Source organism: Pseudomonas brassicacearum, from assembly GCF_000585995.1.
Taxonomy (GTDB): domain Bacteria; phylum Pseudomonadota; class Gammaproteobacteria; order Pseudomonadales; family Pseudomonadaceae; genus Aquipseudomonas; species Aquipseudomonas brassicacearum_A.
The window spans coordinates 1,427,792-1,483,494 of sequence record NZ_CP007410.1; the positions used below are offsets into that span (position 1 = coordinate 1,427,792).

Below are 55,703 nucleotides of genomic sequence, written 5' to 3' on the forward strand. Positions count from 1 at the left end.
GATGACCTGGACTTCAGTCCGATGCGGACCACTTACTTCCTTAGCCGCGAAACGGTCATCGCTTCGAAACTCGAAGGCATGGCCCGCTGGCGCGAGGCCTTGTTCGCCTTCATGCTGAAGAACGCCAACGGCAATCTGCGCTTCTTCAATCTGCCGCTGAACCGGGTGATTGAGCTGGGGACGCAGGTCGAGATGTAGGCCTGGACCAAAAAGCCCCCGTTGCCTTGTGGCAGCGGGGGCTTTTTTGTGGGGCGCACAAATGCTGAAGGTGGGGTGTGCCTTGTGGGAGCGAGCTTGCTCGCGATGGCGGTGGCATATCCAGCATTGGGGCAAGCTGACCCGACGCTATCGCGAGCAAGCTCGCTCCCACATGAGGGGCCTGTGTAAACCCTGCAGCGACAAAAAAGCCCCGGCAACCGCAAGGCTGCCGGGGCTTTTTTCAGGCTTGCATCAGATCACTGTTCAGCAGCCTTGTTCTGCCGCTCGTTGATCTCGTCCACCAGGCGCTTGGCCAGGGCCGGGTAGTTTTCGTCGAAGTGATGGCCGCCAGGCAGCTTGATCGCTTCCCCGACGGCAGTCTTCTCGGTGCAGCCGCTTTCGTCCGCTTCTTCGCCGCCGTAGATGCACACCACTTTGTCCGCCGGCAGCTTGGCCATTTCCGGGCCGGTGGCGGCTTCGGTACCGGCGTTGCCGAGCCAGCCTTCGACTTCGATCTCGAAACTGCCGGTGCGGGCGAAGGCCAGCAGGATAATCGCATCGACCCGTTGTTGTTCGGTGGCCGGCAGACGATTGTAGATCGCTGGCAGCACGTCGGCGCCGAAGGAATAGCCGGTCAGGATGAAGCGCTTGGTGCCCCAGATCTGGCGGTAGTGCTGCATCAGTTCCGTCAGGTCCGCCGCGCTTTGCTCCGGGCTCTTGTGCTGCCAGTAGTAGCGCAGGGTGTCGATGCCGACCACGGGGTAGCCGATCTTGGCCATTTCATCCGCCACGTCGCGGTCCAGGTCACGCCAGCCGCCGTCTCCGGAGAGGAACAGGGTCACGGTGTCCCGCGCCTGGCTGGCGGGAACTTCCACCACAGGGATGCTCAGGCCGCCCTTGGCCTTATCGGTGCCCACCAGGATTTTGCGCAGTTCGTTGTTCAGCACCTGCGGCAGGTTGATGTCGTAGTCGCTGATGCTGGTTTCGGCATTCGACTGATCCCGTACGAAACCGGCGCTGGTGTCGTCAGGGTTATCGTTCCAGGCCACCAGCCAGTGGCCGTGGGCTGCGCTCTTGGGCAGCAAGTGCGTGCAGCCGGGCTTTTCCAGGGCCAGGTCCACTGAAACGGCCTTGGCCTTGTCGTCCTTCTGCTCCGCCAGCCAGCGCCAGGCCAGCACGGCGCCCGGGCCGATACCGCTGACCAGCGTGGCCGGCCCCTGGAGCTGCCGCAGGCCTGCCTGTAGGGCACGACCTTGCAGCATGCAGTCCTTGGGCAGGATTACCTGGACGATCTGCGCCGAGCCGCTGCGGCTGAGGGTCGTCAACTGCGTGTCGCTGAGCTTCTGGTCTTCATTGACGGCCACCAGCACTTGGGCGCGAGCCTTGGTGCCGGGGATGACCCGGGTCATCGGCACGCCGTCGGCGGGTTCCAGTTGTTCAAGGGTGGGTTGTGGGGCCGGGCGGTTCCAGTACCAATAACCGCCGCCGAGAATCACTGCCAGCACCAGCAGGGCGGCCACTATGTATCGCCAGGAGCGTTGCATCATCAGCGTTTCACCAATCCAGTCAGGCCGCCTGCAATCAGGGCGGCGGTATCGGCCAGGGCCACCAGCGGATCGAGTCCGGCGGGCACAGCCATGTAACGAGGTTCCCAGTCAGGCTGGAATTTGTCTTTGAAGCGGCGCAGCCCTTGGAAGTTGTAGAGCTGCTCGCCACGGCGGAACACCATCGAACCCAGGCGTTGGGTCAGTGGCGCGCCGCGACGTGGTTGCAGGCCCGACAACGGGACCATGCCGAGGCTGAAGCGGGTGTAGTCATGGTTTTTATAATGCTGGATCAGGCCGACCATCATGAATTCCATGGTCAGCTTCGGGGCTTCGGGGTGGGCGCGCATCAGGTCGAGGCTGGCCAGCTCGTGGCTGTGGGTTTCCAGCAGGTTGGCGAATGCCACCGGACGGCCTTCGAAACGGATCACCGCGATGCGGAAATGCTTGAGGTAGTCATCGCTGAAACGGCCCAGGGAGAAGCCTTTCTCGCGCACGTTCTTGCCCGTCAACCAGGCATCGGAAATGACCTTGAGCTCATCCATCGGCGCCTGGCCCGGCTCGTGGATCTCCAGCGACAGGCCGTCGCGGGTGCCACGGTTCCAGGTGTAGCGCAAATCCTTCATCTCTTTGCCCTTGGCCTCGAGATCGAAACGCTTGAGGTCGACCCGCGCTTCTTCCCCCAATTTGATCGCCGTCAGGCCGATGTCCATGTAGTACGGCAGGTTCTCGGCGCGCACCTGATAGAACACTGGGCGAGCGTGGTGGATGTCGCACAGGTCGCGGAATTGCCAGATCATTTCGGCCCGTTGCTGGGTGGGCCCGATCGGGTCGTACAGCGCCACCAGGCTACGGCCACGGCGGGCGTACATCAGGAACGCTTCGTCGTTGGGGTGAAACAGCAACGCCTTGTCACCGGTCAGGGACAGGCCGCCGTCGGGTTGCGACGACGCCATGAGGATCGTCTTGGCCCGCTCCAGCTCTTCAGCCGTCGGCAAGTGGATCACCGGCCGCGCGGTACGTAGTAGCCAGGTCAGAGACACCACCACCAGCAGGACCGCGGCGCCCAGCAGCGAGCGCAGGCCGCGAGGGGCGTCGGCATCGAGGGTGAACTGCCACCAGAGTTGATGGCTGTAGGGCACGTCCTGGTAGGCAAACAGCAGCAGCCAGATCGACGCGCCGAGCACACAGAGGCTGGCGATCAGGAACAGTGGGGAAAATGGCAGCTCGGTCAGGCGACTCGCTCGATAAAAGGAGCGCCGGAATACCGCCAGCAGCGCGGCGGTCAAGGTCAGCAGCGTGGCTTCTTCCCAGTCGAAACCCTTGAGCAGCGAGAGCAGGGCGCCCACCAGCAGCAGCACGGTGGTCAGCATCCAGGCGGCCGACAGGCGACGGCGCAAGCCCTGGGCGAGCAACAGGCACAGCACGCCCACCAGGCTGGCGCCGAAGTGCGATGCGTCGACCAAACGATGAGGGATCAGAAAACCAATGTGTTCCAGGCGCGTGTCGATCTCCGGTGTCACGCCGGAAAACAGCAGCACCACGCCAGACAGGAACACCAGCACCGCCAGGATCGGTGCCGCGAAACCTGACGCTACCCGCAGGGTCTGGCGCGTCTGGAATAGCCGCTGTGCCTCGTTGATCAGCAGCAGTACGCAGGCGACCAGCATCGGCAGCAGCACATAGATCAAGCGATACAGCAGCAGGGCGGCGGCCAGTGGCGCGGCCCCCAGTTTGTCGGCAAACGCGGCCAGCAGGATCGCTTCGAATACCCCGACCCCGCCCGGCACGTGACTGAGCACACCGGCGGCCAGCGCCAGCAGGTATACCAGCAGGAACGGGCCGAAGGGCGGTGCTTCAGGCAGCAGCAGATAAAGCACCGTAGCGGCCGCCGCGACATCCAGGGCAGTGATGACCAATTGCAGAAAAGTCAGGCGTCGGCCTGGCATACGCAGCGTCCGGCGCCCGGCCTTGACCAGCAGGGCGTCGCGATAGGGCTGCTCCGGCAGGCGTCGGCGATAAATGCCGATGGCCAGCACGCAGGTGAGCAGCAGCACCGCCACGGCAATCGCCCCCAGCAAGGTGGCTGGCAGGTGCAGCGCGGCAGACGCGGCGGGCAAGTTGCTGAGTGTTGCCAGGGCCGCCAGTGGCGGTAACGCGCAGCCCAGTGACAGGCTGGCGAACAGGGTCATGTGGGCGACATCCGACGCCCCCAAGCCATGACGCGCATACAAGCGGTACCGAACCGAACCGCCCGACAGCAACGACAGACCGATGGCGTTGCCGATGGCAAACGCAGTGAACCCGCCCAGGACCATGGTTTGCGGTGGCAGCGTCACGCCGGCATAGCGACTGGCGGACCATTCATAACCCAACAGAATGATGAAACCAGCCACCGTGGCGGCGATCGCGCCAAGCAGGGCAGGCCGGGGCACTTCCAGAATCGAGTCGTGCAGGGCGTACAGGTCGAGTTCGCTCAGCAGGTGGCGGCAGGCAATTAATGCAATCGCAAACAACAGCAGCGTGACGGCGAGGCCGATTGGCTGGCGGTATTGACTGATCCGATCCAGCCAGCGCAATCGCTCGGCCTTGATCGGTTGTGTCGCAGTAACGGAGTCTTGCGGGTCAGACGAGTGAGCGCGCATCAATCACCTCTTGAGCTATGCGCGACAGGATGGGGCTATCCAGCCAAGTTACCAATCCCTGCGGAAGAAAATAATTACAAAATCTTTGTAATGTAGTCTTTTTCGACACACACAAAAAAGGCCACTCTTTCGAGTAGCCTTTCTTGGTATTTGGTTGCGGGAGCCGGATTTGAACCGACGACCTTCGGGTTATGAGCCCGACGAGCTACCAGACTGCTCCATCCCGCGTCTGTGTGGCGGCATTCTACAGGCGAACGCTCGAGTGTCAACCGTTAAAAGGTCGTGGGGTCAAATAAGTGTCCCATCGGCCTTGGGGCGGTATAAATGCGCGAAATCAAAAGGAAATTGTCCTACAGCTTTCACGCGAGGTAGGCCGCGATGGAGCCACTGTGACAAAACAGGCACGCACAAAAAAGGCCACTCTTTCGAGTAGCCTTTCTTGATGTTTGGTTGCGGGAGCCGGATTTGAACCGACGACCTTCGGGTTATGAGCCCGACGAGCTACCAGACTGCTCCATCCCGCGTCTGTGTGGCGGCATTCTACAGAGGATCGAGCTGCTGTCAACCCTAGCGTGATAAAAATCTGTTCCGCTTCAAGCGCTTAGCCTTCGCTCAAGGCATTGTGACAGCGCTGTGACGCAGGCCTGGCAAGGGCTGGCGCTCTATTGAGCGGTTCGTTGCGATTGAAGAAGTAAATTTATGTAGGTTCTTTCCGGGCTCAGCGAAGGATCTTTCAAACTACTGGTGCTATATACAGGTGTCGATGCGATACTGGTGGCCCGATTCGTCGCACGCTCCGCTCTTCTATGACGCAACGTAAAATCATCCACGTCGACTGTGACTGTTTCTATGCCGCTATCGAGATGCGCGATGACCCGCGGCTGGCTGGCAAACCCCTGGCGGTCGGGGGATCGGCGGATCGGCGGGGGGTGATTGCCACTTGTAACTACGAAGCGCGGGCCTACGGTGTGCGCTCGGCCATGTCCTCCGGTCACGCCTTGAAACTTTGCCCGGACCTGACCATCGTCAAACCTCGAATGGATGCCTATCGGGAAGCGTCGAAGGAAATTCATACGATTTTCAGCGATTACACCGACCTGATCGAGCCGCTGTCCTTGGACGAAGCCTACCTGGATGTCTCCGCCAGCGACCATTTTGGCGGCAGTGCCACGCGCATCGCCCAGGACATTCGTCGGCGGGTTTCCAATCAGTTGCACATCACCGTTTCCGCCGGTGTCGCGCCGAATAAGTTTCTGGCCAAGATCGCCAGCGATTGGAAAAAGCCCAACGGGCTGTTCGTCATCACTCCTGATCAGGTCGAGGACTTCGTCTCGGCCCTGCCGGTGAGCAAGCTCCATGGTGTGGGCAAGGTCACCGCCGACAAGCTGAACAGGCTTGGTATTGTCGATTGCCAGCATTTGCGTCAATGGGACAAGTTGGCGCTGGTGCGTGAATTCGGCAGTTTCGGTGAGCGGCTGTGGAGCCTGGCCCGTGGGATCGATGAGCGCCTGGTGCATAACGACAGCCGGCGGCAGTCCATCAGTGTGGAAAACACCTACGACGTCGACCTGCCCGACCTGGTGAGTTGCCTCGACAAACTGCCGGAACTGATGGAAACCCTCAGCGGACGCATGGCGCGCATCGATAGCAGTTATCGACCGGGCAAGCCGTTCGTCAAAGTGAAATTCCATGACTTTACCCAGACCACGTTGGAGCAGGCCGGGGCAGGGCGGGACTTGGGCAGCTATCAGCTGTTACTGACCCAGGCGTTCAACCGTGGCGGTAAGCCGGTGCGGTTGTTGGGGATCGGGGTGCGGTTGGAAGATTTGCGGGGCGGGTTTGAGCAGTTGGAGTTGTTTGAGCGGTGAGGGGTTGGCTTTTGTGGCGAGGGAGCAAGCTCCCTCGCCACAGGGGGGGCTCGCTCTAGTTCGCCCCCGGATCCGCCACCAACCGCCCGCCATCCTTGGTCAGTGCTTTCAGGAACTCAGTCTGCAACTCTGGATCATTGCGGGTCAGTTCGATCAGGCTCTGTTCCAGCTCGCTGGCCTCTTCTTCAAGCCCTAGCTCCGACAGGCGCTTGACCCGGTGAACCCATTGGCTCACTTCGTCGTCTTCCAGGTCGTCGTAGATCAAGGCGTGGGCTTCCACCAGCTTGCTGCGCAAGGTGCTGCTGATGCTCAGGGATGAGTCGGAGTGCACCTCGTCCTGGGCGTCTGTCACGCTGATCTGCAATTTGCCGAATTGGCTCAGGTCCTGCTCGGCGAACGGGCTTTCCAGCAGGTTCAAGCGCAGTACGCCACTGCGGTCGGTACTCAGTTCGAAGGTCTGCCGGGCGGCCTTGACCTCCACTGGGCGTTCGCTCCAGGGCAGGCTCGAATGTTCCGTGCGTTTGTCGCGTTGGACTTCGTCGATACCTGCCAGGTTCTGCTGGGCACGGCCATGGGAAGGCGCGTTCATGAAGGGGTTGAGCCCGGCGAAGCCGTAGCTTATCCAGTCGCGGGTGACGCTGTCCGGCAGGCTGCCGAGGGCGAACACATTGACCACGTTGGCGCCGACGCCGGCCACCACCGCCACCGCGCCCAGGGGGATCTCGTAAACCTCCCGCCAGGGTTGGTAGGGCGTGTAGCGATCGTAACGGCGGGTGACCTCGAACTCAGTGACTTCGAAGGTCTTCTGCTCGTTGATCCGTACGCGACGCTGCGGCAGGTCGAGCACCTTGGGTTCGCCCACATCAATCTGCAGGCTGTGGTCGAGCAGTTTGCGCTCGACCCGCTCTTCGTGCTCGCTGCGCTGCGACATCTGGTTGGCACAGCCGCTGACCAGCAGGGCGCCGCACAGGGCGGCGCCACCGAGGCCTAAGGTGTTTCGCTTGAACATGACGTCTCTATCTGGTGTCAGCGGCGGATACGGGCCTGGAGGAACGACAGCACGTCGGCGACCGGCAGCGCTTGTGGCTCGGCCTCGGTGCGGCTCTTGTATTCCAGGTTGCCTTCGGCCAGGCCACGGTCACTGACGACGATCCGATGTGGGATGCCGATCAGTTCCATGTCCGCGAACTTGATGCCGGGGCTGGTTTTCTTGTCTCGGTCGTCCAGCAACACTTCGAAGCCGGCCGCCGTCAGTTCGGCGTAGAGCTTGTCGGTGGCCTCGCGAACCAGGTCGGTCTCGTAGCGCAGCGGCACCAGGGCCACCTGGAACGGCGCCAGTGTGTCGCTCCAGATGATGCCTTTGTCGTCGTTGTTCTGCTCGATGGCGGCGGCTACCACGCGGGAAACGCCGATGCCGTAGCAGCCCATTTCCAGGGTGACCGGCTTGCCGTTCTCGCCCAGCACTTCGCACTTCATCGCCTTGCTGTACTTGTTGCCCAGCTGGAAGATGTGCCCGACTTCGATGCCGCGCTTGATTTCCAGGGTGCCCTTGCCGTCCGGGCTCGGATCGCCAGCCACGACGTTGCGCAGGTCCGCCACGGTTGGAACTGGCAGGTCACGTTCCCAGTTCACGCCGAAATAGTGCTTATCGTCGACGTTGGCGCCGATGGCGAAGTCGCTCATCAATTCCACCGAGCGGTCGATGATGATCGGCAGCGGCAGGTTCAGTGGGCCGAGGGAGCCGGCACCGGCGCCGATGGCGTCGCGCAGTTCGGCTTCGGTGGCCATGACCAGCGGGCTGGCAACGCCTGGCTGGTTACCGGCCTTGATTTCGTTCAGCTCGTGATCGCCACGGATGATCAGGGCGATCAGCTTGCCGGCTTCTTCCGCCCGCACGATCAGGGTCTTGATGGTGCGCTCGATCGGCAGGTTGTAGCCTTCCACCAGCTGGGCGATGGTCTTGGCATTCGGCGTGTCCACCAGGCGCAGCTCTTCGGTCGGCGCGGCGCGGGACGTTTCCCGAGGCACGGCTTCGGCTTTCTCGATGTTCGCGGCGTAGTCTGAGCCATTGCTGAAGACGATGTCGTCTTCGCCAGACTCGGCCAGTACGTGGAACTCGTGGGAGCCGGCGCCGCCGATGGAGCCGTTATCGGCTTCAACCGGGCGGAATTTCAGGCCCAGGCGGGTGAACACGTTGCAGTATGCCTGGTGCATGCGGTCGTAGGTGACTTGCAGCGAGGCCAGGTCGCTATGGAACGAGTAGGCGTCCTTCATGATGAATTCGCGACCGCGCATCAGGCCGAAGCGTGGACGGATCTCATCGCGGAATTTGGTCTGGATCTGGTACAGGTTGATCGGCAGCTGCTTATAGCTGCTCAACTCGTTGCGCATCAGGTCGGTGATCACTTCTTCGTGGGTCGGGCCTGCACAGAAGTCGCGACCGTGACGGTCTTTGATGCGCAGCAGCTCAGGGCCGTATTCTTCCCAGCGCCCCGATTCCTGCCACAGCTCGGCCGGTTGGGTGCCCGGCATCAATACTTCCAGGGCGCCAGCGGCGTCCATCTCTTCACGAACGATGGCTTCCACCTTGCGCATGACGCGCAAACCCATCGGCAGCCAGGTGTACAGGCCGGAAGCGAGCTTGCGGATCATGCCGGCACGCAGCATCAGCTGATGGCTGATCACGACGGCGTCGGAAGGCGTTTCTTTCTGTGTGGCGAGCAAATATTGACTGGTGCGCATGGTTGGCCGTTGTCGGTTGCTGATGACGAGAAGTGACGGAGCATTGTACGGGCGAGATGCCCTGGCGTACAGGCGCGTGGCCGCTCGCCAGGTGCAAGCGCCGGTTTCTTCGGCGCCTGCTGAAGTTTCCTACGACTCTTCCGCGGGTCGGGTCGGCGCCGGTTCGCTGGCCGGTTCCAGGTCTTGGCGGCGGTTCTCCTGGAACCAGTGCAAGGCAATCAGGAGCAAGGTCGGAACGCCCAGCAGCGCGGTAATCAGGAAGAAATTGTGATAGCCGAATTTCTCCACCATCACCCCGGAATAGCCACCGATCAGGCGTGGCAGCAACAGCATGATCGAGCTGAGCAGGGCGTATTGGGTGGCGGAGAACTTCAGGTTGGTCAGGCTCGACAGGTAGGCGACGAACGCCGAGGTGGCGAGGCCGGAGCTGAAGTTGTCCAGGGAGATGGTGACAATCAGCATCTTCACGTTGGCGCCCATGTCGGTGAGCATCAGGAAGAGGATGTTGGTGCCGGCCGAGGCGACGCCGCCGATGAACAGGATGGGCAGGATGCCGAAGCGCACGATCAGCAAGCCGCCCATGCCCGCGCCGACGAGGGTCATGATCAACCCGAAAATCTTGCTGACGCTGGCGATCTGGTCCTTGGTGAAGCCTTGGTCGATGTAGAAGACGTTGGCCATGACGCCCATGACCGTGTCGGACATCCGGTAGGTCGCGATCAGCCCGAGCAGCAGAAGGGCCTGCCAGCGGTAGCGCAGGATGAAGTCGTTGACGGGCGTCAGCACCGGCGCCAGCCCACGGCGGCCCACGGCGGACAGGCACAAGGCCGTGAGGAGGATATAGAGGATGGCTCGCAGGAACGCGCGGTCCTGGAGCAACAGGTCGAGCAGGCTGACGCCTTCGAACAGCACGCTGGCGAAGTCGGTGTTGTAGAGCTGGGTGAACATCGCGGGCACCGACACCAGCAGCACGATCAGCACAAACACCGAGGCCAGTTGGTGAGCGAACGTGTAGCGGCCGGCCTGCAATTGAGTGCGCAGCGGCACTGGCGGTTCACGCATGAACAGGGAGGTGAGCAGCGCCGGGACCATCAATACGCCGAACAGCAGGTACGTACCGGCCCAGGCCGAGTGCTTATAGTTGAAGCCGGTGGAGCCGAAGCCTTCGGCGAAGAACAGGGCGCCAGCGGTGGCCAGCAGTGCGGCGATGCGGTAACCGGACATGTAGCTGGCGGCGAGTGCAGCCTGGCGGGTGTCGTCGGCGATCTCCAGGCGATAGGCGTCGACGGCGATGTCCTGGGTAGCCGAGGCGAAGGCTACGATCACGGCGATGGCAATCAACCATGACAAGTGTTTTTGGGGATCGCAGAAGCCCATGCCGATCAGGCCAAGGATCACCAGGCCCTGGGAAAGCACCAGCCATGAACGCCGACGCCCGAGTTTTCCCAGCAGCGGCAGGCGCCATTGGTCAAGCAGCGGCGACCAGACCCATTTAAAGGCGTATGCCAGGCCGATCAGGCTTGCGTATCCGATGGTTTCGCGGGCCACGCCGGCCTCGCGCAACCAGACTGACAGCGTGGAAAACACCAGCATGTATGGCAAGCCGGCGGCGAAGCCAAGCAGCAACAGCACGAGCGTCGAGGGACTGGCATAGGCGGCGAGGGCGGCGCGCCAGGTTTTACGGGGCATGGGCTGGAGTCTGCCTCAAAAATTGCGAAAACAAAGCGCGCACTCTAACCGCTGTGCTCTACCGGGCGCCAGCCATGGCGCTGAATATCAACACGATTATTCAGGACACTGATCCCTTCCGTGCGCAAGCGTGCGCGCTGTTCGTCCCCCGAGGCGCTCCCCGCCGGCAGACTGATCCGACCGCCGGCACCCAACACCCGATGCCAGGGCAGCTTCGTGTCGTTCGGCAACTGGCTGAGGGTGCGCCCTACCCAGCGCGCGGCGCGGCCCAGGCCGGCCATTTCGGCGAGCTGACCGTAAGTGACCACCTTGCCGGCCGGCACTTGTGCCAGGGTCAGGTAAAGGGTGGTGCGGCGGATTTGCGCGGCGTTTTCGGTGGCCGCTGGGGTGTCACTCATAAGAGGTTCCTGAAAGGATGTCCGTCCGTAGATTAATTCCTACAAGGCTGGTTGAGAAATGAACTCATCACCCATACGCGGGTCAGTCGTTGCTGAGGTGTCATCCTGGGGGATAATGCCGCCTTTTCACTGAAAACTTGAGCCCATTATCGCTTATGTTGTCTAGAACCCTGCTTTGCCTAGCTGTTACCAGCGCCTCCATGCCTTTGCTTGCCGATACCGTCTGGTTGAAGAACGGCGACAAGCTCACCGGTAAGATCACCGTTTTCGATGGCGGCAAATTGCTGATCCAGACCGATTACGCCGGCGCGATTCCCATCGACTGGAAACAGGTCAAGACCCTTGAGAGCGACCAGCAACTGCTGGTCAAGCAGGATGCCTACACGGGTGAGAAAGCCAAGGCCCTGCACGCCGCCGAGGACGGCAAGGTCACGCTAGCCAACGGCGATGCGCCCAAGACCGTCGAGCTGGCCAGCATCCAGCAAATCCTCAAGCCCAAGCCGGTGGTCGAGGACCTGGTGTGGAAGGGCAATATCGATGCCGCCCTGGATTATCAGCGCGCGGAAAACGATACCGATGATTACGACATCGATTTCAAGACCTCGGCACGCCACGGTAGATGGCGGCATACCGCCGAAGGCGAATATAACCGTGAGTTCCAGGACGACGTGGTTTCGGCCGACAACTGGAGGCTGGAGTATTCCCTTGATCGGTTTTTCACCGATAAATGGTTTTGGCAAGGTCGCTTGAACTACAAGCGCGACAAGGTTGAAGACCTGGCGCGTCAGCGCGTCGTGGGTACCGGTCCGGGCTATCAATTCTGGGATGACGAGCTGGGCGCGTTCTCGCTGGGCTCGCTGCTCAACCGCACCGACTATGAGTACCGCGATGGCGGTAAGGATAACTTCTATTCCGTGGCCATGAAGTGGGATTACAACCGCTACCTGATTGGCAAGCGCGTCGAGTTCTTCACCAACGGCGAAGTGGGTAAGCCGCTGTCCGACGTTGCGGATTATGCCTACGACGCAGAGATCGGGTTGCGCTACAAGGTGACCGATTGGGCCTCGCTCAATCTCAAGGCCGAGAAGGATGTCATCGAAGGCACTGAAGACAGTGACTTGAGCAAGACGCGGTACACGGCTGGATTTGGCGTCACCTGGTAATTCCAGGCCAACACAGACCTTAATGTGGGAGCGGGCTTGCTCGCGAAAGCGATGTGCCAGTCACTATATAGGTGACTGATACGACGCCTTCGCGAGCAAGCCCGCTCCCACAGTTTTTTGTGCGCCGGGGAAAATTGACAGGCACAAAAAAGCCCCGCTTTTGAGGGCGGGGCTTTTTACTAAAGCAAGGACAAGTTAGATAACTTGAACTTCTTCAGCTTGCATGCCTTTCTGACCGCGGGTAGCGATGAAAGAAACCTGTTGGCCTTCTTTCAGGCTTTTGAAGCCGTCGGATTGGATAGCTTTGAAGTGAACAAACAGGTCGTCACCGGATTGTGGGGTGATGAAGCCGAAGCCTTTTTCATCGTTGAACCACTTAACGGTACCAGTTTGGCGATTAGACATGGTGTAACTCCTTGAACAAAGATAACTGCGACTCAGGAAGAACCCTGGCCGAGACTGAGTGCAAAGAGCAGGAAAAATTCTTGTAGATGGTTGGATCGAAATTCAACATATCGTGTAGAGATTCTCAGTGACACAAGCAGCACAGTGGCGCCACCTTAACCCTTTTTCCGGAACGTGCCAATGGTCTTCGCGAAGGTTTCTCAGAATTAGTGACTGGCGGCGCGTGGTATTGCCGTCAGGACCCGGAAATCAAGGTGGATCGGCGAGAATTGCGTCCGGCGCTTTGAACCCGGCCCCGCGCCCCGGTAAGATGCCGGACGTATTTTTTCCACCTCGCTATTCAGGAAACCCGCCATGAGCATCAAATCGGACAAGTGGATTCGCCGCATGGCGCAAGAGCACGGCATGATCGAGCCCTTCGTCGAGCGCCAGATGCGTGGCGAAGGCGCCGACCGGTTGATTTCCTTCGGCGTCTCCAGCTATGGCTACGACGTGCGCTGCGCCGATGAATTCAAGGTGTTTACCAACATCAATTCGGCCACCGTCGACCCGAAGAACTTCGACGAGAAGAGCTTCGTCGACGTCAAGAGTGACGTTTGCATCATCCCGCCGAACTCTTTCGCCCTGGCCCGCACCGTCGAGTACTTCCGTATTCCGCGCAACGTGCTGACCATCTGCCTGGGCAAAAGCACCTATGCCCGTTGCGGCATCATCGTCAACGTCACGCCGCTGGAGCCGGAGTGGGAAGGCCACGTGACCCTGGAATTCTCCAACACCACGACCCTGCCGGCGAAAATCTACGCCAACGAGGGCGTGGCGCAGATGCTGTTCCTGGAGTCCGATGAAGAGTGTGAAGTGTCCTACAAAGACCGTGGCGGTAAGTACCAGGGCCAGCGCGGCGTGACGCTACCGCGTACCTGATTCAGACGAACTGTTGGAATTCCTGGGCGGGCAGACACTCTATTGCGTGTACTGCCCGTTTTTGCGTCAGCGCACCGGGCTTCGCCCAGGAGTTGTTCTATGAAGATCGATCCGCGAATCAGTGCCGAACTGGCAAAGCTTGAGCCCAATCAGATCGGCGTGATGGCCTGGTCATTGCTGGCCCATCCTGCCGAAGTGGCGGGCGGCATTCCCGGCCAGCCCGATCCCGATACCCCCAACGAACAACCTAACGAACCCACTGAACCCGGTGAACCGACCCTGCCGGACGAGCCGCCTCCTGCGCCTGTTGCCTGATGAGATCATGGTCCGTTGCCTGGTTGTTCAGTTAACGGGCCATATTTCGTTATCGCCGATGACAAATATCCTGCAGTCATTGTCCTGCTCGACCTGATAGCCGCCCGTAAAAGCTCCAAAGGCCGGCAGCAGGCTGACTTCGCCGCCCAGCCGGAAACACGGCAGCCGCAGGCGTTGCCGGCCCTTACCGCTGAGGCGATAGACCGGGTGCACATGGCCAGCCAGCACATGGCGGCAGGGGTGTGGGTCTGGTTCGTGCTGCACGGCGAATGGCCCCAGCAGCATAGGCTCCGGCACGACGCGAATATCCAGCGCTGACGGTGGATCGCCGGCGCGCTTGTCATGGTTGCCTCGAATTAACGTCATGGCCAGGTGCTGATGTCGTTCACGCCAATCGGAAAGGGCCTTCAAGGTACCTGGCGCATGAGAGCCGGGGCCGTGAAGAAAATCTCCCAGAAAAATCAGTTGTCGACACGACAGACTCGCCAGTAGCGCATCCAGTACCGCGATGTTGCTGGCGGTCGTACCGTGGGGCACCGGTTGCCCCAGGCTTCGATAAGCGGCGGCCTTGCCGAAGTGGACATCGGCCACCATCAGGGTTTCCTGGGCGGGCCAGTACAGGGCTTTCTCCGGTAGCAACCAAAGTTCTTCGCCGGCCAGGTTGACGGGATAAGGCGCGGGCATCAGCGGGCACCGCGATCGGCGGTTTTTTCCAGCTCGCTGACCATCCGTCGGATCCTGTCGGCAAGTTTTTCCGAGCTCATGCTTTCCCTGAACCGCTCCACCAGCAACGGAAATCCGAGCGGGGTGGGGCGCTTGATGACATGCAGGTCCAGTTTCAAGGTGTTGAGGCGTTCCAAGGTCTGCTCCAATCGACGAATATCCAATTCTTCCCGCAAGACTTCCTCCCCGGCCTGGGCAAGCAGGAGGTTGTCGGCGTCATATTGCTTGAACACTTGAAAGAACAAGCCGCTGGAGGCCTGGACTTGTCGGGTGCTTTTCGGGGCTCCGGGGTAGCCGGCGAATACCAGCCCGGCGATCCGGGCGATTTCGCGAAAGCGCCTGAGGGCCAGCTCCCCGGCATTCAGGCTCGCGAGCACGTCGGACAGCAAGTTGTCGGCTCTTAGCAGCGCCGGGTTCAGGTGCCGAGACCAATCCACTGCCGTGGCGCTGAGCAATTCCAGGCCGTAGTCGTTGACCGCAATGGAAAAGGTCAGCGGTTGTTGCTGACTGACGCGCCAAGCCAGCAGGCTGGCCAGCCCCAGATGAACCTGGCGCCCGGCAAATGGGTACAGGAACAGATGCCAGCCTTCCCGGGACTTCAGTGCTTCGGCCAACAGCGTGGTTTGCGTGGGCAAGCCGGACCAGCGCTGTTGGGTCAACAGCAACGGTTGCACGGCTTGCATCTCCGGCCCTTCGAAGCGGCCCATGGCGGCCTCGCTCAGGCGCGCTACCACCGCTGCCGCCAGTTCGCTGGAAAGCGGCATCCGTCCGCCGTTCCAGCGCGGCACAGCGGCTTTTTTCGCCTGGCTGCGACGCACGTAGGCGGTCATGTCTTCGACGCGGACCAATTCCAGCAATCGTCCGGCGAACAGGAAGCCATCGCCGGGCCGCAGGCGGGCAATGAAACCTTCTTCCACACTGCCCAGGGTCTTACCGCCACCGCCCTTGCTCCAGAATTTCAATTGCAGGCTGGCATCGCTGACGATGGTGCCGATGCTCATGCGGTGACGTCGGGCCAGGCGCGCGTCGGGGACGCGCCAGATCCCGTGTTCATCCGGTTCGACCCTTCGGTAGTCGGGATAGGCGGTCAAGGACAGGCCGCCGTGGCGCACGAACGCCAGGGCCCAGGCCCATTCGGCTTCGTTCAGGTCACGATAGGCCCAGGCGCCGCGCACTTCCTCGAGCAATTCTTCGGGAACGAAGCCGCCGCCCAGGGCCATGCTGACCAGATGCTGCACCAGCACATCCAGGGGTTTGTGGGGCGACTCACGGGGTTCGATGCGCCGTTGGGCCACGGCATCCTGGGCGGCGGCGGCTTCGATCAGTTCCAGGCTATGGGTCGGCACCAGCGTTACCCGCGAGGTCCGTCCCGGCGCATGACCGGAACGCCCGGCACGTTGCATCAGCCGGGCCACGCCCTTGGCCGAGCCAATCTGCAGCACCCGCTCCACCGGCAGAAAATCCACCCCCAGGTCCAGGCTGGACGTGCAGACCACGGCTTTAAGCTGACCGTCCTTGAGCGCGCGTTCCACCCAGTCGCGAGTGTCCCGGGACAATGAACTGTGGTGCAGCGCGATCAGCCCGGCCCAATCCGGTCTTGCTTCGAGAATGGCCTGGTACCAGATTTCCGCTTGCGCCCGGGTGTTGGTGAACACCAGGCAACTGCGGCTGGCGTCGATTTGCGCGACGACCTGAGGCAGCATCTTCAGACCGATGTGCCCGGCCCACGGAAAGCGCTCGAGGGCCGGGGGCAGCAGCGTGTCGACCTGCAGCGTCTTGTCGTTGGCCCCTTGCACGCTGACCCCGTTGCCTTGGGGGATCAATACCTGTTCGGCGTGGGCCTGGTTTCCCAACGTGGCGGAGATGCCCCAGACGATGAGTCCGGGATGCCAGTGCCGCAAGCGGGCCAAGGCCAGTTGCAATTGCACACCGCGCTTGTTGCCGAGCAACTCGTGCCATTCGTCCACCACGACCATGCGCAGGGTCGAGACGGCGGTTTGCGCATCGGCACGGGCGAGCATCAGGGTCAGGCTTTCGGGGGTAGTGATCAGTGCGGTGGGCAGGCGCCGGCCTTGGCGAGCACGTTCGCTGGCGCTGGTATCGCCGGTGCGCAGGCCGACGCTCCAGGGCAGCTGCAGGTCCGCCAGCGGAGCTTCGAGGGCTTTGCCGGTGTCGGCGGCCAGCGCTCGCATCGGGGTGATCCACAGGACGGTCAGTGGTTCGGCCGGTGGTTTGCGTTTGCGCGGTTTGTCCGTAGGAGGGGCGGGGCGGGCGAAACGATTGAGAGCCGCGAACCATACGGCGTAGGTCTTGCCGGCACCGGTGTTGGCATGCAGCAACCCGGACTCACCACGCTTGACGGCGGTCCAGACCTGCTTCTGAAAAGCGAACGGCTTCCAGCCGCGGACGCTGAACCACTGGTTTGCGAAGTTGTTGGATGTCGCCATGCCTGCCGCGTGCGTCCTGAAGGTCCTTCTTCAGTGACCACGGCGAGATATGAAAGGTTTTATGCCCAAGGGGATCGTCTGGCCGGAAGGCTCTTGTGGCGAGGGAGCTTGCTCCCGCTGGGCTGCGAAGCGGCCCCCTGGTTCTGGCTGACACACCGCAGGGGGCCGCTTCGCGCCCCAGCGGGAGCAAGCTCCCTCGCCACGGGGCTTGCCAGGGAGTTTATTTCAGGTTGCCACTGAGAAACTGCTTGAGCCGTTCGCTCGTGGGGTTGCCCAGCACGTCTTCCGGCGCGCCTTCTTCTTCCACCAGGCCCTGGTGCAGGAAGAGCACCTGGTTCGAGACTTTCCGGGCGAAGCTCATTTCGTGGGTCACCATGATCATGGTCCGGCCTTCTTCGGCCAGGCCCTGGATCACTTTCAAGACTTCGCCCACCAGTTCCGGGTCCAGGGCCGAGGTGGGTTCGTCGAACAGCATGACCTCGGGTTCCATGGCCAGCGCCCGGGCAATCGCCACGCGCTGTTGCTGGCCGCCGGACAGGAACGCCGGGTATTGCTCGGCCACCCGTGCCGCCAGGCCGACCTTGTCGAGGTAGCGGCGGGCACGGTCGTCGGCTTCCTGTTTGCTGATACCCAATACCCGGCGTGGCGCCATGGTGATGTTTTCCAGCACGGTCATGTGGCTCCACAAATTGAAGTGTTGGAACACCATGGCCAGGCGCGTGCGGATGCGTTGCAGCTCATCGGCGTCGGCCACGTGCATGCCGTGGCGGTCCTTGATCATCTGGATTGCCTGGCCATCCAGGCTCATGGCGCCGTCGTTGGGTTGCTCCAGGAAATTGATGCAGCGCAAGAAGGTACTTTTGCCCGAGCCGCTGGCGCCAATCAGGCTGATGACGTCGCCGGTCTTGGCCTTGAGCGAAACGCCTTTGAGCACCTGATGTTCGCCATAGCTTTTATGCAGGCCTTCGATGGTCAGTTTGTACATGGAACGGGCATCCTCAAGGCGAAAGTAGGTAGCCACTGCGGTAGGCTTCGGTGCCAGCGACATGGGCGATCACCATGCCGGCAGTGGCCATGCGGCGCAGCGAACGGGCGTATAGCAGGCCGGCATTGCGGCAATGAACGGGCGTGACGGTGTCGTTGACCGGGTCGATAATCTCAGCCACCAGTTGCCCGGCCTCCAGGTACTCGCCGGGTAGGGCGCTGTAGACCAGCAGCCCACCCACAGGTGTGGCGACCGGTTCCACGCCGGCCAGCGGCGTGGCCGGGTAGGGCAGGTCGGGCAAGGGCATCGGTTCGCCGTCGATGGCGCCGAAGCGGATCAGGTATTCGATCAGGGCCTGGCAGTCGAGGCTCGCCAGGCCATGGTTGACGTCGCCCTGGCCGCGCAACTCCACGGTGACCGAAAAGCTGCCCAAGGGAATCTCGAAGCGCTCGCCGAAGCGTTCCTTGAGCTGCCACCAGAGCAGCGTGAAGCACTCATCGAACGACTGGCCCCCCGAGTCGGTGGCGAGCAAACTGGCCTCGGCACCGATGTAGCGCGCCAAGGGCTCGACCTGCGGCCAGGCTTCCGGCGTGGTGTACAAGTGGGCCACGGCTTCGAAGTCGCAGTGCAGGTCCAGCACCATGTCGGCGTCGCAGGCCAGCCGTTGCAGGGCCAGGCGCAGGGATTGCAGCTGCGTGCTGGCGGTTTGTCGGGAAAGGGCATCGCGCAGGCTGGTGCGGATCAGCATCAGGTTGTGCTGCGGATCGTCGGTGAGCAGGCCTTCGATTTCGTTGCCGATTTCTTCGCTCAGGTCGACGAACCGACGGTTGAAGTTCTGTCCGCTCTCCATTTCATAGCGCCCCAGGGGCACGTCCATCAGCACTTGTTCAAGGCCGATAGGGTTGGCGACGGGCACCAGCACGATCTCGTGCCGCAGATGCCCGGACGCCTCGAGTTCGGCCAGGCGCTGCTTGAGGTGCCAGGACACCAGCATGCCGGGCAGCTCATCGGCGTGCAGGGACGACTGGATGTAGATTTTGCCGACGGCTTTTTCCGGGCCGAAGTGGAAGCTGTGGATCTTGCGTGCGGTCCCCGGCAGCGGGGCCAGCAGGTCATGAATCTGGTGGCGCATTGCTTGTGTGTCCTGGAACAGAAGCCCTAGTGAGTCGGCCCGAGAAAGGCCAGCCAGCGGCGTTCGGCGAGGCGGAAGAGGCCCACCAGTGCAAAGGTGACGGTCAGGTAGATCAGCGCGGCGATCCCGAACGACTGGAAGGTCAGGAACGTGGCCGAGTTAGCGTCCCGGGCGACTTTTAGCACGTCAGGAACGGTAGCGGTGAACGCCACGGTCGTCGAGTGCAGCATCAAAATCACTTCGTTGCTGTAATACGGCAGCGAGCGCCGCAGCGCCGAGGGCATGATCACATAGGCGTAGAGCTTCCAGCCGGTCAGGCCGTAGGCCTTGGCCGCTTCGACTTCGCCATGGTTCATGCTGCGAATCGCCCCGGCGAAAATTTCCGTGGTGTAGGCGCAGGTGTTCAAGGCGAAGGCCAGGATCGTGCAGTTCATCGCATCGCGAAAGAAACTGTCGAGCATTGGCTGGGCGCGCACCGCCGCGATGCTGTAGATGCCGGTGTAGCAGATCAGCAACTGGATATAGAGCGGCGTGCCACGGAACAGGTAGGTGTAGAACTGCACGGGCCAACGCACGTAGATCTTGGGCGAAACCCGGGCGATGGACAGCGGGATCGACACCAGGAAACCGATCAGCAGCGAGGCGCTGAGCAGCCACAGGGTCATTGCCAGGCCAGTGACGTTGACGCCGTCGCTGTACAGGAACGGCCGCCAGTATTCTTGCAGAAGTTCGATCATCGCACGGCCTCCCGGGCGCCGGCGGCGTAGCGACGTTCAAGCCAACGCAGGATGAAATTGGACGCGCTGGTGATCAGCAGATAAATCAGCGCCGCCAGCACCAGGAAGTAAAACAGCTGGTAGGTGCTCTTGCCCGCGTCCTGGGCGGCCTTGACCAAGTCGGCCAGGCCAATGATCGACACCAGCGCGGTGGCCTTGAGCATGACCATCCAGTTGTTGCCGATACCCGGCAGGGCAAAGCGCATCATTTGCGGGAACACCACGAAGCGGAAGCGCTGGCCACGCTTGAGGCCATACGCTGTGGCGGCTTCGACCTGGCCCCGGGGCACCGCGAGGATCGCGCCGCGAAAGGTTTCGGTGAAGTACGCGCCATAGATGAAGCCCAGGGTAATCACCCCGGCGCCGAATGGGTCGATCTCGATGTATTCCCATTCCATGAAGTCGGTAAAAGAGGTCAGCCAGGTTTGCAGGCTGTAGAAAATCAGCAACATCAGCACCAGGTCCGGCACGCCACGAATCAGCGTGGTGTAGAGCTGGGCAGGGATTCGCAGCAGTTTGACACTGGACAGCTTGGCGCTGGCACCCAGCAGGCCGAGCAAGACGCTCAGTAACAAGGACAGGGCAGACAGCTTGATGGTCATCCAGGTGCCTTGCATCAGCAACGGGCCAAAGCCCTGCAGGCTGAAGGCCGAGAGCCCCAGATTTTGTAGGAGTTGTTCGAACATGAAAGAGGCCTTTGGCAGGAAGAAAGCGCCCATCCGAGACCGGATGGGCGCAGCGCATTATTTGCCGCTGTACAGATTCAGATCGCCAAAGTGTTTTTTCTGGATTTCGGCGTACTTGCCGTCATCGTGTAACGCTTTGATACCTTTATCCAAAAGTGCCTTCAGCTCGTTGTTACCTTTCTTGATACCGATCGCGGTCTTGGCCGGCAGCAGTTCGCTGTCCACGGGCTTGCTGACTTCATAGTCGGCGCCTTTGGGCGATTTCAGGAAGCCCAGCTCGGCTTGCAGCATGTCCTGGATGGCGGCATCGAGGCGGCCGGAGGTCAGGTCGGCATAAACCTGGTCCTGGTTCTGGTAGGCCTGGGTCTTGACGCCGGCCTTGTCCAGCACGGCTTTGGCGTAGGCTTCCTGGATGGTGCCTTGCTCGTAGCCGACGGTTTTGCCTTTGAGCGAAGCGGGATCTTCGTTCAGGCCCGAGCCTTTTTTGAACACGTACGCCGTCGGGCCGGAGAACAGCTCGCTGGAGAAGTCGATGACTTTCTCGCGGGCCGGAGTCACGGTCATGGACGAGATCACACCGTCGAACTTATTGGCCTTGAGGCCCGGGATCATGCCGTCGAAATCGCTTTCGACCCATTTGCATTTGACCTTCAGCTCCGCGCAGATCGCATTGCCCAGGTCGATGTCGAAACCGACCAGGCTGCCGTCGGCGGCCTTGGATTCAAACGGGGCGTAGGACGGGTCGACACCAAAACGCAATTCCTTGTATTCCTTGGCCGTGGCGACGCCGGCGGCCATGCACAACGCCAGTGCAGAAAGGGTCAGCAGTGCTTTTTTCATTATTCAATCCCTAAAACCAATATGAGCGCTTGTGGCGCGTAAGTATTGTTACCGGTGAAGGCGAGAACGGTATGACGGCATAAAGGTAGCAATTTCCGAACCAGAGTGCCGAACAAGTGTTTTAAAAGCTTCGGCGGCAGGTCGCGGAGCGCAATGGTGCGCGGGTACGAGCGTACCTTAAAAGGTGCACCAATATAGCGCCGACTCTGCGTTCTGAGCTCAAGTGGCGGGGGAATGGCCGCTGCTCAAAACATCGGTGTGCCGACCGCGCTGGAACAGGCCCTTCCCAGGAAAGCCGTAGCGGCTTGAAGGTTTTAATCGCGTTCTTTTCAAACCTCAGTATCAGGTCTCAATACCGGACTGCTGCGCGCGGGGGGGGTACTAAGCGCTCGGCCAAGGGATTGCCCGGTCATTTCGATATATCGGTAGGTGAACATCGACACCAGGACGACCGATCCCGCTATCAGTAAAGCGATGAGGTTATTAAGCGGCACATTACCGAGGTCCAGGTAACGAGTCCCGTCGATCACCGGTGCAATGTCAATGCCTACGATTTTTCTCGCCACCATGAACACCGACACTACGCAAAACAGAACCGCTGCGTGGGTCAGGTAGATGGAATAAGACAATTTGCCGAGAAAACCGAAGCCACGGCCCGCCAACAACCGTGACACAGCGCCGCGATCAAAGGCGAATATCACCACGATGGCACCGAACAACGGGCTGGCCCACAACTGCTTCGCTGCAAAATCGTTGATCACGAAAACCAGCGCCACTACCACCGCTACCACTTCAAAGGTTGTCAGCAACCAGGTTTGGGCCTGGGCGGGGTGGGGGAGCTTAAGATACACGGCGTAAGCCAGGCAGCCGGTGAAAAAGTAGGCGAGGCCCCGAAGCGACTCGACGGTAAAGAAGGTATTGTCTGCATACATCAACGCCAGGGCTACGAACACCACCGTTACCCATACCCACGTCCTGACGCCGAAAGCGATGCCCAGGATCAGGGCGAAGATCATGTAGGTGTAATACTCGATACTAATGCTCCAAGACGGATAGTTGAATGACAGTGGGTTAGTCAAATGCGTCCAGGATTGCAACAGCAGTGCATTCGGCAGGATTTCAGACGGGGCAAACTTCCCGGAAAAGGGAGAGTTGTTGAAGTCCATGCCTTTTTGGGCTGCCATGTATCGCCCGCATTCTAACAGTATAAAAATACTCAGCATAAAGAGGTGCAGGGGTAGCAAGCGGAATGTTCGTGTGATGAAGAACTTTCGAAAATTAAACTGCACCGAGCTGCCATAAGCGTGCGTCAATACAAAACCACTCAATACAAAGAAGAAAGATACAAATACTTCGGCATGGCGAAATAACAACCATTCGGTAAAGCTGCCGCTGACGCGTAAGTGATAGAGCATCACTGAAATGGCCATCAACCCCCTGAAGCTGTCTAGCGACTGAAACCGCTTCTCTGCGCGCATGGCAGGCTCCCTACTCGTGTGGGTGGCACGTCCTGGATGTCACTCCGATCAACACGCCATTGGGGGCGGTCCCGCTCGGCTTCATCCTGAGAAGGTGCTGCCGCTCCCCGAATGATTGCATCCCTTTCACGGTTGCATAATGGGCCAGGGGCAGGATCTGGACGATTGGAGAAACTTAAATAAAATGACCGATCTGATGTCACGTTAGCAGTGCGCTTTAAAAGAGCAAGTCGGTTTTTTCTTGTCGTGATGAATGCACGGATGACGCAATTACGGCGTCAGAAAAACTGCCAGTGCGCGGGGCGTCAATAGTTTTTTAAAAACGCATGAATCAGAACTTGATTACATATTCTTAAATGCCGTTCATCGACGATTCAAACTATTTTTCTCACCCCTGTTACATGGTGACTATTGAGTAGTCGTGATGCCCCTGTCGAGTGCTGGGATGGACGCATTCGTTTGAAGTACCGTTTGAAGCATTTTCGCCTTGATGTGGAGAGCGTCCTGACGCCGGCAGAAGCTGACGCTGACCGGAGGAGGGCGGTCAGCATTTCAACAGATCCTGAAGCGTCGCCAGTGTGTCCGCCTCGTCGGCGCTCTTGTCCTGGCGCCAGCGCAACATCCGTGGAAACCGCACGGCGATCCCGCTCTTGTGGCGCTTGGACAAGGCGATGCCCTCGAAACCCAGCTCGAACACGAGGGTGGGCGTGACACTGCTCACCGGGCCGAACTTTTCCACGGTGGTCTTGCGCACGATGCTGTCGACCTGACGCATTTCTTCATCGGTCAGCCCTGAATAGGCCTTGGCGAATGGCACCAGGGTGCGTTCGCGACTGCCCGGTGGGTTGTCCCACACGGCGAAGGTGTAGTCGCTGTAGAGGCTGGCGCGCCGGCCGTGGCCGCGTTGGGCATAGATCAGCACCGCGTCGACGCTGAACGGGTCGATCTTCCATTTCCACCAAACGCCCATGTCCTTGGTCCGCCCGACGCCGTATAGCGCATCGCGGGCCTTGAGCATCATGCCCTCGACACCCAGGCTACGTGAGGCCTCGCGCTGCCGGGCGAGGTCGGACCAATCATCCCCGATGACAATCGGCGACGGCAGCAGCACTGGACTGCGGCTACGAGCAATCAGTGCTTCCAGTTGCCCGCGACGCTCGGTTTGCGGACGACTGCGCCAATCTTCGCCTTGCCATTCCAGCAGGTCGTAGGCCATCACCACCACGGGCGCGTCTTCGAGGATTTTCTTGCCCAGGGTCTTGCGGCCGATGCGCTGCTGCAAGAGGGCGAACGGTTGTACGGCCGGTTGCATCGGCGTTTCCGGATCGAAGGCGTCCTCGGTCACCGGTTGCGAGGTTTTCCACACCACGATTTCCCCGTCGATCACCGTGCCGTCTGGCAGCGCCTGCGCCAGGACATGCAGTTCGGGGAAACGCTCGGTCACCAGTTCCTCGCCCCGCGACCAGACCCACAAATGACCGTCGCGCTTGACCACCTGAGCACGAATGCCGTCCCACTTCCATTCCACCTGCCAGTCACTGGCCGGGCCCAGCAACGTGTCGAATTGCTCCAGCGGTTGCGATAAGGCGTGGGCCAGGAAGAACGGGTAGGGCTGGCCGCCCCGTTGGGCATGTTCGTCGTCCGATTCGGCCGCGATCAGCTTGAGGTAGCCGGCCGCCGTCGGCCGATGGGACAGGTCGGTGTAACCCACCAGGCGCTGGGCCACCCGTTTGCTGTCCAGCCCGGCCATGCCAGCGAGGGCCCGGGTCACCAGCAGTTTGGATACACCGACCCGGAAGCTGCCGGTGATGAGCTTGATGCAGAGCATCAGGCTTGGCCGGTCGAGTTGCGCCCACAACGCCGGTAACCGCTGTGCCAACACCTCGGGTGACTCACCGCGCAGGGGTAGCAGTTTCTCCTCGATCCACAGCGCCAGGCCCTCGTCGGAGCTATGGGGCGACTCCGGCAACACCAGCGAGATGGTTTCGGCCAGGTCGCCCACGGCCTGATAGCTTTCTTCGAACAGCCACAATGACAATCCGGACACCTGCACCGCCAGCTCCCGCAGGATTTTTACCGGTACCAGTTGCCGTGGGCGGCCACCGGAGAGGAAGTACACGGCCCACGCCGCGTCCTGGGGCGGGGCCTGGGTGAAATAGCCCTGCATGGCGGTCAACTTGGCGTTGCTGGACGTGGTGGCGTCCAGTTCGGCGTACAACTCGGCGAAGGCCTTCATGACGCGTCCTGGCCGCTGTCGATGGCCGCGGCGACGTCTTCTTCATCATCACCGTATTCGGTGACGAAGCCCTGGGCGTCGAGGCCTTGTTCGCGCAAATGGCGCACCAGCACGCCCACCGAACCGTGGGTGACCATGACCCGCTCGGCGCCGGTCTGTGCGACGGCCCAGAGCAGCCCGGGCCAGTCGGCATGATCGGACAGCACGAACCCCCGGTCCACCCCGCGCCGCCGCCGGGTGCCGCGCAAGCGCATCCAACCGCTGGCAAAGGCATCGCTGTAGTCGCCGAACCGGCGCATCCAACTGCTGCCTCCGGCAGAGGGCGGGGCGATCACCAGCGCCCGGCTCATGATCGGGTCGTTCTTTTTCACGTCGCCGACATAGATCGTCGGCGGCAGGTGAACCCCGGCCTCGCGGTAGACCCGGTTGAGCGGCTCCACCGCGCCGTGGGCAAGGATGGGGCCAAGGGTTTCGTCGATACCGTGGAGAATCCGCTGGGCCTTGCCGAAGGAATAACAAAACAGCACGCTCGCGCGGCCCGCAGCGATGTTGCCGCTCCACCACTGATTGATTTCGTCGAAGACCTGCGACTGTGGCTGCCACCGATAGATCGGCAGGCCGAAGGTGGATTCGGTGATGAACGTATGGCATTTCACCGGCTCGAACGGCGTACACGTGCCGTCGGGCTCGACTTTGTAATCCCCTGACGCCACCCAGACCTCACCTTGATACTCCAGCCGCACCTGGGCCGAGCCCAGCACGTGGCCGGCGGGATGAAAACTCAAGGTCACGCCGTGATGCAGCAGGCGTTCGCCATAGGGCAGGGTTTGCAGGTTGATGTCCTGGCCGAGCCGCGAACGCAGGATGCCTTCGCCAGGTGCCGCTGCCAGGTAGTGTTGGTTGCCGCCACGGGCGTGGTCGCCGTGGGCGTGGGTGATGACCGAGCGTTCAACCGGACGCCACGGGTCGATGTAGAAATCTCCGGGCGGACAGTACAGGCCTTCGGGGCGGGCAATGACAAGATCCATGCAATCACCGGGGCGATGGGCTTGTCAGGTAGAGGCGGGGGCGGGGAGAGAAGTTCTATTGGGTTTTGATGGAGCAGGATCAGGTGGCTGGATGGGCAAATGTGGCGAGGGGATTTATCCCCGTTGGGCTGCGAAGCAGCCCTGAAACCAGGCAACTCGGTGTATCAGGCAAATTGAGTTGGCTGCTTTGGGACTGCTTCGCAGTCCAACGGGGATAAATCCCCTCACCACAGGGGGGCAGTCTATTTTCCGGGCACCAGGGTCAACCGCGTCTTGCCATACGCCCGATCGAAATTCTGCGGTTGCAGGGACAGGTTCTGATACTGCCCCTTGAGCCACGGATCGAGGCCATTGACGTAGTTCGGGCCGGCGGGGTTATCGGACTGGCCGGTGCCTCCCTGCATCATCAATGGCTCAGGTTGGCCGAAGTCGACGATAAAGCGCATCGCTGGCGCCAGGGCGGTGTTGAGGTCCTGGCCCCAGGCGAACGCCGCGGTATTGAGCGTGGTGGCGTCGCCACCGGCCGGTATCGGGCCGCGCACGGTCTGGCCGCTGCTGTTTTTCCAGGCGTAGTGATGCAACGTGCCCCACTGCCAGGCCTTGTGATCGCCGCCCAACTGGCTGTCACCGGCGCTGATGGCCGCTGCCAGGCTGCGGGCGAGGATGACCGCCTTGTCTTCTTTCTGCGGTGTGCGCACATCGTCCCAGAACGGGCTGTCCTCGCGACCCAGCAGGTGATCGGCCTGGGCCGAGTAAGACAATTGGCCGTTGGCAACCAGGGCTTTCCACGCCGAGCTGCCGTCCGGGCCCAGCTCGTCGAGGAAAATCTGCTTCATGCTTTCCTGCAGGAACAGCTCATAAATGGCTGCGTCGGCGGAAGTCGGGCTGAGCCGGCCATCGAACGCCATCAGTCGGGTGTAAGCCTCGCGAGCCTTGGCCCGCTCAACCACCGGCAGCGCTTCGATCGCTTGCTTGAGCGGCTGGGACATGCCCGGCGCTTCGAAGACTTTCTTGAGCTTGGCTGCGAACGTCGTGGTCTGGTCGTACTGCATGGCGGTCAGGCTGCGGGCGTCGTGCTTGCCTCCGCCGGCCAGTTCGGCCATGCGCTCGCCACGTTCCGGCGCGGCCCAGGAATTGGACAGCTGCATCCCGTAGCCGTGGGGAATGACCCGCTGGTTAGCGGTGCCGAGCCAGCCTTGGGCGGGGTCCTGGTCGTACGGATGCAACATCGGGTCGGCGTAACCGTCCCAGTCGTAGCGACCGTCCCAGCCCGGCGACGGCAACAGGCCTTCGCCTTCGCGGCGGTTCGGATAGCGGCCAGTGACTTGCCAGCCGATGTTGCTGGCGTCGGCGAACACCATGTTCACCGCCATGGCGCGGATTTCCCGGCTGGCATCGGAGGCTTTCTCGACGTTCTGCGCCCGGGACAGGTCGAAGAGCGCGTCGAGGGTCTTGTCGTCGGTGAAGCTCGGGGTCTGCAAGGCCAGGCCAAAGCCATTGGCCATGGCCGGGCCCTGGGCGCTGTTGAGCAGCGGGCCGTGGCGGGTTTCAAATACGGCCTCGCGAATCGGCCGCTGACCTTTGATGAAGTAGGTTTCGTTACGCACCATCACCTGCTGCCATTTGCCGTTGACCTCGTAGGACAGGCCGTTGCCCTGGCGTCGGATTTTTTCCAGGAACAGATCCTGGTTGTCTCCCAGTACGCTGGTCATGCTCCAGGCCACTTTGCCGTTGAAGCCCGCCAGAATCATGGGAATGCCCGCCACGGAAACCCCGGCCGCCTGGTACTTGGGCGCACGGATCTGCACCGGCACCCACAGTGACGACGTGCCCAATGGCCCATGGCTGTCGCTGGCCAACAGGCTCTTGCCGCCGCGGCTGCGTTGCGGCGCGATGGCCCAGTTGCTCGAAGACATCACATTCAACAGATTCAGCCCGGCCAACTGGCCGGTGGCCTTGCTGATGTCGTCCAGGCCCGGGACTTGACCGTTGAGTCGGATACCCTGGAGTTTATCGGCCTCGGCCATCGGCAGTTGCTCGTCCGGGTAGGACGGGCTCAGCCAGGCGAGTTTGTCGGAGGTGACGGTCTGGGCCAGCACCAGGTTGGCGATTTCTTCCGGCAGGTTGGCCGACTGGCTGAAATTCAGCAGGCAGAACATCAGCGCCGAGTCTTCCGGCTTCCAGTATTCGGGTTTGTAGCCGGTGGCGGCCAGGTCCGATGGCAGCTTGTCGCGGTAGCGGAACAGGTACGCGTTGACGCCGCGGGCATAGACTTCGAAGAAGCGCTTGAGCCGGGGCGAAGACGCCTTGTACAGCTCATCGGCGTTTTTCTTCAGGTTGATGGCGCGCATGTAGCGGTCGACATCCAGCCGCTCGGCCCCGGACATTTCCGCCAACCGACCCTGGGCCAGCAGGCGCAGGGTCACCATCTGGGTGATGCGATCGCTGGCATGGACGTAGCCGAGGGTGAACAGGGCGTCATGGAAGCTGTTGCTTTCGATCAGCGGCATGCCCATGGCATTGCGCCGAACCGAGACGTTCTGCGCCAGCCCCTTGAGCGGCTGCACGCCGGAAGTGGGCGCTACGGTGTCCTGCGTGTTCCAGGCCTGGCAACCGCTCAAACCGAGCACACTGGCCACTGCGGCGGCAACGCCGAGCCGGGGGATGAAGGAAATAGAGGCTGGCGAGGCCATGGCAAAGCTCCTGCGGGAGGGGGTGGCACCAATAAAGGCGCTACGTTAGTGAGCAGGAGGGGGCGGCGCAAGCGGGGGTGGGGGTTATTTGTTGATTTGGCGATGAAAGCCCGGGGCCACGCTTCCGGATAAGGCTTGCCTGTAGGAAGCCGTGATGCTCAAGTACGGAAAATCCAATGACGAGCAATGGAAAAACCGGCATGGAGCTACAGAAAAACGCGGCGCTGATCCTCATTGATCAACAAAAAGGCATCCTTCACCCCAGGCTCGGCCCTCGTAACAACCCCGAGGCGGAGCTGCGCATGCTCGAGTTGCTGGCGTTCTGGAGGCATTCGGCGCGGCCGGTGATTCATGTCCATCATTTGTCCCGCTCACCGGATTCGGTGTTCTGGCCGGGGCAGTCGGGCGTGGAGGTGCAGCAACGGTTCGAGCCGCTGGCCGGGGAAGACCTGATTCAGAAGCAGGTGCCGGACGCGTTCAGTGGCACCGCCCTGGAGGCGAATCTGCGCAAGGCCCGGATCGAGCAATTGGTGATTGTCGGCGTGGCGACGAACAACTCGGTGGAGTCCACAGCGCGTACGGCCGGCAACCTGGGATTCGACACTTGGGTGGCCGAGGACGCCTGTTTTACCTTCGACAAGGCCGATTATTTCGGTAACGCCCGTACGGCCAGCGAGGTGCATGCCATGTCGCTGGGCAACTTGCATGGCGAGTATGCGACCGTGGCCAGTGTGATGCGGATTCTGCAGGCGGGCTGATAGGTAGGTATTGACAGCTCCGGTCTCATCGCGAGCAAGCTCGCTCCCACATGGGGTCTGCGGCGATCACTGGATATCGCCTCACCGCCATTTCCCTGTGGGAGCGAGCTTGCTCGCGATGAAGGTCTAGCAGGCGAAGAAATTTTTCGCCTTCCCCCTCAAGCCCCGTGACACTTCTTGAATTTCTTGCCATTGCCACAAGGGCAAGGGTCGTTGCGACCGACATCCTTCAGGGCGTTGCGCACCGGTTCCTGGTGGGCGTGGCCGCAGTTTGGACCGTGGACATGGCCGTGATCGTGATCGTGATCGTGCTGATGGTCATGATCGTGATTGCAATCAGGGCCGTGAACGTGGGGTTGCTGGGTCATCGGGGTTACTCCGCAATAAAATCGGCGGCGATTATCACGCCATTGCGCTCCAGGTGCACGTAGTGAGCGATGAATAATCCGGTTTCCAGCTCACCTTCCAGACGATAGGGAATCTGCTGTCGGGGTTTCTCGAGCAATTTCACCACGTCCCGCACTTGTGGCCACAGATTGGTACGGATCGGCACCTTGAAATAGCCGCTGCGTTGAGGACCCACGGTGAACCAGTGTTCGTGCTCACCTTCGGTCAGCAGCAGATCACCCAAATGGATGCGATAGGTCAGGCCGCGCACGGTCAGGTCGCTGTCGCTAGGGTTGTCGACGCGAAAGTGCAGCATGAACTTCTGTTCCAGCAACCGGGCCCGCACCACCTCGACCTTGACCAGGCGCACCTGCGGTTCGAGGGCTTCGTCACTTCGCCAGGACGCACAGCCGCCAAGCCCGACGAACAGCAGCAGGCAAGTGAGGCGTAGCCAGTGTGATGAGTGAGTCATGTCCGTGCCTCTGGTCTATTCCCAGTCTAGCCCGCTGGTGGGCGGGCGAGCGTCGGACGATTCCGATATCAACGTGTGAAGTAGCCTGCACAGCACTTCTTGAATTTATGTCCACTGCCGCACGGGCAGCTGTCGTTGCGTCCGATCTTGACCGGCACGGTTGGGTCGATGAAGTACCAGCGTCCGCCATTCTGCACGAAGGATGACTGCTCGCGGTGGCTATGCTCTCCCTGGCCGTCATGCCAGCGCGCCGTGAACGTGACAAAGGCGTGTTCCGGTTGGCCGCCGAACACTTCGCTGCTTTCCACCTCCAGCCCCAGCCAGGTGCTGTTGGCGCTCCACTCGCTGATGGACTGGCGATCGAGGCCTTGCTGTTGGGCCGGGAGGGTGGTGGCCACCAGGTAATCCACCAGCCCCAGCACATAGGCGCTATAGCGCGAGCGCATCAAGGCTTCGGCGCAGGGCGGCGGGTGTCCGTCGTGGTAATGGCCGCAGCAGGTGTCCAATGGGTTGCCACTGCCGCAGGGGCAAATGGGTGTGTGCATGCTTGTGTTCACGGCTACCACCAGTATTTTCCAAAGTTTTCCGGGTTGGCCCAAAAGCGTGAGTTGAGCCAGTCGGGGACCTGTTTGTATTCAAGCAGATCGTAGGTAAACAGGGTCAGCACCTGCTCCTCGCGCTGGAATCGCTCACTGGCTTGCAGGGCCAGTGAGAAAAAGTCGGTTTCTTGCCAGCCGCAGGCGTTGAGGTCCGCCAGCACCGCGATACGGCTGGCGTTGAGATTGCGGATGCCACCCAACAGGTTCAGACCGTCGCGCTTGGGCAAGTGCTCCAGGCAATCGAGCGCCAGGGCCAGGTCAAAACGCTGCGCCGCCACGTCCGCCGGCAGCGAGCCGGGGCCGGCATGTACCACTTCGGTGTCGGGATGCGCCTGCCGGAACGCCTCGAGTGCGGGGAAACTGCTGGCACCGATCAACAACAGTTTTTGCGGGGCGTAGCGATCAAGCACGGCGGCCAGGGCTTGCTGGGGCGTGCGCGAAGAAATAGCAACGGTCATCGAAGTTCCTCAGTCAGAACCACCACGATAGCCTGCGCGGACATCTCGGCCTAGAGCGTTTGCGCCTGAACCTGTCGAAGTGCCGCAAACACGGGGCGAAAGCGGCGTTAGCATGATGCTGGCGCAGATCCGAACTCGGGTCTTTACTCCCCTGAATCGGCGCAACGCCGATCCCTCAAGGAGAAAACCCGATGAGCATAGTTCGGACAGCGTTACCCCTGGTTCTGCTAACCGGTGTGTTGACTGGTTGCGCAGGTTTGCAGAAAACCGACTGGCCGACCTGTGCGGCCGTCGGCGGCGTAATCGGCGCGGGCTTGGGCGCCACCGAAAGTACCTCCTGGGCTGGCGGCGGAGCGCTGTTCGTCGGCACCATGGCGGCGGCCTATTGCTGGGTGCACGGCGATGGCGACGAAGACGGCGATGGTGTGCCGGACAGCCGCGACAAGTGCCCGGGCACACCGAAGGGCGTGCAGGTCGATGCTGATGGCTGCCCGCCGCCCGTTCCGGCGCCGGTGGTTGAAGAAGCCGTGGTGGTCAAGGAAGAAACCATCGTGATCCGCGACGTGCACTTTGAGTTCAACAAGGCCACGCTGACCCCGGGCGACAAGGATGTCCTGAGTACCGTTGCGACCCGGCTGAAGCAAGAAACATCCACCGCGCAATTGCGGGTTACTGGCCACACCGACAGCGTTGGCAGCGATGCCTATAACCAACGGTTATCTGAGAAACGGGCCAATTCGGTGGTGCAATACCTGGTTGAAAACGGCGTGCCTCGTGCCAGTTTCGTCTCGGTGTCCGGCGCCGGTGAGAGCCAGCCGGTGGCCGACAACAAAACCGCCGATGGCCGCGCGATGAACCGCCGCACGGAAATCAAGATAAACCGCTGAAACCCTTGTCATCCGCGCCTTGTACAGTCGCGGATGCGGGTCTTTACTCCTGTGTGACCGGTATGGGCCGGTGACACAGGAGCCTTCACCATGAACGTTCTAATAAAGGCCGCCTTACCGGTATTGCTGGCGGGCAGTCTGTTGTCCGGTTGCGCCACTCACAGCGATGGCAGCGCCCCTCTCAATCAACGCACCTGGCCAATCTGCAGTCTGATCGGCGGACTGGTCGGCGGTGGGCTTGGCGCTATTGAAAGCAGCGGCTGGGCTGCCGGCGGCGCCGCCTTGGGGCTGCTGGGCGGAGGCTTGATCTGCTACGCCCAGGATGGCGATGAAGACGACGATGGCGTGTTCGACCGCCGCGACCGTTGCCCCGACACACCGGCCAATACCCCCGTCGAACATCACGGCTGCCCGTTGCCGCAATACCCGGCCAGTGCGCCACCGGTCGAACCTCAAGCACCGGCCACCGAAGTCATCACCCTCAATGACGCCGGCAAGGTGCTGTTCGATTTCGACAAATCCGATCTCACGGCAGAAGCTCGCAGCCAGCTCGATGGGCTGATGGGCAAACTGAGCCAGGCCAATATCGCCAGTATCCGGGTGGTGGGCCACACCGACAGCGTCGGAAGCGACGCCTACAATGAGGGGTTATCCGAACGGCGCGCCAGCAGCGTCGTGGAGTACCTGCTGACCCAGGGGCTGGCCCCGGACAAACTCACCAGCGAAGGCAAGGGCGAAAGCGAGCCGGTGGCCGACAACGAGACCGACGAGGGGCGGGCGCAGAACCGTCGGGTTGAACTGCATCTGCAGCGTTGAGCCCTGAGCCAGAGCCGTCGGATCGCACCCAGGGCGGTTCGGCGGTCACTGGCTGACGGTAAATTAAATTTGCCTTTCCCTCTGGCTTATCCTGCGCGCAAGCCGTTACTGTGCGCCCAAAGAATAATACTCATCGGGGGGCGTATGAAGGTGTTTTGGGGGCTGGGGCGCTTGCTGACCCTGCTGTTCTGGCTGGTGGTGCTGGTCAACCTGATCATGCCGTTCGTCTATCCGCTGCATGGGCTGGTCAACATCGCCGGGGCGATGCTGCTGGCGGTCCATTTGCTGGAGCTTTTGTTATTCCGGGCCCGCTTTCGTGGCCGCCCCTCGCCTGGCCGCGATCGCCTCAGGGTGCTGCTGTTTGGCCTCTTTCACCTGCAAACCATCCCGACCGCGCCAGAGGCTTCCCATGCGTAAATTGTGTCTGCTCGTCGCCTTTGTGTGCCCATGGGCGTCGGCTCAAGTGCTCCAGGTAGAAAGCCACTCGTTGATGCGCCTGCCCAACACCACCAGCACCCTGACCCTGGAGCGGCTGGACGTGGCTGATTACGGCACGCTGCTGGTGCCTTCCAACGTCACTGAACTGTCCATCGGCCAGTTGCACTTGGGGCGCGAGGCGCGGATCGCCATCGTGCCTGCGCAGCAGGCGCTGGAAATGAAGGTCGCCCAGGCTGAATTGGCCGACGGCAGCCAGATCACTTCCCGTGGCGCGCCGGGCACCTATACGAAGGCGGCCCGGCCGGGGCGCAATCTCAACCTGCGTTTCAATGCCTTGAATGCACCGCTGTTGTCGGTGGATGCCCGTGGCGGTACCGGTGCCCCGGGTTTCGTGGGCCTCGACGGTGCCAATGGTCAGGCGCCGGGTTGCACCTGGGGTTCGGCCGGTCGCGGTGCCGACGGCAGTAACGGCAGCGATGGGCAACCGGGGGCGGCCGGTGCGCTGGTGCGCCTCGAGGTGCCTCGCGAGTATCCCGCCGAACAGATCAAGGTGGCGGTGGACGGCGGTGCCGGTGGCGCTGCCGGGCTCGGCGGCAAGCCCGGGGCGGGAGGCAAGGCCAAGGGTTGCCTGGTCTATACCGCCGATGGCGGTAAAAGCGGCCGCCCGGGTGTCGATGGCCAGCCAGGGCCGGCTGGAGCGGCGGGGGCGGTGACGGTGCAGCGGTTCTAGGCGTGGGACGAGCCTAATGTGGGAGCGGGCTTGCTCGCGAAGAGGGCGTGTCAGGTTAATCAATGTTGACTGACCCACCGCTTTCGCGAGCAAGCCCGCTCCCACAGGTTCCGTGTGATACCTGAAGATTTTCTTCAGAACATCGGCCGCGCCGCGCCAATCGCCACTACCAGCAAGCCGATCAACAGATTGATCCCCACCAGTTTGCGAATCTTCCCCAGCGCCGCGGCGCCCGCCGGCCAGTCCTGTGCCGTCACAGCCGTACGCAACGACGGCAACTGCAAGCCCTGAATACGGATAAAAAGCGCCGTCATCACCACGTACAGCCCCATCATCACCTGCACATAACGCGGCGCGGTTTCGAAGCCGGCGAAACGCAGATGGATCAGGCCTACGCCACTGATCGGCAAAAGCACCACCGCCACCCAGACCCAAACGAAAAAACGCTGAAACACTTCTACCCACAGCTTGAGCCGGGCAGGGCCCTCGAGCGCCGTCATTGCGGCGGGTCGCAGGATCATCCAGGCGAAGAACATGCCGCCGACCCAGACCAGGGCCGCCAGTAAATGCAGGGTGTAGACGAGGGCAAAGGGTGTCATTGAGTTACTCCGTTCTGCGCAGGATTCATTAGCGGGGTATGATAGCCGCCGATCCGAACCACTGAAAATTTATCCAGCGTTTTTAGCGCCCGACCATTCATGATCAGCACCGAACTCAAAACCACGATCCAGGGCGCCTATTCGCGTTTTCTCGAAGCCAAGAGCCTCAAGCCGCGATATGGCCAGCGCCTGATGATTGCCGAAGTGGCAAAAGTCCTGGGTGACATCGACACCGACGACGAAGGCCGGCGCAGTGGCGAACCCGCCGTGGTGGCGGTGGAGGCCGGCACCGGTACCGGCAAGACCGTGGCCTACAGCCTGGCGGCGATCCCCACCGCCAAGGCCGCCGGCAAGCGCCTGGTGATCGCCACCGCGACCGTCGCCCTGCAGGAGCAGATCGTCTACAAGGACTTGCCCGACCTGATGCGCAACAGCGGGCTGCACTTCACGTTTGCGCTGGCCAAGGGCCGTGGGCGCTACATGTGCCTGTCCAAGCTCGACATGCTACTGCAGGAAGGCCAGGCGCAGACCGCCACGGCCCAGCTGTTCGAGGAAGAAGGCTTCAAGATCGAAGTCGATGAGGCGAGCCAGAAGCTGTTCACCAGCATGATCGAGAAACTGGCCGGCAATAAGTGGGACGGCGACCGCGACAGCTGGTCCACGGCCTTGGAAGACGCCGACTGGTCCCGTCTGACGACCGATCATAGCCAGTGCACCAACCGTCACTGCCCGAACTTCGGCCAGTGCGCCTTCTACAAGGCCCGCGAAGGCATGGGCAAGGTCGACGTCATCGTCACTAACCACGACATGGTGTTGGCCGACCTGGCCCTGGGCGGTGGCGCAGTGCTGCCGGACCCGCGAGACACGATCTACGTGTTCGACGAAGGTCATCACCTGCCGGACAAGGCCATCGGCCATTTCGCCCATTACACCCGGTTGCGTTCCACCGCCGACTGGCTGGAAACCACCGCCAAGAACCTCACCAAACTGTTGGCCCAGCACCCGCTGCCGGGTGACCTTGGCAAGTTCATCGAGCAAGTGCCGGAGCTGGCGCGGGAAATCAAGACGAACCAGCAGTTCATGTTCACCGCCTGCGAGCAGGTGGCCGATTTCAAGCCTGGCGAAGACGTCGAGGGCCGCGAGCGGCCGCGCCATCGTTTCGTCGGTGGAGTGATCCCGGAGCACATGCGCGAAATGGGCATCGAGCTCAAGAAAGGTTTTGCGCGCCTGACCGACCTGTTCACCCGTCTGACCGACCTGCTCAAGGAAGGCATGGATGGCGAGGTCAACATCGGTATCGCCAGCAACCAGGCCGAGGAGTGGTACCCATTGTTTGGCAGCTTGTTGTCCCGCTCCCAGGGTAACTGGGAGCTGTGGACGGCGTTCACCGCCGAAGACCCGGAAGACAACCCGCCCATGGCGCGGTGGTTGACCCTGGCCGAAAGCGGTTCGCTGTTTGACATTGAGGTCAATGCCAGCCCGATCCTGGCTGCGGAAATGTTGCGTCGCAACCTGTGGAACGTGGCCTACGGCGCGCTAGTGACCTCCGCCACGCTGACCGCCCTGGGCACCTTCGACCGTTTCCGCATGCGCGCCGGCTTGCCGAAGAAAGCCGTGACCGCCGTGGTCCCGAGCCCGTTCCATCACGCCGACGCCGGCGTGCTGCGGGTACCGGACCTCAAGGCCGATCCACGGGATGCCGCTGCCCACACCGCTGCGATCATCCGCGACCTGCCGACGCTCGTGGAAGGTTCGCGAGGCACCCTGGTGCTGTTTTCCTCGCGCAAACAGATGCAGGACGTGTTCGATGGACTTGACCGTGACTGGCGCAAGCAAGTGTTCATCCAGGGCAACCTGTCAAAACAGGAAACCCTGAACAAGCACAAGGCGCGGGTCGACGGTGGCGATTCCAGCGTGTTGTTCGGCCTGGCGAGTTTTGCCGAGGGCGTGGATTTACCCGGTGCCTATTGCGAGCACGTAGTGATCGCCAAGATCCCGTTCTCGGTACCCGACGACCCGGTGGAAGCCGCGTTGGCCGAATGGATCGAAGCGCGTGGCGGCAACCCGTTCATGGAAATCTCCGTGCCGGACGCCTCGCTGAAACTGGTCCAGGCCTGCGGTCGGTTGCTGCGTACCGAAGAAGATCGCGGCACCATCACCTTGCTCGACCGACGGCTGGTCACCCAACGCTACGGCAAGGCGATCCTCAATGCGTTGCCGCCGTTTCGGCGGGAGATTTCCTGACAAAGCGGGTTCTTCTGGTGATGGATGCTGTTGTGGCGAGGGAGCTTGCTCCCGCTGGGCTGTGTAGCAGCCCCGAAACCTGGCACCGCGGTGTGCCAGGTTGATCGCGACCAGATTTCTGAGGGGGGGCTGCTTCGCAACCCAGCGGGAGCAAGCTCCCTCGCCACAAGGACCAGTGCCCAGCCAGCCGTCCTGTGGCGGTTCCCAAATGACTTAATGCCTGAAACAATGCCAGCCACTCTAAAAAGTCTTTGTTTCAAAGGAGTTGCGGGTGCAGATTCAAGGCCATTATGAGCTTCAGTTCGAGGCGGTGCATGAAGCGTTCGCGGCGCTGTTCGACGATCCCCAGGAGCGTGGCGCGGCGTTGTGCATTCAGGTTGGTGGCCGGACCGTCATCGATCTGTGGGCCGGGACGGCCGACAAGGATGGCAGTGAAGCCTGGCACAGCGACACCATCGCCAATCTGTTTTCCTGCACCAAGACGTTCACCGCCGTCACCGCGCTGCAACTGGTGGCCGAGGGCAAGTTGCAGCTGGATGCCCCGGTCGCCCGCTATTGGCCCGAGTTCGCCGCAGCCGGCAAGCAATCCATTACCTTGCGTCAATTGCTTTGCCATCAGGCCGGTTTGCCGGCGTTGCGTGAATTGCTGCCGCCCGAAGCGCTTTATGACTGGCAAGCCATGGTCGATGCCCTGGCTGTTGAAACACCCTGGTGGACGCCAGGCGAGGGCCATGGCTACGCCGCGATCACCTACGGCTGGCTGATCGGCGAACTGCTGCGCAGGGCCGAAGGTCGTGGTCCGGGAGAGTCCATCGGGGCCCGGGTGGCCAAGCCGTTGGGCCTGGATTTCCACGTCGGCCTGGCCGATGAAGAGTTTCATCGCGTGGCCCACATCGCCCGCGGCAAGGGCAATGTCGGCGATGCGGCGGCCCAGCGCCTGCTTCAGGTGACGATGCGTGAACCCACGGCCATGACCACCCGCGCGTTCACCAACCCGCCATCGATCATGACCAGCACCAACAAGCCGGAGTGGCGGCGCATGCAGCAACCGGCGGCCAACGGCCACGGCAATGCCCGCAGCCTCGCCGGGTTCTACGCCGGTCTGTTGGACGGAAGCCTGCTGGAAGGTGAAATGCTCGACGAGCTGACTCGCCAGCACAGCTTCGGCGAAGACAAGACATTGCTGACCCAGACTCGTTTCGGCCTGGGCTGCATGCTCGACCAGCCGGATGTACCGAACGCCACCTATGGCCTCGGGCCACGGGCATTCGGCCATCCGGGGGCGGGAGGCTCCATCGGGTTTGCCGATCCGGAGCATGATGTGGCGTTCGGCTTCGTGACGAATACACTCGGGCCCTACGTTTTGATGGACCCGCGCGCGCAGAACCTGGCGAGGGTCCTTGCCACTTGTCTGTAAACCGCCATTGAAGGCGATGGGCACAGGAACCTCGTGCCCTTTTCAGTTTCAAAGCGTCTGTTTATGCGGCCCAAACATGGCCTTTTGCTTTTTCATTTACATCATTTTGTGGATATCCAATGTCATCGAATAAAACCCTCGCTCTGGCGCTGTGCTTCGCTATCACCGGTTGCGCACAAACTCCACAAAATGATGCCGAGGGCAGCGGTGGCTGGTGGCCGTTCGGCTCTTCCGACAAAGTGGCGGTCAAAGAGACGCCGCCAGCCGCGCCCTTGAAGCCGGCCGCCGTTGCGCCGCAAGCGAAGGCCGAGGGCGCCACTCACTGGTGGTGGCCGTTCTCTTCCGATGATGCGGCCTCGGATGTCGCCAAAAAAGACGAACCGAAGCCTGAAGCCAAGGCTCCGGTCGCCGTTGCCAAGGCTGAAGCTGCGGCTGAAAGCAACGGCAAATGGTGGTGGCCGTTCGGTGGGAAGGATCAGGAAACCGCCAAGGCGGTGCCGATGCCCGACCCGAAAGTCACCCAGGCCTGGCTCGACGATTACGAGCCGAAATTGCGCACCGCGATCAAGGACAGCAAGCTTGAGCTTGAACGTCGCGACAATGTGCTGGTGGTGACCGCGCCAGTGGATGGTTCCTTCAACCCGGACCGTCCGGCGATGCTGCTGCCAGTGACCCTTGGCCCGTTCACGCGCGTAGCCAAGATCCTCGAAGCCGACCCGAAAACCGCCGTGCTGGTCCTCGGCCACGCCGACACCTCGGGCGCTGCGCCGGCCAACCTGAAACTCAGCCAGGAACGTGCCCAGTCCGTGGCGGCAATTTTCCGTCTCAGCGGCTTGCAACGCGATCGCCTGATGCTGCGTGGCATGGGCGCGGTGGCGCCCCGTGCGGCCAACGACAGCGTGGAAGGCCGTGCCTTGAACCGTCGCGTGGAACTGCTGGTCACGCCAGCGAACACCATGGTTGCGCTGTTGAGCAAATACAACATGCCTGCGCCTGCGCCAGTGACACTGGTGGCGGCCCAGGACGTGAAGCCGGTGGTAGCTCCAGCTCCAGCGCCTGCGGCGAAAAAAGCCGTGACCCCGACGACCAAAAAAGCCCCGGCGAAAAAAGCCGTAGCCAAGGCTCCGGCGAAGAAAGCCCCGGCCAAGGCGACTCCGGCGAAGAAACCGCAACCGGCCAAAGCCGCCACGGATACCAAGAAGGTCGCGGCCGCCGATACCCCCAAGCAGTGATGGGCTAACCACAAGGAATGCGCCATGACCCAAGCGCTGGCTGATATGCGCCGCGACTATACCCGCGACGGCCTGACCGAGGCGCAAGCCCCGGCCGAGCCGTTCGTGCTGTTTCACCAATGGTTCGCCGACGCAGTGAAAACCGAGCAGGCCCCGGTGGAGGCCAACGCCATGACCCTGGCGACGGTGGACTCCGACGGGCGCCCGCACTGTCGGATCCTGCTGCTCAAAGGGCTGGATGACCTGGGCTTCACGTTCTTCACCAACTACGACAGCGCCAAGGGCCAGCAACTGGCAATGAATCCATTCGCGGCCATGACGTTTTTCTGGCCGACCCTGGAACGCCAGGTGCGCATCGAAGGTAAAGTGGTGAAGGTCACGGCGCAGGAGTCCGATGCCTACTACCAAGTGCGGCCATTGGGCAGCCGTCTCGGCGCCTGGGCTTCACCCCAGAGCCGGGTGATTGCCGGTCGCGGTGAGCTGGAAGATTTGGTCAAGGCCACAGAACAGCGCTTCAGCGACAACCAGCCGCATTGCCCCGAACATTGGGGCGGTTATCGTCTACTGCCCGAGCGCATCGAATTCTGGCAGGGCCGCCCGAGCCGTCTGCATGACCGCCTCAACTACCGCCTGCAAGGGGCGAACTGGACTCGCGAGCGTCTGGCGCCTTAGCATTGGAGTACCCTGCGGCAGCGGTTTGAAGCCATTGCTGCAGGTCCCGACGCTTGATGCCTTGCTCTTTGGCGTGGGCCAGTTGTTGCAGCATGTAGGTTTTTTCTCCTCATCTTGCCCCGCCAACGACAATGCCAGGTCGCGATCCATCCAGCGTTTGATGCGTACATATAGCCACCAGTGGAAGTACAGACCGGCCACGGTGGTAGCGACTATGATGAAATAATCCATGAAAAATCCTTGGGTCGGTGACGCGGATATCGGAAATTGGCGCTACTGTGAGATGAATTTTCGGGCACGCCTGTATCCCACCTGAATGAAACCCTTTTTATCCCGGCGAGGCCGTGACAGGCGTCAAGCTGCGGAGTTTAATGAATACCTGTCTTTTGGAGTTGATGCTATGCGTAAGTCTGTTTTGCTGGTTGCTTCCTTTTCCACGATGGCGATGTTGCTCACTGGCTGTCAGTCGAGCTTGACCGGTGACTCCTACTCCCGTGACGAAGCGCGTCGCGTGCAGACGATTCGCATGGGGACTATCGAATCCCTGCGTCCGGTCAAGATCGAGGGCACCAAGACCCCAATCGGCGGTGCGGCCGGTGCAGTGGTGGGCGGTGTAGGCGGCAGTGCCATTGGTGGCGGCCGTGGCAGTATTGTCGCGGCGGTGATCGGTGCCGTGGCTGGTGGCTTGATTGGCTCGGCTACTGAAGAAGGCTTGACTCGTACCCAGGGTGTGGAAATCACTGTTCGTGAGGACGATGGCAGCATGCGTGCCTATGTGCAGCAGGTTCAGGAGAACGAGGTGTTCCGGGTGGGTGAGCGGGTTCGTATTTCTACTGTGGATGGTACGAGTCGCGTGTCGCACTAAGCTGGAGTAGGTAAGATCCTTTGCCGATCAATACCTTGGTTTACGGGCGGACTCTTAAGTTGGTGTGTATATCCATTGCTGCGGTAACGGCTACTTAGGGTTCCGCTCTTACAGCGGCTCACTTTTGAAAAGCGCAAAAGTAAGCAAAACGCTCTTGCCCCACCACTCGGTGCCTTGCCTAGGCTCGGCATGCCCTCACTCCGGCATTGCTCCGTGGGCCGCCGCGAAGGGCCATCCATGGCCCAGCGCGGCTACCTCGGCATCCATGCCGAGGTGCCCACTGCGCAATGCCTGCGTTCGGCCAGCGTGGTTTAACGGGGCGCCCCAGATCAAAAGCCGAAGCGAGGCGGCCTTATAGCCGACCTGGTTCTTGGTGGGACCGCGTTTCTTCTGTGGGAGCGGGCTTGCTCGCGAAGGCGGCGTCACAGTCGATGATTATGTGGATGTACCGGCCTCTTTGCGACCAAGCTCGCCCCCACAGGAGGTCTGTGTTGAATATGAATTTTGTGTCCGCTGAAGATTGAATGTTTGAGCGAGCCTGCTCGCGATGGCGGTGGTTCAGTCACATGGATGCTGGGCTTGCTGGCCTCATCGCGAGCAAGCTCGCTCCCACAGGAGAAACACGTTCACCCAAAACCAGGTCGGCTACTAGGCCGCCTCGCGGTGGACGTTGATCTCGGCGCCCCATTAACCACGCTGGCCGAACGCAGGCATTGCGCAGTGGGCACCTCGGCATGGATGCCGAGGTAGCCGCGCTGGGCCATGGATGGCCCTTCGCGGCGGGCCCACGGAGCAATGCCGGAGTGAGGGCACACCGAGCCTACGCGAGGTGCCAAGTGGTGGGGCAGAAGCGCTTTGCTTACTTTCGCGCTTTTCGAAAGTGAGTCGCTGTAAAAGCGAAACCATAAGTGGCCGTTACCGCAGAAACGGATATACACACCATTCCTTAACCTCCCATCTCAAGACGCTAACGCAGAAGTAAGGATCAACCAGGCAATGCGGGCTGCTTACGACTGGCCGCCGCCGTCACCGCATAACCCACCAACGCCGCCAGGATCGAACCCGTGAGGATCCCCATCCGATCCATGCCGGCGTAGTCGCTGACACCAGGCTCGAACGCGAGGGAACCGACGAACAGGCTCATGGTGAAACCAATGCCGCACAGGATCGCCACCCCCAGGACCTGCCCCCAGTTGGCCCCGGCAGGCAGGCTGGCGATACCGATTTTCACGGCCAGCCAGGTCAGGCCGAAGACGCCGACGGTCTTACCCAGCAACAGGCCGATGGCGATGCCCATCGGCACGTGATGAGTGAAGCTTTCGACGGTGACGCCGCTCAGGGACAGGCCAGCATTGGCGAAGGCGAACAGCGGCAGGATGCCGTAAGCCACCCAGGGATGAAGGGCGTGTTCCAGGGTCAGTAACGGCGAGGTTTCGGCGTTTTTCGTCTGCAACGGAATGCAGAACGCCAGGGTCACCCCGGCCAGGGTGGCATGGACACCGCTCTTGAGCACGCAGACCCACAGGATCAGGCCGACGACCATGTAGGGCCCGAGCTTGACCACGCCCATCCGGTTCAACGCCACCAGCACGGCGATGCAGGCGGCCGCCAATATGAGCGACAAGCTGGACAAGGCGCCGGAGTAAAAGATCGCGATGATGATAATGGCGCCCAGGTCGTCGATGATTGCCAGCGTCATCAGGAACAGTTTGAGCGACACCGGTACCCGCTTGCCCAGCAAGGCCAGCACGCCGAGGGCGAATGCAATGTCGGTGGCCGTTGGAATCGCCCAGCCCGCGAGGGCGGGGCGATTGTCGCGGTTGAGGAACCAGTAGATCAGCGCCGGCACGACCATGCCGCCAATCGCCGCCGCACCCGGCAGGACGATTTGCGAGGGTTTGGACAGTTGCCCGCCGAGTACCTCACGTTTGACTTCGAGGCCGATAAGCAGGAAGAACATCGCCATCAGGCCGTCGTTGATCCACAGCAACAGCGGTTTGGCGATCTTCAGTGCCCCGACCTGGGCCACCACCGGGGTGTCCAGCAGGCCGTTGTACAACCAGGAGAGCGGCGAATTATTGATGGCCAGGGCCAGTACGGCGGCGGCGATCAACAGCAGGCCGCTGGCCGCTTCCAGTTGGAAGAAACGCGTCAAGGAATTACGTAGAGGCACGATCGCTCTCCCTATCGAATCAAAAAGATGGCACACCCTAACCCGTACTGTTAGTTGTTAAAACAAAAGTTATATTCTTTTTTGTTATATGTCGTTACAACGTGTGAGCCGCGCAGCCGGGCAGTTACGGCGCATATTGGACCTTAGCTGTACCTGTGCGTGATGTCGGTTTTTTCCTAAGCTTGCGCCTGGTTTTTCCGAGACTACGTCGCGCCTGGATGACCGTCAGGTTTCCCCGCGCCGAACCGATCCAGTGAGAGAACACCATGAACGACCACCGCCAGTGGGCGCGCGAAGCGATTCGCATCATTGAGGCTGACTTCCAGCGCAGTGCCGATACACACCTGATTCCCCTGCCGCTGCCAGGCCTGCCGGGAATCGAGCTGTACTTCAAGGATGAATCCAGCCATCCCACCGGCAGTCTCAAGCATCGGCTGGCTCGCTCGCTGTTCCTCTATGCGTTGTGTAACGGCTGGCTCAAGCCCGGTGCGCCGGTGATCGAAGCTTCCAGCGGCTCGACAGCCATTTCGGAGGCGTATTTTGCGAGGCTGCTGGGCCTGCCCTTTATTGCGGTGATGCCGGCGACCACCTCCAGGGAAAAAATCGCACAGATCGCTTTCTACGGTGGCCAGAGCCATCTGGTGGACGATCCTACGCAGATCTACGCTGAGTCCGAACGCCTGGCCCGTGAACATGACGGTCACTTCATCGACCAGTTCACCTATGCCGAGCGCGCCACGGACTGGCGGGCCAATAACAATATTGCCGAGTCGATCTTCCAGCAGATGCGCTTCGAGCGACATCCGGAGCCGAGCTGGCTGATTTCCAGCCCCGGCACCGGCGGCACCACGGCCACCCTGGGACGTTATGTTCGCTATCGCCAGCATGGCACCCGCGTGCTGTGTGCCGATGCCGAGCGGTCGGTGTTCTTCGATTACTACCGCAGCGGCGATGCCAGTCTGCGCCTGGATTGCGGCTCGCGGATCGAAGGTATCGGCCGGCCACGGGTCGAGGCGTCGTTCTTGCCGAAAGTCATCGATGCGATGGTCAAGGTCCCGGATGCCTTGTCGCTGGCGGCCATGCATTACCTGGCCGAGCGCTTGGGGCGGCGGGTCGGTGGGTCCAGTGGTACGAACCTGATCGGCGCGCTGATCGCCGCGAGGCAGATGGTTGAAGCGGGGGAGTCGGGGTCGATCGTGGCGATTTTGTGTGACGGCGGTGAGCGCTATGCCACGACCTATTACGATCCGGTGTGGCTCAAGGCCCAGGGCTATGAGTTGAGTGGGCTCATGGCTGCCGTGGCGGCGAGTGTGGAGCGAGGGGAGGTGCTGCCGGAGAGCGTGTTGCGGGCTAATATCTGAATCTTCCAGACACTGAAATCCCTGTGGGAGCGAGCTTGCTCGCGATAGCGGTGGGTCAGTCAACGTCAGTGTTGAATGTTAAGCCGCCATCGCGAGCAAGCTCGCTCCCACAGAAGATTGGTATCAGGCCTCGAGGCCGAGGATATCCCGTGCCACAGCCTCGGCAATCCGGATCCCGTCCACGCCCGCCGACAGGATTCCGCCCGCGTAACCGGCGCCTTCGCCCGCCGGGAAAAGCCCCTTCACGTTCAGGCTTTGCAGTGTTTCGTCGCGGGTAATGCGCAGTGGTGACGAGGTGCGGGTCTCGATACCGGTCAGCACGGCGTCGTGCAGCGAATAGCCGCGAATCTGTTTTTCGAACGCGGGCAAGGCTTCGCGGATGGCTTCGATGGCAAAGTCCGGCAGGGCCAAGGCCAGGTCGCCCAGCGAGACGCCTGGCTTGTAGGACGGTTCGACGCTGCCCAGTGCCGTTGACGGTTTGCCGGCAATGAAATCGCCCACCAACTGCGCCGGGGCTTCGTAGTTGCTGCCGCCGAGGACGAAGGCATGAGACTCCAGGCGTTCCTGCAGCTCGATACCCGCCAGTGGGCCGCCCGGATAATCCACTTCCGGGGTAATACCGACGACGATGCCGGAGTTGGCGTTGCGCTCGTTGCGTGAATACTGGCTCATGCCATTGGTCACGACGCGGTTCGGCTCGGAAGTCGCCGCCACCACGGTGCCGCCTGGGCACATGCAGAAGCTGTACACCGAGCGACCGTTCTTGGCGTGGTGCACCAGTTTGTAGTCTGCGGCCCCCAGTTTCGGGTGGCCGGCGTACTTGCCCAGGCGCGCGCTGTCGATCAGCGATTGCGGGTGTTCGATACGGAAACCCACCGAAAACGGCTTGGCTTCCATGTACACGCCGCGGCTGTGGAGCATGCGGAAAGTGTCCCGGGCGCTGTGGCCCAGGGCCAGGATCACATGCCTTGAATGAATCCGTTCGCCGCTGGCCAGCTCGACGCCGACCAGTTGGCCGTCCTCGATCAGCACATCGGTGACCCGCTCCTGGAAGCGCACTTCACCGCCCAGGGCGCGAATCTGCTCACGCATGTTTTCCACCACGCCTGTCAGACGGAACGTACCGATGTGTGGCTTGCTGACGTAGAGGATTTCTTCCGGCGCCCCGGCTTTGACGAACTCGTGCAGGACCTTGCGGCCCAGGAACTTCGGATCCTTGATCTGGCTATAGAGCTTGCCATCGGAAAACGTTCCCGCGCCGCCCTCGCCGAATTGCACGTTGGACTCGGGATTGAGCACGCTTTTGCGCCACAGGCCCCAAGTGTCCTTGGTGCGCTGGCGCACTTCCGGGCCGCGCTCGAGAACGATTGGCTTGAAGCCCATTTGCGCCAGCAGCATGGCGGCGAAGATCCCGCACGGGCCGAAACCGACCACGATCGGCCGTTCGTTCAGGTCGGCCGGGGCCTGGCCCACCACTTTGTAGCTGACATCCGGCGCTTCGTTGACGTTGCGGTCATCGGCGAACTTGCGCAGCAGGCTGGCTTCATCGCGCACCATCAGGTCGATGGTGTAGATGAAACACAGTTCGGAGGATTTTTTGCGCGCGTCATAGCTGCGTTTGAACAAGGTGAAGTCGAGCAGGTCATCGCTGGCGATGCCCAGGCGCTGCACGATGGCAGGGCGCAGGTCTTCTTCGGGATGGTCGATCGGCAGCTTGAGTTCGGTGATTCGTAACATGGCGGGATCCGGTTCGCGGGGCGCACAACTGCGCCAAGGCGTTTGAAGCCGGCGATTATAAGCCGAATTCCCGGTTCCCCTATAACGGCGTTCACTTAAACCTGCCTGACGCCACGGAATCAGTCGTCGCGCGCACCACCGAAGTAACCGCAGCCGCGCTGGACCTGGCCGTTGACCCGCAGTTCGGCGCTCATGTGCTGAACGCTGCCGGTGACGCTGTCGATGCAGCGTTGGGGAGTGACCCAGAGCTCGACTTTCTGGCCATTGGCCTCGGTGCTGAGATTGAAGCGGCCATCGCCCAGTTGCTCCTCCATGAAAGGCACAGCCAGCGGCGGTTGGCCCTCACGTTCGAGCACCAGGCCCTTGCCGCTGGCCTTGAGGTTCCACTCAGGACCATGGCCGGCGGCGCGCAGAATCAATAACTTGAAATTCCCGTCATCGCAAGCGGTGCCCGAGCGCTCCAGGCGATACAGCTGTTCCAGGTCCAGTTGGCTGTCGGTACCGGCGGCTGTGCTGGAGACGATACGACCACGCACATCGGCAAATAGCTTGCCCCGGTCATCGGCCAGGCTGGCGGCTTGTTGCAGCACGCTGGTGCCACCGCTGTCGTTGACGATGTAGCGGCGCTGTTCCTGGCACGGCTGGAACACCAGCTTGCCATCGGCCGCAGTGAGTTCGCCCTGCATGCGCGTCTGACCGGCGTGGGAGGCGCTCTGACGGGCGTCGAGCAATTGGCAGCCGGCGAAGAGCGGCAGGAGGGCGACAAACAGCAGGGAGCGGGCGGCACGCATCATTGGGTCTCCAGACAAGTGCCGCCACGTTATCAGACTGATCCTGCATCACAAGGGGTGTTAGCCCACGTGAAAGATCTGACCGGTTTGTAGGCCTTCGACGCTCTTGGCGTAGGCCAATGCCACATCCACTGCGGGTACGGGTTTGAAGCCGCGGAAATAAGGCGCGTATTTGTCCATGGCTTCCAGCAGCACGTTCGGGCTCACCGAGTTGACCCGCATGCCCCGTGGCAACTCGATTGCCGCGGCGCGCACAAAACTGTCCAGGGCCCCGTTGACCAAGGCCGCCGAAGCACCGCTCTTGATCGGGTCGTGGCTGAGCACGCCCGTGGTGAAGGTGAAGGACGCACCGTCGTTGGCAAATTCGCGACCAATCAGCAGCAGGTTGACCTGGCCCATCAGCTTGTCTTTCAGACCGAGGGCGAAGCTTTCTTCGGTCATGTCGCCCAGGGGCGCAAAGGTGACATTGCCCGCTGCGCAAACCAGCGCATCGAAGCGCCCGGTTTTTTCGAACAGGGCGCGGATCGAGGCACTGTCGCTGATATCCACGTGCAGTTCACCGCTCTGGCGGCCAATCCGAATAATTTCGTGGCGCGGCGACAGTTCGTTATCAATGGCCGAACCGATGGTGCCGTTGGCGCCGATCAACAGGATTTTCATGGTGGTTCCTCAGTGGGTTGAACGAGTTTGTAGTCTAGAGAGGTTCTTTCCATTGATAATCGCGCTAATAGGCAACCTTTGGTTTTCATTTGGAAACAATCGCCATGAGCGAGATGGATGATCTGGCGGCATTTGCCGTCTTGATGGAGGCCGGCAGCTTCACCCTGGCGGCCCAGCAGTTAGGGTGCAGCAAGGGGCAGCTGTCCAAGCGCATCAGCCTGTTGGAGAGCCGCTTTTGCGTGGTGTTGCTGCAACGCACCACGCGGCGCTTGAGCCTCACGGCCGCCGGCGCGGCGTTGTTGCCCCAGGCCCAGGCGTTGCTGGTGCAGGTGGAAAGGGCGCGTCAGGCATTGGCTCGGTTGAAGGACGATATTTCCGGGCCGGTACGTATGACAGTTCCGGTTTCGTTGGGCGAAACCTTCTTTGAAGGTTTGCTGCTGGAGTTCGCTGGCACGTACCCCGACGTGCAAATCGAGCTGGAGCTCAACAACGGCTACCGCGACCTGACCCGCGACGGCTTCGATCTGGCGATCCGTTCCGACGCCGCTATCGATGAGCGATTGGTGGCCCGGCCGCTGTTGGCGTGGCATGAAATGACCTGCGCCAGCCCGGCCTATCTCGAAGGCTATGGCGAACCTGAAAACCCCAAGGCCCTGGCGGAACACCGTTGCCTTCTCAACAGCCACTACAGCGGTCGCGAAGAATGGCTGTATCACCAGCAACACGAACTGTTGCGCGTGCGGGTGTCGGGGCCGTTCGCCAGTAATCATTACAGCCTGTTGAAAAAAGCCGCCCTGGCTGGTGCCGGCATCGCCCGGTTGCCGTCGTACCTGCTGCATGAAGAATTGGCTGACGGACGCCTGCGCTGGTTGCTGCGCGATTACCAGACCCGTCGCATGCCGATGTACCTGGTGCACCCGTATCAAGGTGGGTTGCCCAAGCGCACTCAGGTGTTGGCCGATTACTTGATCGATTGGTTCAAGCGCAGCGGCGAGGCGTTGGATCGCTTGCAACGATAGCCCGGCCATTGCCGCCTTATGTGGGAGCGAGCTTGCTCGCGAAGGCGGTGGTACATCCGGTATTTGTGCAAGCTGACCCGCCGCAATCGCGAGCAAGCTCGCTCCCACAGGGGATCTGTGTTCAGTCGTGGGCGTAGCGCTTGGCGATCAGGTGATCGATCGACAACACCCCCGGCCCGCGAGCCATCAAGTAGAGCAACACCGCCATCCAGGTGCCATGGGTCGGGTAAGCGTCCGGGTAGACAAACAGCTGAATGGTCAACGTCATCCCCAGCAAGGCCATCGCCGAAAAGCGTGTCGCCAGGCCAAACAGAAGCAGCACCGGGAACACATGCTCGGCAGAGGCCGCCAGGTGCGCGGCCAATTCTGGTGAGAGTAGCGGCAAGGCATATTCGCTTTTGAACAGGGGAATGGTGGAGTCCGCCAGCCGCGGCAGGCCGATCTGGAAGGTGCCATCGAACAGGTCGATGGCCAGGCCTTCGATTTTGGTCTGGCCCGATTTCCAGAACACCGCGGCAATGGAGAATCGCGCAATGAAGGCGATCAGGCTGTGGGGAATCTTCTCCAGCCATTGAATGAAACCAGCGATCAGGGCGTTCATTGGGTTACCTGTTCAAGTAGGAGGTCAGTGATGGCTTGGTGGCGGATGAGCCCCGCCAGGATGTGTTCCAAGTCGGGGTCGGTGCTGCGCTCGATGGCCGCCGTCAGGGGCAGGCCCTGCTGCAGGGCGGTGATGAAGGCATGGGCACCGTCACTGATCGCGAACACTTCCACGTCGAGGCCATTGCGCAGTACCAAGGCGTTTTGCGCGGGGAATGGCTCGAACGGCACGACTGGCGTTTGCTGATGGGCGGCCCAGATCGCGACCACGGCGAAGGGGGATTGCAGCAGGCGCAGCGAGGGGTGAAAAACAATCTTCAAATGTGCTGCAAGCGCAGGGGACGACAGCGCCTCCACGACTCGTTCCTGGCTCATGGGCTGGGCGTCGGCTGCATGCCCGGCTTCGACGTACAGCCGTTCCAGGCGGGCCACGTCCGCCAGGTAAGGTACGCTGGCGGCGGGTTCGAAACGTTCGATGAAGTCGGCAAAATCGGCGCCGTAGTCGCTCATGATCGGGCTGTGTGGCGCCGCCGATTGGACGTAGACGCCGGCCATTCCCCGGAAGAATTCCTCGCCCACCAGTTTTACCCCTACCGGATAATTGTCGGCCAGGGCGTTGATCAACGAGCTGAGTACGTTGTTGCGGTACACCGCGAAGCGGCGCTCAGGATTGGCGCCATTGGCACTGATCAGGCCCGGCGGACAGGCCAGGCGCGGGTCGAGCAGGGCCGCGGTAAATTCGCTCTGGCGGCTCATGGCCGGGCTCCAGCCGCGCCTAACAGTCGCTCGGCCTGGCGTGCTTCGGCCAGTAGCACCTCCAATGCAGGGATGTGATTGTCCCGCTCGATCAGGGTGGCTACCGGCCCGGTCCGCTCCAGAGCCTTGCGGTACAGCTGCCAGACTTCGTTGTCGATGGGGGCGCCGTGGTCGTCTATCAGCAAGCGCTCGCCGAGGCTGTCAGTGTCTTCGGCAAACCCGGCCAGATGAATCTCGCCGGTAGCGTGCAGGGGCAAGGCGTCGAGGTAGGCCTGTGGATCGCGGCCGTGGTTGATGGCAGAGACGTAGACGTTGTTCACATCCAATAGCAGACCGCAGCCGGTGCGACGAATCACTTCGCCAATGAAGTGAGGCTCGTCGAGGGTCGATTCCTCGAACGCCAGGTAGGTCGCCGGGTTTTCCAGCAACAGCGTACGTTTGAGCCTGGACTGCACTTGATCGATATGTTCGCAGACGCGCTTGAGGGTTGCGTCGTCGTAGGCCAGGGGTAACAGGTCATTGAGGAACACCGGGCCATGGCTGGACCAGGCCAGGTGTTCGGAAAAGGACTGGGGCTGATAGCGTTCGATCAGGGTGGACAGCCGCTGCAAATGCGCAACATCCAGCGGCCCCTCTCCACCGATCGACAGGCCGACGCCGTGCAGTGACAACGGATAACATTCGCGTATCCGCCCCAGGAAGTGATGAAACGGCCCGCCGGCCACCATGTAGTTTTCCGCGTGCACCTCGAAGAAACCCAGGTCCGGTCGGGTCTGGAGCACGTCATGAAAATGCTCGCTCTTGAGTCCCAACCCTGCCCTTGGCGGCAGCCGGGTATCCGTGGCGAGGGAAGGGACATTCGACATGGTGGCAGGCCTCAGGCAGAGGTGATCAGGACTTGGCTTTGAACGCTTGGAGTTGGCCGAAACCGGTGGGGGAGGTCTTGCTCTCAAGGGTGGTGCAAGTGCCTTTAGGGACCGATTTCCATGCGTTGCCCTGATAGTCCATCTTTGCGGTACCTGCGCAGGTGGTGCCGGCACCGGCAGCGCAGTTGTTCATGCCTTTGAGGGCGACGCCGAAGCATTTTTCCATGTTGTCGTCGGCGGCATGGACAGTCGAGGCGGCAGTCATGCTCAGGGCGGAACCCAGGGCCAGGACCAGGGCGGTGGCGGATAGGGTGCGGGTCGAAGCAGTCATGGTGATTCTCCAGTTCTTCAGGGAAATGAACCGGCGTTAGCGCCGGTCTGCTGAACTAGAGAAGGGAGGTGGGGAAGTGTTACAGCGGACTCTCGATTTTTTTACGCACTGCAAAACCCGTGGCGAGGGAGCTTGCCCCCGCTCGGTTGCGCAGCAACCGCAAAATCTTGGGGCCGCTGCGCAGCCCAGCGGGAGCAAGCTCCCTCGCCACAGGGGATTGCGGGCGGTCCGGGCAAAAAAAACGGCCCGAAGGCCGTTTCTTTTACTGCGACAGACTCAACCGCCCAGGTACGCCTCGCGCACTTTCGGATCGGTCAGCAGCGCCTCGCCGGTGCCTTGCATCACCACCCGACCGTTCTCCAACACGTACGCCCGGTCGGCGATTTTCAGCGCCTGGTTGGCGTTCTGCTCCACCAGGAACACCGTCACGCCATCCTTGCGCAGTTGTTCGATGATGTCGAAGATCTGCTGGATGATGATCGGTGCCAGGCCCAGGGAAGGCTCGTCGAGCAGCAGCAGCTTGGGCTTGCTCATCAGCGCGCGGCCGATGGCAAGCATTTGCTGTTCGCCGCCGGACATGGTGCCGCCGCGTTGGTTGAAGCGTTCTTTCAGGCGTGGGAAAAGGTGCAGCACCTTGTCCATCTGTTCCTGATAGTCGCCCTTGTCGGTGAAGAAACCGCCCATGGCGAGGTTTTCTTCCACGGTCAGCCGGGCAAAGACCCGACGGCCTTCCGGCACCACCGCAATGCTCTTGCGCATGATCTGCGACGAGTCCTGACCCACCAGTTCCTCACCCATGTAGCGGATGCTGCCGCTGTGGGCCTGGGGCGAACCGCAGAGCGTCATCAGCAGGGTGGATTTACCGGCGCCGTTGGCTCCGATCAGCGTCACGATCTCGCCCTGGCGGACTTCGACGTTGACGCTGTGCAGGGCCTGGATCTTGCCGTAGAAGGTGGAAACGTTTTCGAACTGCAGCATTTACGCTTCCCCCAGGTAGGCTTTGATCACTTCAGGATTGTCGCGGATCTGTTCCGGCGAGCCATCGGCCAGGGGCGTGCCCTGGTTGATCACGACGATGTGGTCGGAAATGCTCATGACCAGCTTCATGTCGTGCTCGATCAGCAGCACGGTGACGTTGTGCTCCTCACGCAGCACGCCGATCAGCGCCTTGAGGTCTTCGGTTTCCTTCGGGTTCAGGCCGGCCGCCGGTTCGTCGAGCATGAGGATCCGCGGACGGGTCATCATGCAGCGGGCGATTTCCAGGCGCCGTTGCTGACCGTAGGCCAGGGTCCCGGCGGTACGGTTGGCGAACTCCTTGAGGTTGACCTTTTCCAGCCAGTACTCGGCGTACTCCATGGCCTCGCGTTCGCTCTTGCGGAACGCCGGGGTCTTGAACAGGCCGGCAAAGAAGTTGGTGTTCAGGTGACGATGCTGGGCGATCAACAAATTCTCGACCGCCGTCATGTCCTTGAACAGCCGTACGTTCTGGAAGGTGCGCACCACGCCTTTGCGGGCGATGTGGTGGCCGGGCAGGCCCTGGATCGGCTCGCCGTCCAGCAGGATGGTACCGCCGGTGGGCTGGTAGAAACCCGTCAGGCAGTTGAACACGGTGGTCTTGCCCGCACCGTTCGGCCCGATCAGTGCCACCACCTGTTTCTCTTTCACGGTCAGGGCCACGCCGTTGACCGCCAGCAAACCGCCGAAGCGCATGCTCAAATTTTCGACTTTCAGGATCTCGCGGCTCATTTGCGCAGCTCCATGTGCGGGCGTTGCATAGGCAGCAGACCTTGAGGACGCCAGATCATCATCAGCACCATCAAGGCGCCGAACATCAACATGCGGTATTCGCTGAATTCACGCATCATTTCCGGCAGCAGGATCATCACGATGGCGGCCAGGATCACCCCCAATTGCGAGCCCATCCCGCCCAGCACCACGATGGCGAGGATGATCGCCGACTCGATGAAGGTGAAGGATTCCGGCGTCACCAGGCCCTGACGGGCGGCGAAGAAGCTGCCGGCAAAACCGGCGAACGCGGCACCGAGGGTGAAGGCCGACAGCTTGATCACGGTCGGATTGAGACCCAGCGCACGGCAGGCGATTTCATCTTCACGCAACGCTTCCCACGCACGGCCAATCGGCATGCGCAGCAGGCGGTTGATGACGAACAGCGCGGCCAGGGCCAGCAACAGCGCAACCAGGTAGAGGAAAATCACCTTGTTGATCGAGCTGTATTCCAGGCCGAAGTACTCGTGGAAGGTCTGCAGGCCTTCGGCGGCGGTTCTGTCGAAGGTCAGTCCGAAAAACGTTGGCTTCGGGATGTTGCTGATGCCGTTCGGGCCGCCGGTGATGTCGGTCAGGTTGCGCAGGAACAGCCGGATGATCTCGCCGAAGCCCAGGGTCACGATTGCCAGGTAGTCGCCGCGCAAACGCAGCACCGGGAAGCCCAGCAGGAAACCGAAGGTGGCGGCCATCATCCCGGCGATTGGCAGGCAGATCCAGAAGCTCAGGCCGAAGTAGTGGGACAGCAGCGCGTAGCTGTAGGCCCCGACGGCGTAGAAACCCACGTAGCCCAAGTCCAGCAGGCCGGCCAGGCCGACCACGATGTTCAGGCCCAGGCCCAGCATCACGTAGATCAGGATCAGCGTGGCGATGTCCACCGCACCACGGGAGCCGAAGAACGGCCAGACCAGTGCGCCAACGATCAGAGCCAGCACGATCCAGCGCTGGGTGGTCGGCAGGGTCAGGAAGTTGCTGGCCTTGGCCGGGATCACCGGCAGGCCGGGGGACGACTTCCATACCGCGCTGATCTGCGTGCTGAACAGCACGCGCAGGAACATCAAGACCGAACACACGGCGATGGTCGCCAGGATGGCCGGGCTGGTGCCATGCACTTCCAGGTTGATACCGACGATGGTCAGTTTAAGACCGAGTACCGGGTAGGCCACGGCCCAGACCAGCAGGGCGCTGAAGAGCGCCGATTTGAGATGCCTAGTCATACTTTTTCAACCTCCGGGCGGCCCAGGATGCCGGTCGGCCGGAATAACAGAACCAGAACCAACAAGCCGAACGCGACGACGTCCTTGTACTGGTCGCCGAATATGTCGGCGCCAAAGGCTTCCGCCACGCCCAGCACCAGCCCGCCGAGCATCGCTCCGGGGATGCTGCCGATACCGCCCAGTACGGCGGCGGTGAAGGCCTTTAGGCCCACGAGGAAGCCAGCGTTAGGGTTGATTACGCCGTATTGCATGCTCAACAGCACCGCAGCGATGGCCGCCAGGGCCGCACCGATGACAAAGGTCAGGGCGATGATGTTGTTGGTGTTGATGCCCAGCAGGTTGGCCATCTTGATGTCTTCGGCACAGGCGCGGCAGGCGCGGCCCAGGCGGGAGCGAGAGATGAACAGCGTCAGGCCGAGCATGGCGACCAGGGTCACCACGAACACCACGATTTGCATGTAGGAAATCAGCACTTCATGTGCGCCACCTGGCCCGATGGCAAAGTTGCCCGGAATCAGGTTGGGGATGGATTTGTCCTTGGAGTCTTGCGAAAGCAGAACCGTGTTCTGCAGGAAGATCGACATACCAATGGCGGAAATCAGTGGAATCAGACGGTTGCTGCCGCGCAAGGGGCGGTAGGCGATCCGTTCGATGCTGTAGCCATACGAACTGGTGACCACGATGCTCGCGATGAAAGCTGCGGTCATCAACAGCGGGACACTGTCGAGTCCCATCATGGCCAGCCCGGCGATGGCGATGAACGCCACGTAGGAGCCGATCATGTACACCTCGCCGTGGGCGAAGTTGATCATTCCAATGATGCCGTAGACCATCGTATAGCCGATGGCGATCAGGGCATACGTGCTGCCAACGGTCAGGCCGTTAACCAGCTGCTGGAAGAAGTGATAGATGTCAGGCATTACA

Annotated in this window: 52 protein-coding genes, 2 tRNA genes and 1 pseudogene (1 of these 55 cut by a window edge); 17 read left to right on the forward strand and 38 right to left on the reverse strand. The window is 61.5% G+C overall.

The features are described 5' to 3' along the window. A protein-coding gene (locus CD58_RS06170; RefSeq protein ID WP_419178832.1) for a potassium transporter Kup crosses the window boundary here: on the forward strand, window positions 1-198 show its 3' end. The gene continues 1,644 nt to the left of window position 1, outside the view; only the last 198 of its 1,842 coding nucleotides appear in the window; its start codon lies beyond the left edge, outside the window; the stop codon is at window positions 196-198. Between the two features lie 257 nt (window positions 199-455). Here the strand turns inward: CD58_RS06170 and CD58_RS06175 are convergent, their stop codons facing one another. The 4 genes from CD58_RS06175 to CD58_RS06190 form a co-directional block, all read right to left on the reverse strand. Continuing rightward, a complete protein-coding gene (locus CD58_RS06175) occupies window positions 456-1,745 on the reverse strand; it encodes a virulence factor family protein (protein WP_025212176.1) in 1,290 nt (429 codons plus the stop codon). Next, window positions 1,745-4,387 (reverse strand): bifunctional lysylphosphatidylglycerol flippase/synthetase MprF, encoded by a 2,643-nt coding sequence (gene mprF, locus CD58_RS06180; RefSeq protein ID WP_025212177.1) that lies wholly within the window; start codon window positions 4,385-4,387, stop codon window positions 1,745-1,747. Before mprF ends, CD58_RS06175 begins: the two co-directional genes overlap by 1 nt. 151 nt (window positions 4,388-4,538) lie before the next feature. Then, window positions 4,539-4,615, reverse strand: a tRNA-Met gene (locus CD58_RS06185). A gap of 219 nt (window positions 4,616-4,834) precedes the next feature. Continuing rightward, a tRNA-Met gene (locus tag CD58_RS06190) sits at window positions 4,835-4,911 on the reverse strand. Between the two features lie 282 nt (window positions 4,912-5,193). On the opposite strand from CD58_RS06190, the gene dinB reads away from it, so the two are divergent. Next, window positions 5,194-6,255 (forward strand): DNA polymerase IV, encoded by a 1,062-nt coding sequence (gene dinB, locus CD58_RS06195; RefSeq protein WP_025212178.1) that lies wholly within the window; start codon window positions 5,194-5,196, stop codon window positions 6,253-6,255. Between the two features lie 55 nt (window positions 6,256-6,310). Here dinB and CD58_RS06200 read toward each other — a convergent pair whose 3' ends face one another. The 4 genes from CD58_RS06200 to CD58_RS06215 all read right to left on the reverse strand — a co-directional run bounded on the left by CD58_RS06200 (window position 6,311) and on the right by CD58_RS06215 (window position 11,084). After that, the gene (locus CD58_RS06200) at window positions 6,311-7,264 is read right to left on the reverse strand and encodes a hypothetical protein (RefSeq protein ID WP_025212179.1); all 954 of its coding nucleotides are present in this window, start codon (window positions 7,262-7,264) and stop codon (window positions 6,311-6,313) included. Window positions 7,265-7,281: 17 nt separating this feature from the next. Beyond that, window positions 7,282-8,997 (reverse strand): proline--tRNA ligase, encoded by a 1,716-nt coding sequence (locus CD58_RS06205; protein WP_025212180.1) that lies wholly within the window; start codon window positions 8,995-8,997, stop codon window positions 7,282-7,284. A 129-nt stretch (window positions 8,998-9,126) separates the two neighbouring features. Beyond that, complete coding sequence (locus CD58_RS06210) at window positions 9,127-10,686, reverse strand: AmpG family muropeptide MFS transporter (protein ID WP_025212181.1); 1,560 nt, start codon at window positions 10,684-10,686, stop codon at window positions 9,127-9,129. Window positions 10,687-10,730: 44 nt separating this feature from the next. Next, a complete protein-coding gene (locus CD58_RS06215) occupies window positions 10,731-11,084 on the reverse strand; it encodes an MGMT family protein (RefSeq protein ID WP_025212182.1) in 354 nt (117 codons plus the stop codon). Between the two features lie 155 nt (window positions 11,085-11,239). Here CD58_RS06215 and CD58_RS06220 point away from each other — a divergent pair, with 155 nt between their 5' ends. Continuing rightward, complete coding sequence (locus CD58_RS06220; protein ID WP_025212183.1) at window positions 11,240-12,247, forward strand: DUF481 domain-containing protein; 1,008 nt, start codon at window positions 11,240-11,242, stop codon at window positions 12,245-12,247. Window positions 12,248-12,442: 195 nt separating this feature from the next. On the opposite strand, the gene CD58_RS06225 is transcribed toward CD58_RS06220, so the two are convergent. Then, window positions 12,443-12,652: a cold-shock protein gene (locus tag CD58_RS06225; protein ID WP_002554837.1), complete on the reverse strand. Its 210-nt coding sequence runs from the start codon at window positions 12,650-12,652 to the stop codon at window positions 12,443-12,445. A gap of 354 nt (window positions 12,653-13,006) precedes the next feature. Here CD58_RS06225 and dcd point away from each other — a divergent pair, with 354 nt between their 5' ends. Together dcd and CD58_RS06235 are read left to right on the forward strand one after the other, a co-directional pair. Then, window positions 13,007-13,573 carry a dCTP deaminase gene (gene dcd / locus CD58_RS06230; RefSeq protein ID WP_003184751.1) on the forward strand — a complete coding sequence of 189 codons (567 nt, stop codon included), beginning with the start codon at window positions 13,007-13,009 and terminating at the stop codon, window positions 13,571-13,573. A 99-nt stretch (window positions 13,574-13,672) separates the two neighbouring features. Continuing rightward, window positions 13,673-13,888: a hypothetical protein gene (locus CD58_RS06235; RefSeq protein WP_025212184.1), complete on the forward strand. Its 216-nt coding sequence runs from the start codon at window positions 13,673-13,675 to the stop codon at window positions 13,886-13,888. Between the two features lie 27 nt (window positions 13,889-13,915). On the opposite strand, the gene pdeM is transcribed toward CD58_RS06235, so the two are convergent. The 11 genes from pdeM to CD58_RS06290 form a co-directional block, all read right to left on the reverse strand. Continuing rightward, entirely contained in the window at window positions 13,916-14,572 is a 657-nt protein-coding gene (gene pdeM / locus CD58_RS06240; protein WP_025212185.1) for a ligase-associated DNA damage response endonuclease PdeM, read from the reverse strand. Further along, window positions 14,572-17,058 (reverse strand): ligase-associated DNA damage response DEXH box helicase, encoded by a 2,487-nt coding sequence (locus tag CD58_RS06245; protein WP_025212186.1) that lies wholly within the window; start codon window positions 17,056-17,058, stop codon window positions 14,572-14,574. Before CD58_RS06245 ends, pdeM begins: the two co-directional genes overlap by 1 nt. 220 nt (window positions 17,059-17,278) lie before the next feature. Beyond that, window positions 17,279-18,043, reverse strand: a complete 765-nt coding sequence (locus CD58_RS06250; RefSeq protein WP_025212187.1) for an ABC transporter ATP-binding protein — start codon at window positions 18,041-18,043, stop codon at window positions 17,279-17,281. A 13-nt stretch (window positions 18,044-18,056) separates the two neighbouring features. Continuing rightward, a complete protein-coding gene (locus tag CD58_RS06255; RefSeq protein WP_025212188.1) occupies window positions 18,057-19,175 on the reverse strand; it encodes a succinylglutamate desuccinylase/aspartoacylase family protein in 1,119 nt (372 codons plus the stop codon). 26 nt (window positions 19,176-19,201) lie between these two features. Continuing rightward, the gene (locus CD58_RS06260; protein ID WP_025212189.1) at window positions 19,202-19,912 is read right to left on the reverse strand and encodes an ABC transporter permease; all 711 of its coding nucleotides are present in this window, start codon (window positions 19,910-19,912) and stop codon (window positions 19,202-19,204) included. Next, the gene (locus tag CD58_RS06265; protein ID WP_025212190.1) at window positions 19,909-20,637 is read right to left on the reverse strand and encodes an ABC transporter permease; all 729 of its coding nucleotides are present in this window, start codon (window positions 20,635-20,637) and stop codon (window positions 19,909-19,911) included. Before CD58_RS06265 ends, CD58_RS06260 begins: the two co-directional genes overlap by 4 nt. Window positions 20,638-20,694: 57 nt before the next feature. Further along, window positions 20,695-21,477 carry a transporter substrate-binding domain-containing protein gene (locus CD58_RS06270; protein WP_025212191.1) on the reverse strand — a complete coding sequence of 261 codons (783 nt, stop codon included), beginning with the start codon at window positions 21,475-21,477 and terminating at the stop codon, window positions 20,695-20,697. A 329-nt stretch (window positions 21,478-21,806) separates the two neighbouring features. Then, the gene (locus tag CD58_RS06275) at window positions 21,807-22,955 is read right to left on the reverse strand and encodes an acyltransferase family protein (RefSeq protein WP_025212192.1); all 1,149 of its coding nucleotides are present in this window, start codon (window positions 22,953-22,955) and stop codon (window positions 21,807-21,809) included. A 544-nt stretch (window positions 22,956-23,499) separates the two neighbouring features. Continuing rightward, on the reverse strand, window positions 23,500-25,191 hold the full coding sequence (locus tag CD58_RS06280) for an ATP-dependent DNA ligase (RefSeq protein WP_025212193.1): 1,692 nt from the start codon (window positions 25,189-25,191) through the stop codon (window positions 23,500-23,502). Continuing rightward, window positions 25,188-26,219: a ligase-associated DNA damage response exonuclease gene (locus CD58_RS06285; protein WP_025212194.1), complete on the reverse strand. Its 1,032-nt coding sequence runs from the start codon at window positions 26,217-26,219 to the stop codon at window positions 25,188-25,190. Before CD58_RS06285 ends, CD58_RS06280 begins: the two co-directional genes overlap by 4 nt. 242 nt (window positions 26,220-26,461) lie before the next feature. Beyond that, on the reverse strand, window positions 26,462-28,912 hold the full coding sequence (locus CD58_RS06290; RefSeq protein ID WP_025212195.1) for a penicillin acylase family protein: 2,451 nt from the start codon (window positions 28,910-28,912) through the stop codon (window positions 26,462-26,464). Window positions 28,913-29,112: 200 nt separating this feature from the next. On the opposite strand from CD58_RS06290, the gene CD58_RS06295 reads away from it, so the two are divergent. Continuing rightward, window positions 29,113-29,670: a cysteine hydrolase family protein gene (locus CD58_RS06295; protein WP_025212196.1), complete on the forward strand. Its 558-nt coding sequence runs from the start codon at window positions 29,113-29,115 to the stop codon at window positions 29,668-29,670. A 158-nt stretch (window positions 29,671-29,828) separates the two neighbouring features. On the opposite strand, the gene CD58_RS06300 is transcribed toward CD58_RS06295, so the two are convergent. The 4 genes from CD58_RS06300 to CD58_RS06315 all read right to left on the reverse strand — a co-directional run bounded on the left by CD58_RS06300 (window position 29,829) and on the right by CD58_RS06315 (window position 31,586). Then, window positions 29,829-30,038 (reverse strand): SEC-C metal-binding domain-containing protein, encoded by a 210-nt coding sequence (locus CD58_RS06300; protein ID WP_025212197.1) that lies wholly within the window; start codon window positions 30,036-30,038, stop codon window positions 29,829-29,831. Between the two features lie 5 nt (window positions 30,039-30,043). Beyond that, window positions 30,044-30,529 (reverse strand): LEA type 2 family protein, encoded by a 486-nt coding sequence (locus CD58_RS06305; RefSeq protein ID WP_025212198.1) that lies wholly within the window; start codon window positions 30,527-30,529, stop codon window positions 30,044-30,046. A 68-nt stretch (window positions 30,530-30,597) separates the two neighbouring features. Continuing rightward, a complete protein-coding gene (locus CD58_RS06310; protein ID WP_025212199.1) occupies window positions 30,598-31,074 on the reverse strand; it encodes a YchJ family protein in 477 nt (158 codons plus the stop codon). A 14-nt stretch (window positions 31,075-31,088) separates the two neighbouring features. Continuing rightward, window positions 31,089-31,586: a DUF6231 family protein gene (locus tag CD58_RS06315; RefSeq protein ID WP_025212200.1), complete on the reverse strand. Its 498-nt coding sequence runs from the start codon at window positions 31,584-31,586 to the stop codon at window positions 31,089-31,091. Window positions 31,587-31,777: 191 nt separating this feature from the next. Between CD58_RS06315 and CD58_RS06320 the strand changes: the two genes are divergently transcribed. From CD58_RS06320 to CD58_RS06335, 4 genes are all read left to right on the forward strand, one after another. Further along, window positions 31,778-32,473 carry an OmpA family protein gene (locus CD58_RS06320; protein WP_025212201.1) on the forward strand — a complete coding sequence of 232 codons (696 nt, stop codon included), beginning with the start codon at window positions 31,778-31,780 and terminating at the stop codon, window positions 32,471-32,473. A 90-nt stretch (window positions 32,474-32,563) separates the two neighbouring features. Then, window positions 32,564-33,289, forward strand: a complete 726-nt coding sequence (locus CD58_RS06325; RefSeq protein ID WP_025212202.1) for an OmpA family protein — start codon at window positions 32,564-32,566, stop codon at window positions 33,287-33,289. Between the two features lie 144 nt (window positions 33,290-33,433). Beyond that, complete coding sequence (locus CD58_RS06330; RefSeq protein ID WP_025212203.1) at window positions 33,434-33,706, forward strand: DUF1145 domain-containing protein; 273 nt, start codon at window positions 33,434-33,436, stop codon at window positions 33,704-33,706. After that, window positions 33,699-34,457, forward strand: coding sequence for a collagen-like protein (locus CD58_RS06335; protein WP_025212204.1), 759 nt, complete (start codon window positions 33,699-33,701; stop codon window positions 34,455-34,457). The genes CD58_RS06330 and CD58_RS06335 overlap by 8 nt, the downstream gene beginning before the upstream one ends. A 134-nt stretch (window positions 34,458-34,591) precedes the next feature. Here CD58_RS06335 and CD58_RS06340 read toward each other — a convergent pair whose 3' ends face one another. After that, entirely contained in the window at window positions 34,592-35,056 is a 465-nt protein-coding gene (locus CD58_RS06340) for a CopD family protein (RefSeq protein WP_025212205.1), read from the reverse strand. A 99-nt stretch (window positions 35,057-35,155) separates the two neighbouring features. Here CD58_RS06340 and dinG point away from each other — a divergent pair, with 99 nt between their 5' ends. The 4 genes from dinG (at window position 35,156) to pdxH (ending at window position 40,621) form a co-directional block, all read left to right on the forward strand. Further along, window positions 35,156-37,300, forward strand: a complete 2,145-nt coding sequence (gene dinG / locus CD58_RS06345; RefSeq protein WP_025212206.1) for an ATP-dependent DNA helicase DinG — start codon at window positions 35,156-35,158, stop codon at window positions 37,298-37,300. Window positions 37,301-37,571: 271 nt separating this feature from the next. Further along, the gene (locus tag CD58_RS06350) at window positions 37,572-38,717 is read left to right on the forward strand and encodes an EstA family serine hydrolase (protein WP_025212207.1); all 1,146 of its coding nucleotides are present in this window, start codon (window positions 37,572-37,574) and stop codon (window positions 38,715-38,717) included. A gap of 119 nt (window positions 38,718-38,836) precedes the next feature. Then, window positions 38,837-39,949, forward strand: coding sequence for an OmpA family protein (locus tag CD58_RS06355; RefSeq protein ID WP_025212208.1), 1,113 nt, complete (start codon window positions 38,837-38,839; stop codon window positions 39,947-39,949). 24 nt (window positions 39,950-39,973) lie between these two features. Beyond that, window positions 39,974-40,621, forward strand: coding sequence for a pyridoxamine 5'-phosphate oxidase (gene pdxH, locus CD58_RS06360; RefSeq protein WP_025212209.1), 648 nt, complete (start codon window positions 39,974-39,976; stop codon window positions 40,619-40,621). Here pdxH and CD58_RS29020 read toward each other — a convergent pair. Further along, a pseudogene (locus tag CD58_RS29020) lies at window positions 40,569-40,852 on the reverse strand (hypothetical protein). The gene pdxH and the pseudogene CD58_RS29020 overlap by 53 nt on opposite strands. Before the next feature lie 169 nt (window positions 40,853-41,021). Here CD58_RS29020 and CD58_RS06365 point away from each other — a divergent pair. Further along, window positions 41,022-41,486 (forward strand): glycine zipper 2TM domain-containing protein, encoded by a 465-nt coding sequence (locus CD58_RS06365; protein WP_003184697.1) that lies wholly within the window; start codon window positions 41,022-41,024, stop codon window positions 41,484-41,486. A gap of 985 nt (window positions 41,487-42,471) precedes the next feature. On the opposite strand, the gene nhaA is transcribed toward CD58_RS06365, so the two are convergent. Further along, entirely contained in the window at window positions 42,472-43,659 is a 1,188-nt protein-coding gene (gene nhaA / locus CD58_RS06370) for a Na+/H+ antiporter NhaA (protein ID WP_025212210.1), read from the reverse strand. 266 nt (window positions 43,660-43,925) lie between these two features. Between nhaA and CD58_RS06375 the strand changes: the two genes are divergently transcribed. Beyond that, window positions 43,926-45,020: a PLP-dependent cysteine synthase family protein gene (locus CD58_RS06375; protein ID WP_025212211.1), complete on the forward strand. Its 1,095-nt coding sequence runs from the start codon at window positions 43,926-43,928 to the stop codon at window positions 45,018-45,020. Between the two features lie 123 nt (window positions 45,021-45,143). Here the strand turns inward: CD58_RS06375 and CD58_RS06380 are convergent, their stop codons facing one another. The 3 genes from CD58_RS06380 to CD58_RS06390 all read right to left on the reverse strand — a co-directional run bounded on the left by CD58_RS06380 (window position 45,144) and on the right by CD58_RS06390 (window position 48,208). Beyond that, window positions 45,144-46,757, reverse strand: coding sequence for an NAD(P)/FAD-dependent oxidoreductase (locus CD58_RS06380; RefSeq protein ID WP_025212212.1), 1,614 nt, complete (start codon window positions 46,755-46,757; stop codon window positions 45,144-45,146). Between the two features lie 119 nt (window positions 46,758-46,876). Then, window positions 46,877-47,548, reverse strand: coding sequence for a COG3650 family protein (locus tag CD58_RS06385; RefSeq protein ID WP_025212213.1), 672 nt, complete (start codon window positions 47,546-47,548; stop codon window positions 46,877-46,879). Between the two features lie 60 nt (window positions 47,549-47,608). Continuing rightward, complete coding sequence (locus CD58_RS06390) at window positions 47,609-48,208, reverse strand: short chain dehydrogenase (RefSeq protein ID WP_025212214.1); 600 nt, start codon at window positions 48,206-48,208, stop codon at window positions 47,609-47,611. 104 nt (window positions 48,209-48,312) lie between these two features. On the opposite strand from CD58_RS06390, the gene CD58_RS06395 reads away from it, so the two are divergent. Beyond that, window positions 48,313-49,227, forward strand: coding sequence for a LysR family transcriptional regulator (locus tag CD58_RS06395; RefSeq protein ID WP_025212215.1), 915 nt, complete (start codon window positions 48,313-48,315; stop codon window positions 49,225-49,227). A 121-nt stretch (window positions 49,228-49,348) separates the two neighbouring features. On the opposite strand, the gene CD58_RS06400 is transcribed toward CD58_RS06395, so the two are convergent. The 8 genes from CD58_RS06400 to livH all read right to left on the reverse strand — a co-directional run bounded on the left by CD58_RS06400 (window position 49,349) and on the right by livH (window position 55,699). Then, window positions 49,349-49,828: a DoxX family protein gene (locus tag CD58_RS06400; protein WP_025212216.1), complete on the reverse strand. Its 480-nt coding sequence runs from the start codon at window positions 49,826-49,828 to the stop codon at window positions 49,349-49,351. Then, a complete protein-coding gene (locus CD58_RS06405; RefSeq protein WP_025212217.1) occupies window positions 49,825-50,583 on the reverse strand; it encodes a DNA-binding domain-containing protein in 759 nt (252 codons plus the stop codon). The genes CD58_RS06400 and CD58_RS06405 overlap by 4 nt, the downstream gene beginning before the upstream one ends. Beyond that, complete coding sequence (locus CD58_RS06410) at window positions 50,580-51,449, reverse strand: DUF692 domain-containing protein (protein WP_025212218.1); 870 nt, start codon at window positions 51,447-51,449, stop codon at window positions 50,580-50,582. The genes CD58_RS06405 and CD58_RS06410 overlap by 4 nt, the downstream gene beginning before the upstream one ends. Before the next feature lie 25 nt (window positions 51,450-51,474). Then, window positions 51,475-51,780 carry a DUF2282 domain-containing protein gene (locus CD58_RS06415; RefSeq protein WP_025212219.1) on the reverse strand — a complete coding sequence of 102 codons (306 nt, stop codon included), beginning with the start codon at window positions 51,778-51,780 and terminating at the stop codon, window positions 51,475-51,477. A gap of 276 nt (window positions 51,781-52,056) precedes the next feature. Next, a complete protein-coding gene (locus tag CD58_RS06420) occupies window positions 52,057-52,758 on the reverse strand; it encodes an ABC transporter ATP-binding protein (protein ID WP_025212220.1) in 702 nt (233 codons plus the stop codon). After that, window positions 52,759-53,526: a high-affinity branched-chain amino acid ABC transporter ATP-binding protein LivG gene (gene livG / locus CD58_RS06425; protein ID WP_025212221.1), complete on the reverse strand. Its 768-nt coding sequence runs from the start codon at window positions 53,524-53,526 to the stop codon at window positions 52,759-52,761. Then, entirely contained in the window at window positions 53,523-54,779 is a 1,257-nt protein-coding gene (locus CD58_RS06430) for a high-affinity branched-chain amino acid ABC transporter permease LivM (RefSeq protein WP_025212222.1), read from the reverse strand. Before CD58_RS06430 ends, livG begins: the two co-directional genes overlap by 4 nt. Continuing rightward, complete coding sequence (livH, locus tag CD58_RS06435; RefSeq protein WP_014336891.1) at window positions 54,776-55,699, reverse strand: high-affinity branched-chain amino acid ABC transporter permease LivH; 924 nt, start codon at window positions 55,697-55,699, stop codon at window positions 54,776-54,778. Before livH ends, CD58_RS06430 begins: the two co-directional genes overlap by 4 nt. Window positions 55,700-55,703: the final 4 nt, after the last annotated feature.

What these genes read in the sequence shown, in the direction of transcription:
- CD58_RS06320 (WP_025212201.1), top strand. Translation starts at nt 31,778, where the DNA reads ATGAGCATAGTTCGGACAGCGTTACCCCTGGTTCTGCTAACCGGTGTG.
- CD58_RS06375 (WP_025212211.1), top strand. Translation starts at nt 43,926, where the DNA reads ATGAACGACCACCGCCAGTGGGCGCGCGAAGCGATTCGCATCATTGAG.
- CD58_RS06300 (WP_025212197.1), bottom strand. Translation starts at nt 30,038, where the DNA reads ATGACCCAGCAACCCCACGTTCACGGCCCTGATTGCAATCACGATCAT.
- CD58_RS06355 (WP_025212208.1), top strand. Translation starts at nt 38,837, where the DNA reads ATGTCATCGAATAAAACCCTCGCTCTGGCGCTGTGCTTCGCTATCACC.
- CD58_RS06395 (WP_025212215.1), top strand. Translation starts at nt 48,313, where the DNA reads ATGAGCGAGATGGATGATCTGGCGGCATTTGCCGTCTTGATGGAGGCC.
- dinG (WP_025212206.1), top strand. Translation starts at nt 35,156, where the DNA reads ATGATCAGCACCGAACTCAAAACCACGATCCAGGGCGCCTATTCGCGT.
- CD58_RS06405 (WP_025212217.1), bottom strand. Translation starts at nt 50,583, where the DNA reads ATGAGCCGCCAGAGCGAATTTACCGCGGCCCTGCTCGACCCGCGCCTG.
- CD58_RS06415 (WP_025212219.1), bottom strand. Translation starts at nt 51,780, where the DNA reads ATGACTGCTTCGACCCGCACCCTATCCGCCACCGCCCTGGTCCTGGCC.
- CD58_RS06200 (WP_025212179.1), bottom strand. Translation starts at nt 7,264, where the DNA reads ATGTTCAAGCGAAACACCTTAGGCCTCGGTGGCGCCGCCCTGTGCGGC.
- CD58_RS06270 (WP_025212191.1), bottom strand. Translation starts at nt 21,477, where the DNA reads ATGAAAAAAGCACTGCTGACCCTTTCTGCACTGGCGTTGTGCATGGCC.
- CD58_RS06410 (WP_025212218.1), bottom strand. Translation starts at nt 51,449, where the DNA reads ATGTCGAATGTCCCTTCCCTCGCCACGGATACCCGGCTGCCGCCAAGG.
- CD58_RS06390 (WP_025212214.1), bottom strand. Translation starts at nt 48,208, where the DNA reads ATGAAAATCCTGTTGATCGGCGCCAACGGCACCATCGGTTCGGCCATT.
- CD58_RS06260 (WP_025212189.1), bottom strand. Translation starts at nt 19,912, where the DNA reads ATGATCGAACTTCTGCAAGAATACTGGCGGCCGTTCCTGTACAGCGAC.
- CD58_RS06275 (WP_025212192.1), bottom strand. Translation starts at nt 22,955, where the DNA reads ATGCGCGCAGAGAAGCGGTTTCAGTCGCTAGACAGCTTCAGGGGGTTG.
- CD58_RS06385 (WP_025212213.1), bottom strand. Translation starts at nt 47,548, where the DNA reads ATGCGTGCCGCCCGCTCCCTGCTGTTTGTCGCCCTCCTGCCGCTCTTC.
- CD58_RS06380 (WP_025212212.1), bottom strand. Translation starts at nt 46,757, where the DNA reads ATGTTACGAATCACCGAACTCAAGCTGCCGATCGACCATCCCGAAGAA.
- pdxH (WP_025212209.1), top strand. Translation starts at nt 39,974, where the DNA reads ATGACCCAAGCGCTGGCTGATATGCGCCGCGACTATACCCGCGACGGC.
- CD58_RS06215 (WP_025212182.1), bottom strand. Translation starts at nt 11,084, where the DNA reads ATGAGTGACACCCCAGCGGCCACCGAAAACGCCGCGCAAATCCGCCGC.
- dcd (WP_003184751.1), top strand. Translation starts at nt 13,007, where the DNA reads ATGAGCATCAAATCGGACAAGTGGATTCGCCGCATGGCGCAAGAGCAC.
- livG (WP_025212221.1), bottom strand. Translation starts at nt 53,526, where the DNA reads ATGAGCCGCGAGATCCTGAAAGTCGAAAATTTGAGCATGCGCTTCGGC.
- mprF (WP_025212177.1), bottom strand. Translation starts at nt 4,387, where the DNA reads ATGCGCGCTCACTCGTCTGACCCGCAAGACTCCGTTACTGCGACACAA.
- CD58_RS06255 (WP_025212188.1), bottom strand. Translation starts at nt 19,175, where the DNA reads ATGCGCCACCAGATTCATGACCTGCTGGCCCCGCTGCCGGGGACCGCA.
- CD58_RS06310 (WP_025212199.1), bottom strand. Translation starts at nt 31,074, where the DNA reads ATGCACACACCCATTTGCCCCTGCGGCAGTGGCAACCCATTGGACACC.
- CD58_RS06220 (WP_025212183.1), top strand. Translation starts at nt 11,240, where the DNA reads ATGTTGTCTAGAACCCTGCTTTGCCTAGCTGTTACCAGCGCCTCCATG.
- CD58_RS06210 (WP_025212181.1), bottom strand. Translation starts at nt 10,686, where the DNA reads ATGCCCCGTAAAACCTGGCGCGCCGCCCTCGCCGCCTATGCCAGTCCC.
- CD58_RS06245 (WP_025212186.1), bottom strand. Translation starts at nt 17,058, where the DNA reads ATGGCGACATCCAACAACTTCGCAAACCAGTGGTTCAGCGTCCGCGGC.
- CD58_RS06280 (WP_025212193.1), bottom strand. Translation starts at nt 25,191, where the DNA reads ATGAAGGCCTTCGCCGAGTTGTACGCCGAACTGGACGCCACCACGTCC.
- CD58_RS06285 (WP_025212194.1), bottom strand. Translation starts at nt 26,219, where the DNA reads ATGGATCTTGTCATTGCCCGCCCCGAAGGCCTGTACTGTCCGCCCGGA.
- CD58_RS06330 (WP_025212203.1), top strand. Translation starts at nt 33,434, where the DNA reads ATGAAGGTGTTTTGGGGGCTGGGGCGCTTGCTGACCCTGCTGTTCTGG.
- dinB (WP_025212178.1), top strand. Translation starts at nt 5,194, where the DNA reads ATGACGCAACGTAAAATCATCCACGTCGACTGTGACTGTTTCTATGCC.
- CD58_RS06420 (WP_025212220.1), bottom strand. Translation starts at nt 52,758, where the DNA reads ATGCTGCAGTTCGAAAACGTTTCCACCTTCTACGGCAAGATCCAGGCC.
- CD58_RS06365 (WP_003184697.1), top strand. Translation starts at nt 41,022, where the DNA reads ATGCGTAAGTCTGTTTTGCTGGTTGCTTCCTTTTCCACGATGGCGATG.
- CD58_RS06430 (WP_025212222.1), bottom strand. Translation starts at nt 54,779, where the DNA reads ATGACTAGGCATCTCAAATCGGCGCTCTTCAGCGCCCTGCTGGTCTGG.
- CD58_RS06175 (WP_025212176.1), bottom strand. Translation starts at nt 1,745, where the DNA reads ATGATGCAACGCTCCTGGCGATACATAGTGGCCGCCCTGCTGGTGCTG.
- CD58_RS06340 (WP_025212205.1), bottom strand. Translation starts at nt 35,056, where the DNA reads ATGACACCCTTTGCCCTCGTCTACACCCTGCATTTACTGGCGGCCCTG.
- CD58_RS06305 (WP_025212198.1), bottom strand. Translation starts at nt 30,529, where the DNA reads ATGACTCACTCATCACACTGGCTACGCCTCACTTGCCTGCTGCTGTTC.
- CD58_RS06290 (WP_025212195.1), bottom strand. Translation starts at nt 28,912, where the DNA reads ATGGCCTCGCCAGCCTCTATTTCCTTCATCCCCCGGCTCGGCGTTGCC.
- CD58_RS06335 (WP_025212204.1), top strand. Translation starts at nt 33,699, where the DNA reads ATGCGTAAATTGTGTCTGCTCGTCGCCTTTGTGTGCCCATGGGCGTCG.
- CD58_RS06400 (WP_025212216.1), bottom strand. Translation starts at nt 49,828, where the DNA reads ATGAACGCCCTGATCGCTGGTTTCATTCAATGGCTGGAGAAGATTCCC.
- CD58_RS06250 (WP_025212187.1), bottom strand. Translation starts at nt 18,043, where the DNA reads ATGTACAAACTGACCATCGAAGGCCTGCATAAAAGCTATGGCGAACAT.
- CD58_RS06265 (WP_025212190.1), bottom strand. Translation starts at nt 20,637, where the DNA reads ATGTTCGAACAACTCCTACAAAATCTGGGGCTCTCGGCCTTCAGCCTG.
- CD58_RS06205 (WP_025212180.1), bottom strand. Translation starts at nt 8,997, where the DNA reads ATGCGCACCAGTCAATATTTGCTCGCCACACAGAAAGAAACGCCTTCC.
- CD58_RS06295 (WP_025212196.1), top strand. Translation starts at nt 29,113, where the DNA reads ATGGAGCTACAGAAAAACGCGGCGCTGATCCTCATTGATCAACAAAAA.
- pdeM (WP_025212185.1), bottom strand. Translation starts at nt 14,572, where the DNA reads ATGCCCGCGCCTTATCCCGTCAACCTGGCCGGCGAAGAACTTTGGTTG.
- CD58_RS06315 (WP_025212200.1), bottom strand. Translation starts at nt 31,586, where the DNA reads ATGACCGTTGCTATTTCTTCGCGCACGCCCCAGCAAGCCCTGGCCGCC.
- CD58_RS06325 (WP_025212202.1), top strand. Translation starts at nt 32,564, where the DNA reads ATGAACGTTCTAATAAAGGCCGCCTTACCGGTATTGCTGGCGGGCAGT.
- livH (WP_014336891.1), bottom strand. Translation starts at nt 55,699, where the DNA reads ATGCCTGACATCTATCACTTCTTCCAGCAGCTGGTTAACGGCCTGACC.
- CD58_RS06225 (WP_002554837.1), bottom strand. Translation starts at nt 12,652, where the DNA reads ATGTCTAATCGCCAAACTGGTACCGTTAAGTGGTTCAACGATGAAAAA.
- CD58_RS06235 (WP_025212184.1), top strand. Translation starts at nt 13,673, where the DNA reads ATGAAGATCGATCCGCGAATCAGTGCCGAACTGGCAAAGCTTGAGCCC.